This is a genomic window from Variovorax sp. NFACC27, from assembly GCF_048301545.1.
In the GTDB taxonomy this organism is placed as follows: Bacteria; Pseudomonadota; Gammaproteobacteria; order Burkholderiales; family Burkholderiaceae_C; genus Variovorax; species Variovorax gossypii.
The window spans coordinates 5,558,642-5,613,905 of the sequence record NZ_CP157613.1 but is presented as its reverse complement, the minus strand read 5'-3'; the positions used below and the strand labels follow the sequence as shown (position 1 = coordinate 5,613,905).

The following is a 55,264-nucleotide window of genomic DNA, read 5'->3' as shown; positions in this document are numbered from 1 at the left end:
ACTTCCTGTACACGCGCGGCGATCTCGACATCCTGCCGGCGGGCATCACCGACGTCTGGCACGAGGAAGCGCCGAGCACCTCGGTCGTCGTGCGCATGCCGCCCGTGCTGCTGAAGCGCACCGCCGAGGAGATGGGGCTGCCGCCCGAGCGGGCCGTGCTCGACCAGCGCCACCAGTTCCGCGACGCGCGCATCGAGCACGTCGCATGGGCGCTCGACGCCGAGCGGCGAGCGGGCTTTCCCAACGGCAGGCTCTACACCGACAGCCTGGGCACGGCACTCGCGGTGCAACTGCTCGCGGGGCAGGAAGCCGCCGCAGGCACCGCATCGACGCAAGGACTGACGCGGCCGCAGCTGCGCCGCGTGACCGAATTCATCGAGGCGAATCTCGACGGCGATCTTTCGCTGGCCGCGCTGGCCGACATTGCCGGCCTCAGCGCATCGCACCTGAAGACGCAGTTCAAGCGCTCCATCGGCCTGCCGGTGCACGAGTACGTGGTGCACCGCCGCGTAGACCGCGCGCGCGGCCTGCTGCTGCGCAGCGAGATGCCGGCGAGCATGGTCGCCCTGGAGAGCGGCTTCTCGCACCAGAGCCACATGGCGCGCTGCATGCGCCGCGTGCTCGGCGTCACGCCTGGCGAGGTGCGGCGCGCGGCGGCCTAGCCGGGCTCAGCGCTCTGTGTCGTCGAAGCCGCCGAAGGCGATGTCCGGCGCGCTCGTGTTGTGCTTCGACGGCAGGCTGCGGCCGAAGCGCACCTGCGTGGCTTGAAGGCTCTTCACCTCCGGCAGCGGCAGCACCTGCTGCGCGGCACCGGGCGATGCCTGCCAGCGCACTTCGCTCACGTCGGCGTTGTCGGGCGTGACGTACATCGAGCGCAGCACCGCGAAGGGCTGGGCGCTTGCCGTCGGTTTCGACAGCGTCACGTCGAGCGCGGTGCGCGTGCGGCTGATTTCGTCGACCTTCACCGCGGCGCTGCCGCCATCGGTGAAGCGCACGTGGATGGCCAGCGGCCGGGGCACGATGCGGATCGACGCGATGTTCACGACCGGCCGCGCGGCCGCCTCGACCGGGCCGAGCAGGAAGGACGAGCCGTACACGCCGTCGCCGAAGCGCGGCTCGGGCAGCGGCTTGATGCGCCAGTAGCCGTCGGACGGATAGAGCACGATGGCTTCGAGCGCCTTGCCGTTTTCCTTCCTGAACACCTGCAGCAGGTGGAAGCCGCGGTCCTTGCGCTTGCCCACCTGCACGGGCACGCGCTGCGGGCGCCAGAAGCTCGGCAGCGTCATGCCGACGACGCGCCACTGGGCGTTGTCCATCAGCACCACGGTGCGCTTGCGGAAGCGGTAGGCCGGGTCGGTGGGGTGAGCGCCGCCGTCGAAATTGCAGCCCGAGAAGTCGGGGGCGGTGACGTCGTTGCCGATCTTGTCGAGGTAATCGGGCTGCAGCGCCTCGATGCGCATGCGGCGGATGCCTTCGCCGCGCAGGGTGAGCGAGACGTTGTCTTCCTCGGCGCAGGCGGTGGTGGTGGTGCCGTTCTCGACGGTGGCGGCGACGGGGGCTGCATGGGCCGGGCCGGTGGCGGCCAGCAGCAGGGCGGCCAGGGCGCCGGGAAGAAGCGCGATGCGCGCGGCGGTCGAAAGGGGCATCGGGTCTCCGGTAAGAGGAAAGGGGCGAGTGCGTTACTCGCGGCGCGCGATGAGATCGCTGAACAGCTTATGTTCGCATTCCGGGTCGGAGCATTTCTCGCAAGGCCATGACCACGAGGCGGGCTTCGCGTCGGACCGGGCGCGCGTGCGCGGCCGGCCCTCGTTGCCCGCGATGGAGACGATGGCGTTCCAGGCGTTCGCGAGCCGCTCGCCGCCTGTGCCGTGCACGACCGCGTACGAGAGCTTCGCGCGCGCGAGCGCGGCGCGCACCAGCGTGTCGGTCGGCTGCTGCGCATGCGGGCCGTCGCGCATGTCGTCGGCGACCCAGGGCAGGTCGAGCGCGGTGAGCAGCGTGATCGCATAGCGCCGCTGGGCCGCCAGCGCGCTGTCGTAGAGCGTGGTGTCGGCGAAGAGCTGTTCGCTGTAGACGGCGGTCATGAGCGCCGTCGTGTCGGCCACCACCACGCCGGTGGCCGCGGCCATCGCGATGCGGCGGGTCTGCTCGTCGGCGATGGCCTGCTGCTCGTCGGGGCGCGGCGTGCGGCCTTCGCGCTCGCACCATTCGCGCAGGTATTCGCTCACCAGCGTCACGGGCACGCCGCGGTCGTGCAGGCGCTGCGCGATGGCGCGGGCCAGTTCGGTCTTGCCGGTGCTCTCGGCGCCCACGAGGGCGATGACGCAGCCGGTCGGCAGCACGGGAGTCATGCGCGCGCAGCCCCGGCAGAGGGCATGCGCTGGCGCCAGGCGAGGTAGCCGGCCACGCTGAGCACGGCGAACACCGCGTACAGCCCCACGGTGAGCCACAGGCCCTTGTGGATGAAGAGGCCCACGCTCACGACGTTCACCGCCAGCCAGATCAGCCAGTTCTCGATGAACTTGCGCCCGAGCAGGAATTGGCCGACCAGGCTCAGGCCGGTGGCGAAGCCGTCCCACCAGGGCACGTCGGTGTCGGTGAAGCGGCGCAGGAAGAGGGCGACCGCCGGCCATGCGAGCGTGCAGGCCAGCAGCGTGAGCGCGATGCCGCGCGACGAAAGCCGACTGACGCGCAGCGCGCTGCCGTCGGCCCGGTGGCCGCGCAGCCATTGCGCCCAGCCCCAGAAGGCGACGAGCGCGAAGAAGACCTGCAGCGAGGCGTCACCGTAGATGCGCGCCTTGGCGAACACCGCCACGTAGAGCAGCGAGCTGACGATGGCCAGCGGCCATCCCCAGTGGATCTCGCGCATGTTGCAGCCGACCATGGCGAGCGCCAGCGTCGACGCGACGAGCTCGAGCCAGCTCACGGGAGAGCCCCACAGCATGAACGCGGGGGCCGAGAGTAGCTCGGTCATCGGCTCGGCGGACGAAGAAAGAAAAGGGGAGGGAGGGGCGAGGGAAGGCCGAGGTCAGTGCGCGATCTGCACGAACACTTCGTTCGGCTTGACCATGCCGAGCTCGGCGCGCGCCCGTTCCTCGACCATCTCGAGGCCGTCCTTGAGGTCGTTGACCTCGGAGCTCAGGCGCTCGTTGTTCAGCGCGGCCTTGGCGTTGGCTTCCTTCTGGTCGGCCAGCTTGGTCCGCAACTGGGCCACGTCGCGCACGCTGCCGCGCCCGTTCCACAGCTGCCACTGCAGGATGGCCAACAGGAGCAGCAGGACGATCGGAGGAACGAGGCGGGCGCGCATGCCGCGTGGCGTCCGGGCGTTACTTCAGGTTGTAGAACGCGCCGCGGCCGGGGTAGACGGCGATGTCACCCAGGTCTTCCTCGATGCGCAGCAGCTGGTTGTACTTGGCGATGCGGTCCGAACGCGAGAGCGAGCCGGTCTTGATCTGGCCGGCGTTGGTGCCCACGGCGATGTCGGCGATGGTGCTGTCCTCGGTCTCGCCCGAGCGGTGCGAGATCACGGCGGTGTAGCCGGCGCGCTTGGCCATCTCGATGGCGGCGAAGGTCTCGGTCAGCGTGCCGATCTGGTTGATCTTGATCAGGATCGAATTGGCGATGCCCTTCTCGATGCCTTCCTGCAGGATCTTGGTGTTGGTGACGAACAGGTCGTCGCCCACCAGCTGCACGCGCTTGCCCAGGCGTTCGGTCAGGTGCTTCCAGCCGTCCCAGTCGCCTTCGTGCATGCCGTCCTCGATGCTGATGATCGGGTACTTGTCGACCCAGGTCGCCAGCATGTCGGTCCAGCTCTCGGACGTGAGCGAGAGGTTTTCGCCCGACAGCACGTACTTGCCGTCCTTGTAGAACTCGCTGGCCGCGCAATCGAGGCCCAGGGCGATCTGCTCGCCGGCGGTGTAGCCTGCCTTGTCGATGGCTTCCAGGATCAGCTGGATGGCCGCTTCATGGCTCTCGACGCTGGGAGCGAAGCCGCCTTCGTCGCCCACTGCCGTGCTGATGCCGCGGTCGCCCAGGATCTTCTTCAGTGCATGGAACACTTCGGCGCCGTAGCGCACTGCCTCGCGGAAGCTCTTGGCGCCCACGGGGATGATCATGAATTCCTGCAGGTCGAGGCTGTTGTTGGCGTGCGCGCCGCCGTTGATGACGTTCATCATCGGCACTGGCAGCTGCATGCCGCCCATGCCGCCGAAGTAGCGGTACAGCGGCAGGCCCGACTCCTCGGCCGCGGCGCGGGCCACGGCCATCGAGACTGCGAGGGTGGCGTTGGCACCCAGGCGGCCCTTGTTGTCGGTGCCGTCGAGGTCGATCATCGTGCGATCGAGGAAGGCCTGTTCGCTGGCGTCGAGGCCCAGCACGGCTTCCGAGATCTCGGTGTTGATGTTCTCCACGGCCTTGAGCACGCCCTTGCCGAGGTAGCGGCTCTTGTCGCCGTCGCGCAGCTCGATGGCTTCGCGCGAGCCGGTCGATGCGCCCGAGGGCACGGCCGCGCGGCCCATGGTGCCCGATTCGAGCAGCACGTCGCACTCGACGGTGGGATTGCCTCGGCTGTCGAGAATTTCGCGGCCGACGATGTCAACGATTGCACTCATCTTCTGTCTTTCTCTTTCTGGTCTCTTTGGGCGGATGAATAGATGGGGGAACGGGTCGGAGGGAGCGGAAGGATCAGAGGCCTTCGACGGCGATCATGTTCATGATCGCTGCGCCGGCACGCGCCTCGCGCGCCTTCAGGTACTCGGGCGTCTCGTAGAAGGCCTTGGCCTTCTCGAAGCTGGGGAACTTGAGGATCACGACGCGCGTGGGCTTCCAGTCGCCTTCCAGCGGCTGGATCTGCCCGCCGCGCACGCACACCTCGGCGCCGTGCGCCTGCATGGCGACGGTCGACCACTTGCGGTATTCCTCGTACTGCGTCGGGTTGGTCACCTCGACCTGGGCGATGACGTATCCGCTGCTCATGCAACAGCCTTCAGTGCCTTGTTGGTGCTGCCCGCGCCCTTTTCCTTGTGCTCGAGCGCAGCCTTGATGAAGGCGTTGAACAGCGGGTGGCCACCCCACGGGGTCGACTTGAACTCGGGATGGAACTGCACGCCCATGAACCACGGGTGCACGTCCTGCGGCAGTTCGACGATCTCGGTCAGGTGCTCGCGCTGCGTGAGCGCGGAGATCACCAGGCCGGCGTTGCGCAGCTCGTCGAGGTAGTTGACGTTGGCTTCGTAGCGGTGGCGGTGGCGCTCGGTGACCACGTCGCCGTAGATGCTGTGGGCCAGCGTACCGGGCGAGACGTCGGAGCTCTGCGCGCCCAGGCGCATGGTGCCGCCGAGGTCGGACTTCTCGTCGCGCGTCTTCACCGTGCCGTCGCGGTCCTTCCACTCGGTGATCAGCGCGATCACGGGGGTGGGCGTCTCGGGGTCGAACTCGGTGCTGTTGGCGTTCTTCAGGCCGGCCACGTGGCGGGCGTATTCGATGGTGGCGACCTGCATGCCCAGGCAGATGCCGAGGTAGGGCACCTTGCCTTCGCGGGCGAAGCGGGCGGCCGAGATCTTGCCTTCCACGCCGCGCTGGCCGAAGCCGCCGGGCACCAGGATGGCGTCGTACTTGGCCAGGCGCGACACGTCCTGCGCCGAGATGGTCTCGGAGTCGATGTAGTCGATCTTCACGCGGGCATGGTTCTTCATGCCGGCGTGGCGCAGGGCTTCGTTCAGCGACTTGTAGCTGTCCGACAGGTCGACGTACTTGCCGACCATGGCGATCGACACTTCCTTTTGCGGATGCTCGACTTCGTACACCAGTTCGTCCCAGCGCTGCAGCTTGGCGGGCGGGGTGTTGATACGCAGCTTGTCGCAGATCAGGCCGTCCAGGCCCTGCTCGTGCAGCATGCGGGGCACCTTGTAGATGGTGTCCACGTCCCACATCGAGATCACGCCCCATTCGGGCACGTTCGAGAACAGCGAGATCTTGGCGCGCTCGTCGTCGGGAATCGGGCGGTCGGCGCGGCAAAGCAGGGCGTCGGCCTGGATGCCGATTTCGCGCAGCTTCTGCGCGGTGTGCTGCGTGGGCTTGGTCTTGAGCTCACCGGCGGCGGCGATCCAGGGCACGTAGCTCAGGTGAACGAAGGCCGAGTTGTTCGGGCCCATGCGCAGGCTCATCTGGCGCACGGCCTCCAGGAAGGGCAGCGACTCGATGTCGCCCACGGTGCCGCCGATTTCGACGATGGCCACGTCCACCTCGTGCGCCGTGCCGATGCCGGCGCCGCGCTTGATGTATTCCTGGATCTCGTTGGTGATGTGCGGGATCACCTGCACCGTCTTGCCGAGGTAGTCGCCGCGGCGTTCCTTCTCGAGCACGGTCTTGTAGATCTGGCCGGTCGTGAAGTTGTTGGCCTTGCGCATCCGCGTGTTGATGAAGCGCTCGTAGTGGCCGAGGTCGAGGTCGGTCTCGGCGCCGTCATCGGTGACGAACACTTCACCATGCTGGAAGGGCGACATCGTGCCGGGGTCGACATTGATGTACGGATCGAGCTTGATGAGGGTGACTTGGAGGCCGCGCGATTCGAGGATCGCGGCGAGCGAGGCGGAGGCGATTCCCTTGCCAAGGGAAGAAACGACACCACCGGTGACGAAGACAAATTTGGTCATGCCAGTTCCGGACGCTGTGAATCCGGGCAGTGGGAAATTGCGATTATAGGTGTGCCCTTCGCGACACCTTCCGCCAAGGGCTTGTTGCCGTGGGGCGGATGGCATGTGAGCAACAATACGCCCCATGCAAGATCTCGCCGGCAAACACATCGTTCTGGGCCTCACAGGGGGCATCGCCTGCTACAAGTCGGCCGAGCTGTGCCGCCTGTTCGTCAAGGCGGGCGCGACCGTCCAGGTGGTCATGACGGAGGCGGCCGAGCAGTTCATCACGCCCGTGACCATGCAGGCGCTCTCGGGGCGTACCGTCTACACCTCGCAGTGGGACACGCGCGAGCCCAACAACATGCCGCACATCAACCTGAGCCGCGAGGCCGACGCGATCGTGCTGGCGCCCTGCAGCGCCGACTTCATCGCCCGGCTGGTGCAGGGTCGCTCCGACGACCTGCTGAGCCTGATGTGCCTGGCCCGCCCCATGGACCGCATCCCGCTGCTGATCGCGCCGGCCATGAACCGCGAGATGTGGGTCCATCCGGCCACGCAGCGCAACCTGATGCGGGTGGCGGCCGACGGCGCGACCGTGCTGGGCGTGGGCAACGGCTGGCAGGCCTGCGGCGAAACCGGCGATGGCCGCATGCTGGAGCCGGCGCAGCTGCTGGAGGACATCACGGCTTTCTTCGCCCCCAAGTTGCTGGCGGGGCAGAAGGTGCTGGTCACGGCCGGCCCGACCTTCGAGGCGCTGGACCCGATCCGGGGCATCACCAACCATTCGTCCGGCAAGATGGGCTTCGCCATTGCCCGGGCGGCCCGCGAGGCGGGCGCCGAGGTCACGCTGGTGGCCGGTCCGGTGCACCTGTCCACGCCGCGCGGCGTGACGCGCGTCGACGTGCTCTCGGCGCAGGACATGCTCGAAGCCACGACCCGTGCCGCGCAGAGTGCTAGCATTTTTGTAGCTACAGCCGCCGTTGCCGACTGGCGGCCGGCCGCCCAGAGCGACCAGAAGATCAAGAAGGACGGCAGCGGCAAGACGCCGGTGCTCGATTTCGTCGAGAACGCGGACATCCTCCTCACGGTGGCGAAGAGCGAACGGGCGCAGTCGAAGAAGCTCTTCTGCGTGGGCTTCGCCGCCGAGAGCGAGAACCTCGCCGAACACGCCAAGGCCAAGCGCGAGCGCAAGGGCATCCCGCTGCTGGTGGGCAACATCGGCCCGCTGACCTTCGGACAGGACGACAACGCGATGCTGCTGGTGGACGCCAAGGGCGTGCGCGAGCTTCCCCGCGCGCCCAAGCTCACGCTGGCGCGCGAACTCATGGCCGAGATCGCGGCCCGGCTTCCCGACTGGAGGGTCTGATGAATCCCCAATGGAACACGCCGCCGAACGGCGATTTCGCGCGCTATGTGGAGCGGCTGGCCGCGCAGGCGGCGCTGCCGAAGCGAGCTGCTTCGCCCGGTGAGCACGGCCTCGACGTCGGCATGACGCAGACCTCCGGCCCGCAGCAGGGGCAGGGGCCCGTCACGGCCGCGATGCAGCGTGCCGAGCTGCCGAACGGCGAGGTGCCGAAGAAGCAGCCGGGCTCATTCGACCCGGCGCTGCTCAAGGTGCTGGGCGCCGTCGGCGCGGTGGTGTTCCTCGTGCTGTGGGCCGCGGGCGTGCCGTTCGGCGTGCTGGTGCTGCTCGCGGCGCTGGCCATGTGGTTCGGCAGGAAATTGAAGGGCGTGAAGCTCACCCCGGGCGTCGCCAAGTGGCAGCAGGTGCTCGAAGAGGCAGCCCGAAAGCAAAGAGAACAGCAACAGAAGCAAGGCAACAACTAAGTGAAAGTCGACGTCCGAATCCTCGATCCGCGCATGGTGGATCAACTCCCCGCGTACGCCACCCCCGGAAGCGCCGGCCTCGACCTGAGAGCCTGCCTCGACGCTCCCATCACGCTGGAGCCCAACGGCTGGCAGCTGGTGGGCACCGGCATCGCAATCCACCTGGCCGACCCGGCCTACGCGGCGCTGATCCTTCCTCGCTCGGGGCTGGGCCACAAGCACGGCATCGTGCTGGGCAATCTCGTCGGCCTGATCGACAGCGACTACCAGGGCGAGCTGAAGATCAGCGCCTGGAACCGTAGCGACACGCCCTTCGTGCTGAACCCGATGGAGCGGCTGGCGCAACTGGTGATCGTGCCCGTGGTGCAGGCGCAGTTTCGAGTGGTCACGGAATTTGCACCTACGCAACGTGGCGAGGGCGGATACGGCTCCACCGGCAAACATTGAGCGGATCTTGAAGGCCGGGAAGGGCCGGAAGGGGATCTGCAGGGTTTCCGGGCGGTAAAGAACGGAACCGGCACGGGCCGCGCGGCCTCGAAGGTTTCAGTGTGTGAACGGCGTCATCGCGGCGGATGCTGCGGCGTTAGTCAGGCACACGCAGGGTGCATGCATTCATCATCCGTGCACCGTTCTTTCCGAGGAGCCTCCCAACATGAAGATCTCAACGCGCTTTGTTTCCGTCACCGCTTCCGTGCTGGCCCTGGCCACGCTCACGGCGTGCGTGGCCCCGGCGCCGGTCTACCAGACCTCGCGCTACCCCTACCAGGCGCCCCCGCAGGCCATCCAGTACCGTGAAGCCTCCTACGTCGAGTACGGCCACGTAGCCAACATCGAGGTGCTGCGCAGCGAAACCGCCGGCACCGGCACCACGGGCGGCGGTGCCGTCGCCGGTGGCGTGATCGGCGGCGTGGTGGGCAACCAGTTCGGCCGCGGCAACGGCCGTGCCGCGGCAACCGCGCTGGGCATCGTCGGTGGCGCCCTGCTGGGCAACACCATCGAGGCGCAGCAGAACGGCCCGCGCGCCTACGAAATCTACCGGGTGTCGGTGCAGACCGACCGAGGCGGCTACCGCGCCTTCGACGTGCAGAACCCCGGCGACCTGCGCATCGGCGACCGCGTGCGCATCGACAACGGCCAGATTTCTCGCATGTAGGCAAACCCGATCATCCATCGGGACACAAAAAAGCCGGGCACTGCCCGGCTTTTTTCATGGGTGCTGCGCGGCGGTCAGTGCAGCGTCTGGTTGCCCGGCGCCATCGGCGCGACCTTGAAGAAGCCCGTGCCCGCTGTGCCGCGGCCCACTTCTTCCTCCGTGGCCTCGCGCACCGAGCGCACCGTGATGTCGAGCCGGATCGCGATGCCGGCCAGCGGGTGGTTGCCGTCGAGCACCAGGTGGTCGGGGTAGATTTCGGCCACGGTGTAGATCGTGTCCTTGGGAATGTCGCCGCTCACGCCCTTGGGCAGGGCGGAGCCGTCGAAGGTCATGCCTTCTTCGGTGCCTTCGGGGAAGAGGGAGCGCGGCTCCAGGAAGAGCAGCTGGTCGTTGAAGTCGCCGAAGCCCTGCTCGGGCTCGATCTGCAGTTGCACCCGGGCGCCGGGTTCATGGCCCTGCAGGGCCGCTTCGATCACGTCGAAGAGATCGTCGCCGCCGATCAGGAATTCGACCGGCTCGTCGAGCACGTCCAGCACGTCGCCGAGCGTGTCTTTCATCGTCCAGGTCAGGCCGACCACGCATTGTTCAGAGATTTCCATTGCAGAATTCTCCCATGGAGATTAACGAACCGCTGCCCTTGCTGGGCGGCCTGAGCGCCGCGCAGTTCATGCGGCGGCATTGGCAGAAGAAACCCTTGCTCGTGCGGCAGGCGATACCCGCGATGGTGCCACCGATCGAGCGTTCCGAGTTGTTCGCGCTTGCCGAACGCGAAGATGTCGAATCGCGCCTGATACGCCACGGCAAGGCCGGCTGGTCGCTCAAGCACGGGCCGCTGGCCCGGCGCGCCCTGCCGCCGCTGAAGCAGTCGGCCTGGACGCTGCTGGTGCAGGGCGTCGACCTGCATCACGAGGGCGTGCACCAGTTGCTGCGGCAGTTCCGCTTCCTGCCCGACGCCCGGCTCGACGACCTGATGATCAGCTACGCGAGCGACACCGGCGGCGTCGGCGCGCATTTCGACAGCTACGACGTGTTCCTGCTGCAGGCGCAGGGGCGACGCCGCTGGTCCATCGGCAAGCAGAGCGACCTGCGCCTGCAGCCTGGGCTGCCGCTCAAGATCCTCGAGAACTTCGAGCCCGAGCAGACCTTCGTGCTCGAGCCCGGCGACATGCTCTACCTGCCGCCGCGCTATGCACACGACGGCGTGGCCGTGGGCGACGACTGCATGACCTGTTCCATCGGCCTGCGTTCGTCGGCCGTGGGCGAGCTTGGTGCCGACCTGCTCGCGCGCATGGCGCAGGCCTATGCGGAAGACCTGGAAGACGCCGGCCCGGCCGAGCTGGCGCGTTACCGCGATCCGACGCAGCCCGCGGTTGATGCACCGGCCGCGATGCCCGCCGCGCTGCAGGGCTTCGCGCGCAAGGCCATCGAGGCCGCGCTGCGCGACCCCGATGCCATTGACCGTGCTCTAGGCGAGTCGCTCACCGAGCCCAAGGCCAACGTGTGGTTCGGCGAAGGCGGCGAGGCGCCCGACGCCATGCAGCACGTGAAGCTCGATCGCCGCACGCGCATGCTCTACGACGCGCGTCACATCTACATCAACGGCGAGAGCTTTCGCGCGGGCGGCGCCGACGCGACGCTGATGCGCAAGCTGGCCGACCGTCGCGAACTCGGCCCGCGCGAACTCGCGCGGGCCAGCGAAGGTGCCCTCGCGTTACTGGGCGAATGGTGCGAGGCAGGGTGGCTTCATGCCGGATGAGGCTCCTGCTCCTTCGCTGCCCGAAGGGCGCTTCGACGGCCGCGAAGCCTTTGACGTGCTCCTGCGCAATGCGCTGTCAGCCGCGGCGCGCGAGGGCTGGAAGGAGATCGTCTTCAGCGATATCGATTTCGCCGAGTGGCCCCTTGGCGAGCGCGCGACCATCGAGGCGCTGCAGGCCTGGTCGGCAAGTGGCCGCCGCCTGATGCTGCTCGCGCAGCGCTTCGACATTCTCGAACGTGGCCATGCGCGCTTCGTGTCGTGGCGTCGCATGTGGGACCACATCATCGAATGCCGCGCCAACGGCAAGGCCGCAGGCTCGGAAGTACCGAGCGCCATCTGGACGCCCACGTGGTTCGTGCACCGCATCGACCCCGAACGCAGCAGGGGCGTGAGCGGCACCGATTCGCGCGCGCGCCGCGAGCTGCGCGAGGCCATCGACGAATGCTGGCGCCTCGGGCGCCCCGCGTTTCCGGCATCGACGCTCGGCTTGTAAGCCAATGCCGCGAATGCGGCCGCGAGACATATTCGGGCGGATATGCAGGTCTAGAATTTTTTCGTTCCAGACCTTCATTGCCAAAGGAGATTCCATGAAGAAGTCATCATCCGTCCTGATCGCCTCGCTGATTGCCGCTGCCGCGCTCGTCGCCTGCGGGAAGAAGGAGGATGCAGCGCCGGCTGTCGTGACGCCGCCTCCTGCGCCCGTGACCGAACCAGCGCCTGCCCCCGCAGCTCCGGCACCTGCGCCATCGGCCGATCCGGGCACATCGTCTTCGTCCTCGACCACGCCGTCCCCGGGCGCGCAGTCCGCGCTCGACGCCGCGAATGCCGCCACCGAGGCCGCGAAGAAGAATGAAGCGCCGAAGCAGTAATCAGCGCTGCATCAGACATGCAAAAAGCCGCCATGAGGCGGCTTTTTTTTCTTAGGAGAGCGTGAGCGTCTTGTGCCTTGTAAGGGGCTGGGTGCTCAGACGTCGAGCCAGGGCGAGCCCCCTGCTGCCGTGGCGGTCAGCATCTCCGACTCGTTGCCACCCAGCGCTTCGGCCATGAGGCGCCGCACGATCTCGGGCCGGTTGTTCTGCTCGCTCAGATGTGCCGCGACGACGTGCCGCAGGCCGTCGTGAAGAAGCGCGCGCGCGATCTCCGCTGCGGCGGTGTTCGACAGGTGCCCGTAGTTGCCGCCCACGCGGTGCTTGAGAAAGGGCGGGTAGCTCGAGTTGGCCAGCAACTCGCTGTCGTGGTTGAACTCCAGCAGCAGCGAATGCACACCGCCCAGCCTGGCCAGCACATGAGCGGTGGCGTGACCCAGGTCGGTCAGCACGCCCAGGGTGCGGTTGCCGTCGGTACAGCGCAATTGCAGCGGTTCGCGCGCATCGTGCGGAACGGTGAAGGGCTGCACGCAGATGTCGCCGACCGTGAACTCGGCATCGTCGCGCGCCAGGTTCAGCAAGCCCTCGAAGTCGCGCCCGCCGGTGGCGAGCCACGTGCCTTCGCTCATCCAGACGGGAATGCGGTTGCGCCGCGACAGCGAATGGGCGCAGCCGATGTGGTCGCCGTGCTCGTGGGTCACGAAGACCGCATCGATGTCGCTGGCTGCAAGGCCCGCCTGGGCCAGGCGCAGGTCGAGCTGCTTGAGGCCGAAGCCGCAGTCGACGAGGAGGCGGGAGGTGCGGCCGCCGCTGGTCGTCTCGACCAGCGCGGCGTTGCCCGTACTGCCGCTGCCGAGGCTTCGGAAGCGGAGCATGCGGGTTATCTCAGGTCGTCGGCGATGACCTTGACGATGCGCTCGGCATTGGCCGAGGTTTCGGGCGCGCCGGCTTCGTTGAGCACCGACACCGTGGTGGCTTCGCCCTGGCCCTTGACCGAGATGCGGAACTTCGCAGGCGCCTCGGTCTTGCTCGAGCCACCGAACAGCTTGCCGAAGAAGCCGGGTTCCTTCTTGTCGGGGTTCGGCGGCACGTAGCGCACGTAGTAGAGGCCGGCGCTGCGGTCGCGGTCTTCCACGGTGAAGCCGGTGCGGTCGAGCGCGAGGCCGACGCGGCGCCATGCGCGGTCGAAGCCTTCGCTGATCTGCACGACCGGCTGGTTGCCGACCTTGGAGATGGTCGCGGTCTTGGGCGTCGCGGTGGTCGCGGCCAGGATCTTCGACTGCTCCTGCGACACGCCGAGCTTGACCATCAGGCGACGGAGGAATTCGGTCTCGAGTTCAGGATCGCTCGGGCGGGGCTGCCACACGGTCTGGTCCTGGCGGGAGTTGTTGTAGACCTCCTGCATGCCGCGGTGGCTGATGAAGATCTCGGTGCCGGTACCGGTGGTGCTGCGCTCCAGGCGGGTGCGGAAGCGGTCGAGTTCGCCGGTCGAGTAGACCGAGTCGACCAGCTTGCCCAGAGTGCCGCGGATGATGTCCTGCGGCAGCTTGGCGCGGTTCTCGGCCCAGTCGGTTTCCATGATGCCCAGGTTGCGCTGGTCGGTGGTCAGCAGGAAGCCGTTTTCCTGCCAGAAGTCCTTCACCGGATCCCAGAGCTGGTCGGGGGTGCGGTTGACGACGATCCAGCGCTGCGTGCCCGAGCGCTCCATGCGCACGTCGCCGATGTTGGCCACCGCGGTGGGGATGCCGGGGGCGTTGGCGATGCCTGCCTGGTAGGAGTTGGCCGTCACGGCGCCGCCGGGGATGGCGTAGCGGTTGTCGCGCGAAAGCTGGGAGAGATCTGGTGGGACTTCGAGCGTCGGGGCCTTGCCTGCGCTCTTGTAGTCGATCTTGTCGCTCTCGAGGACGGAGCAGGCGGCGAGGCTGGCAACGAGGGCCAGCAGTGCAAGTCGCGAAATGTTCTTCAACGTCGTCTTCCTTGTTGGAATGGTTCGGTCAATCTAGGGGCCGCAGTGCCCGCCGCCATCTCTGAGCGCGGTTCGGGCAAAAGGTTGCTTAACCTTGCTGCGGCCAGGGGAAAGGCGGGTCCGGGACGTGCTGGAGAGGAGTGCTCAGCCCTTCAGCAGGCCGGTGGCGCGCAGGGCGCCTTCGACCGCGGGGCGGCTCGCTTCGCCGAGTTCGGTGAGCGGCAGGCGCAGCGCGCCGCCGCACAGGCCGAGCCGTGCCATCGCCCACTTCAGCGGGATCGGATTGGGCTCGACGAACAGGTTGCGATGCAGCGGCATGAGCTCGAACTGGAGTTCCATGGCGCGCTTCACGTCGCCCGCCAGCGCTGCCACGCACAGCTCGTGCATCTTGCGCGGCGCGATGTTGGCCGTGACGCTGATGTTGCCCTGGCCGCCGCAGAGCATGAGCGCGACCGCGGTCGGGTCGTCGCCGGAATAGACGGCGAAGTTCTTCGGCACTTCGCGGATGAGCCACTGGGCCCGCTCGATGTTGCCGGTGGCTTCCTTGATGCCGATGATGCCGGGCACCTGCGCCAGGCGCAGCACGGTGTCGTGCGCCATATCGGCGACGGTGCGGCCGGGCACGTTGTAGAGCACGATGGGCAGGTCGCCCACGGCCTCGGCGATGGCCTTGAAGTGCTGGTACTGGCCTTCCTGCGTGGGCTTGTTGTAGTACGGCACGACCTGGAGCTGGGAGTCGGCGCCGACGCCCTTGGCGAACTTGGCGAGCTCGATGGCTTCCTTGGTGGAATTCGCGCCGCAGCCGGCCATCACGGGCACGCGGCCCTTGGCCTGCTCGACCGAGACACGGATGATTTCGCAGTGCTCCTCGACATCGACCGTCGGCGACTCGCCGGTGGTGCCGACCACGCCCAGGCAGTCGGTGCCTTCTTCGATGTGCCAGTCGATGAGTCGCCGCAGGGCGGGGTAGTCGACACTGCCGTCGTCGTGCATCGGCGTGACGAGCGCGACGATGCTGCCTGTCAGTTGCTCCAAGGGGAATCTCTTTGTCGGTGGACGAAAGCGCCGATTCTACTTACTCCGGCGCCCCGCCAGACAGCGGCCCCGGGCCCCTTAGTTTCCCTTAAGGAAGTGGCGCGCCGGCAGCCCGGAGTCGGCCACGGCCGGGCGGACGGCGGCGATGCGCTGCACGAATCGTTCCGGCTGCGCGATGAAGCCGTCCTCGTACGCCACCACGCGCATTCCGGCGCAGGCCGCCAGCAGCTCGCCCGGCTGCAGCAGGAAGTCGGCCCGCGAGGGCTTGCCGACGGTTTCGTTGCCCGCGGCGAAAGTCTCGTAGAGCAGCACGCCGCCCGGCGCGACCGCGTCCACGATGTCGGCCATGCGCGGCCGCCACAGGTAGTTGGTGACGATCACGGCCCCGAAGGCCTGGCCGGTGAAGGGCCATGGGCCGGATTCGATGTCGGCCTCGACGACCCGGCCGAAAGCGCCGGCAGCCTCGACGGCTTCAGGAGACCGGTCGACACCGGTGACCGCGTGCTCGCGTCCGGCGAACCACTTCATGTGCCGCCCGCCGCCGCAGGCCACGTCCAGCACGCCGGCTTCGGGGGCGAGCAGGTGCGACCAGCGGACGATCCATTCGGAAGGGGCAGCCAGGCCGTGCATCGGTGCTATTTCTTTCATAGCAAATCGTAGCTCAGAAGCAGGACCAGATCTGGTCGACCAGCGTCACGAGGAAGTCGGGATGCACGTACAGCGCGAACACGCCGCCCAGCACCGCCAGCGCGGCGGCCAGCCAGCCCGCGTGGACGACGTGATGGCGCATTCGAGGAGTCATGGCCCCGATTCTTGCGCAACCGGGCCGATCAGACGGTGGCGCCCGCCGGCCGCGGCGAAGGGCGCGAGATCGCGCTTTCCTTCACCGGCAGGTTGACCACCGCCGCGAACACGCCCAGGGCGATCGCGATGTACCAGACGATGTCGTAGCTGCCCGTGGTGTCATACAGATAGCCGCCCAGCCACACGCCCAGGAACGAGCCGACCTGGTGGCTCAGGAACACGAAGCCGCTGAGCATCGAAAGATGCGCCACGCCGAAGATGCCCGCCACGATCGCGTTGGTCGCAGGCACCGTGGAAAGCCACAGGAAGCCCATCGCGGCGGAGAAGAGATACACGCTCATCGGCGAGATGGGCGCCATCAGGAAGAGCGCGATCGACACCGCCCGCGCGAAATAGATGGCCGCCAGGATCTTCCGCTTGGCCAGCTTCTGCCCCAGCAGCCCCACCGTGTAGGTGCCGAACACGTTGAAGAGCCCGATCAGCGCCAGCGCGTAGCCGGCCACCTCGGCCGGCAGGCTGCGGTCGCGCAGGTAGGTCGGCATGTGGATGCCGATGAAGGCCAGCTGGAAGCCGCAGACGAAGTAGCCCGCCATCAGCAGGCCGAAGCTCGGGTACCGGAAGGCCTCGCCGACCGCCTGCATCACCGACTGCTCGCGGTGCCCGGCCTGCGCCGCCGTCTTCGGCTCGCGCAGCCCGAAGGCCAGGGGAACGATCACCAGCGCCAGCACCGCCACCACGGCCAGCGCCGTCTGCCAGCCCAGGTGGCCGATCAGCCGTCCCTCGATGGGCGCCATCAGGAACTGACCGAAGGAGCCGGCCGCGGCCGCCACGCCCATGGCCCACGAGCGCCGCTCGGCCGGAATCTGCCGCCCGATCACGCCGTAGATCACCGCGTAGGTCGAGCCCGCCTGCGCCGCGCCGATCAGGATGCCCGCGCTCAGCGTGAAGAGCAGCGGCGTCGGCGAATGCGCCATGCCGAAGAGCCCCAGCGCATAGAGCAGCGAGCCGCCGATCAGCACCCGGAACGCGCCGAACCTGTCGGCCAGCATGCCCGCGAACACGCCGAAGATGCCCCAGGAAAGATTCTGGATCGCCAGCGCGAAGGAAAAGGTCTGCCGGCTCCAGTCCTGCGCCTGAGTGATCGGCTGAAGCCAGAGGCCGAAGCCGTGGCGTATGCCCATCGACAGCGTGACGATCATCGCCCCGCAGAAAAGGACTTGCTTGACCGAGAGCGCGGGGGCGGAGGGGGATTGCATGACTTCGAATGTAACGATTCGCCTGCTCCGGCAGGTGGCGTGGCGGCCGGAGCCATTGATGATTTATCCGCGGCTTTTCGATGCGCATGTCGCATCAAAGCGCGGCCTGTATGAACATCCAGTTGTTTTGGCGGCGACTGACTACAATTCGCCCCCATGGCGACTCCCCCCAAGACTCCCCCCAGCTCATCGTCCGCATCCTCCGGCTACTCGGAAGGCTCCATCCGCGTGCTCAAGGGCCTCGAGCCCGTCAAGCAGCGCCCGGGCATGTACACCCGCACCGACAACCCGCTGCACATCATCCAGGAAGTGCTCGACAACGCCGCCGACGAGGCGCTGGCGGGCCACGGCAAGAAGATCAAGGTCACGCTGCACATCGACGGCTCGGTCAGCGTCGAGGACGACGGTCGGGGCATTCCCTTCGGCCTGCACCCCGAAGAGAAGGCCCCCGTGGTCGAGCTGGTCTACACCCGGCTGCATGCCGGCGGCAAGTTCGACAAGGGCTCCGGCGGCGCCTACAGCTTCTCGGGCGGCCTGCACGGCGTGGGCGTGTCGGTGACCAATGCGCTGTCGAAGCGTCTCGAAGTGGCCACGCACCGCGAGGGCTCGGTCGCCAGGCTGGCCTTCAGCGGCGGCGACGTGATCGAGCAGCTCGAAGTGCGCAAGCTGGAGGCCGGCGAGCGCAAGCAGGGCACCACTGTGCGCGCCTGGCCCGACGCCAAGTATTTCGAGACCGCCGCGCTGCCCATGGGCGAACTCACCCACTTGCTGCGCAGCAAGGCCGTGCTGATGCCCGGCGTGAGCGTCACGCTGGTCAACGAGAAGACCAAGGAAACGCAGCAGTGGCTCTACAAGGGCGGCCTGAGCGACTACCTGATGCAGACGCTCAACGGCGACCCGGTCATTCCGCTGTTCGAGGGCAGCGGCCATGCCGACAAGAACGCCGACAACTTCGCCGAGGGCGAGGGCGCCGACTGGGCCGTGGCCTTCACCGAGGAAGGCCAGCCGGTGCGCGAGAGCTACGTCAACCTGATTCCCACCAGCGCCGGCGGCACGCACGAAAGCGGCCTGCGCGACGGCCTGTTCACCGCGGTGAAGAGCTTCATCGAGCTGCACTCGCTGCTGCCCAAGGGCGTGAAGCTCCTGCCCGAGGACGTGTTCGCGCGCGCCTCGTACGTGCTGAGCGCCAAGGTGCTCGACCCGCAGTTCCAGGGCCAGATCAAGGAGCGCCTGAATTCGCGCGACGCCGTGCGCCTCGTGTCGAGCTTCGTGCGCCCTGCGCTCGAGCTGTGGCTCAACCAGCACGTCGACTACGGCCGCAAGCTGGCCGAACTGGCCATCAAGGCCGCGCAGACGCGCCAGCGCGCCGGTCAGAAGGTCGAGAAGCGCAAGGGCTCCGGCGTGGCCGTGCTGCCCGGCAAGCTGACCGATTGCGAGAGCAAGGACACCAGTCACAACGAAGTCTTCCTGGTCGAGGGCGATTCCGCCGGCGGCAGCGCCAAGATGGGTCGCGACAAGGAGAGCCAGGCCATCCTGCCGCTGCGCGGCAAGGTGCTCAACACCTGGGAAGTGGAGCGCGACCGTCTCTTCGCCAACACCGAAATCCACGACATCTCGGTGGCCGTGGGCGTCGATCCGCACGGCCCCAACGACACGCCCGACATGAGCGGCCTGCGCTACGGAAAGATCTGCATCCTGAGCGATGCCGACGTGGACGGCTCGCACATCCAGGTGTTGTTGCTCACGCTTTTCTTCCGGCACTTTCCGAAACTCATCGAAGCCGGCCATGTGTATGTCGCGAAGCCGCCATTGTTCCGGGTCGACGCCCCCGCGCGCGGCAAGAAACCGGCCTCCAAGGTCTATGCTCTGGACGAAGGCGAACTGACCGCCACGCTGGACAAATTGCGCAAGGACGGCGTGCGCGAAGGCGCCTGGAGCATCAGCCGCTTCAAGGGCCTGGGCGAAATGAGCGCGGAACAATTGTGGGAAACCACGCTCAATCCGGACACCCGGCGCCTGATGCAGGTCCAATTGGGCCGGTTCGATTTCACGTCCACCCAGGGCGAAATCACCAAGCTGATGGGCAAGGGCGAAGCGGCGGCGCGGCGCGAGCTCATGGAGTTGCGCGCCGACGATGTCGATATCGACGTCTGATTCCGGCCGGAACATTTCTCACGACAGGGCATGAACGGGCACAAGATCATTTGCGGTTCGCTGGCAGGGGCTTGCGTTGCTGGAGCGGCAGGACTGCTGCTGGCTCAGCGCGACCCGGTCGGGCAGGCCGCGAACATGTTCTTCGCCGGTGTCTGCATCCTGCTGGCATTCGTGTTCGTCTGGATGGGTTGGTGGGATGACGCGGTGAACGACAACGCCGAGCCCGGCAGGATCGAGCGCGTTGTCGCCACCACATGGCTCTGGATGCGCCGCGTTCTTTGCTGGAGTGCCGCGCTGGTCTTCCTGGGGATGGCCGTGTCGATGATCCTCAATGGCGTCGTACTCGAGCACATGCCCGTCTTCCTCATCGTTCTTGCATTGGGCGGCATGTCGCTCTGGGTCGGGCTGAAGGGTGGCGGCCAGGTTCAAAGCATGGGTGACGATGCCGCAGTCCACGCCGAGCGCCGCAAGCGCTACGGCTGGTGGTTCTGAGCACAGGCCCCGCATCGCCATGACACGCTGGTTCCGTCCGTTCATGCTGTGCGCAGCCCTCGTGCTGTCGCTGCAGGGCGCGCACGCCGCCGACATCTACGGCTACATCGACAGCAAGGGCAACGCGCACTTCGCTTCCGAGAAGATCGACGAGCGCTACCAGATCTTCTTCCGCGGTGGCCAGAGCTTCGACACCGCCAAAGGCATCTCCCCGCTGGGCCGTGGCGCCGGCAGGCTCGACGGCAAGGTGCCGGCCGCCTCGCAGAGCCTGCTTGCCATGTTCGAGGCCTCGCCGAGCTACAAGACCGCCAAGTCGGCGCTGCGCGATGCGTCTAACAAGCACGACATCGACTACGAGCTGCTGCAGGCGCTGGTCGCCACCGAGTCGGGCTTCGACGCGCAGGCCGTCTCGCCCAAGGGGGCGATGGGCCTGATGCAGCTGATGCCTGCCACCGCGCAGCGCTACGGCGTGTCGGCGGACAAGCGCGCGACCATCGAGAAGAAGCTGTTCGACCCGCGCATCAACATCGCCGCCGGATCGCGCTATCTGCGTGACCTGATTGCGATGTTCCCGGGGCAGATCGAGCTCGCGCTGGCCGCCTACAACGCGGGCGAGGGCGCGGTGCAGCGCGCGGGCAACAAGATCCCGAACTACAAGGAAACGCAGAACTACGTGCAGACCGTGCTGCAGCTCTATGCGTACCTGAAGCCCTCCGTTGCTGCGGGTGGCGGCGTTGCGCGCGGCGGCGGCAAGGCGCCCGGGCGCGTCCGCATGGAGCTGACGGTGCCGCAGGGCGGCGCGCTCGGCCGAGGCAACATGCCTTCAGACGCGCCGCGCAGCATGCCGACCATGCCCGACATACCCGAGCCATCGGCGGTGCCCACAGGCGCGGCCGATGCACCACCGGGCACGCCGTTGTCCTGATCGACCGGAGTAGGGAGGAGACCATGCACCGTCGAAGCTTCGTTCTCGCGACCGCCGCCGGCATGGTGGCGGGCACGGCGCGTGCGCAGCATCCGGCCACGCACGACACGCTGCCGGCCGTGCCCTCGTCGGCCGAGCCCTATGCGCGACTGCAGGGCGGCGTGCCGCACCACATGACGCCCGAGCAGGAGGCCCAGCGCTTCACCGAGAGTTCCGCGCCGCCCGGTCCGCAGGGGCGCTGGGAGCCGCGCGCGGCGCTGCCGATCCCGCGCAGCGAGATGGCCTGGGCCACCGCCGCGATGGGCCGCATGCACGTGGTCGGCGGGTACGGCGAAGGCAAGGTCAACCGCGACTACCACCACATCTACGACCCGAAGGCCGACCGCTGGCTCGACGGCGCGCCATTGCCGCGAGGCGCCAACCACGTGGCGGTGACGGCCGACGGCGGCCGGGTCTATGCGCTTGGCGGCTTCGTCGAGCAGAACCGCCGCTCGGACACCAACGCCTACGTCTACGACATCGCCGCCAACCGCTGGAGCGCCATCGCGCCGCTGCCGCGCCCCCGTGGCGCTGCCGCCGCCGTGATGCTCGACGGCGCGCTGCACCTGATCGGCGGTGCCTCGGAGCCCGCGGCGGAGCGCGCGAGCGTCGGCTGGCACGAGGTCTACGACCCCAAGGCCGACCGCTGGTCGGCACGCAAGCCGCTGCCCGGTGCGCGCGACCACGTGGGCTGCGTGTCGCACGGCGGCCAGATCCACGTGATCGGCGGGCGCTTCAACACCTTCGAATACAACACCGACCTGCACCACGTCTACCTGCCCGCACGCGACACCTGGGAGCTGCGCTCGCCGCTGCCCACCGCGCGCTCGGGCCACGGGCTCGTGGTGTATCGCGGCCGCTTCTTCGCCATGGGCGGGGAGGGCGGCATCCTCGTCAACGGCGTGCCGCGCCAGGCGAAGGTGTTCGGCCAGATGGAAAGCTACAACCCCGTCGACGACACCTGGCAGCGACACGCCCCGATGACCACGCCGCGCCACGCCGTGGGCGCGGCCGTCATCGGCGACTGGGTCTACGTCGCCGGCGGCGGCGCGGTGCTCGGCGGCGCCGTGCAGTCCGCCGTCCACGAAGCCTTTACTCTGGGCTGAGCGCGCAGCCTGCAGCCACAACAACAGTTTTTCTCACCAGTTCTTTCATGGATTCCCAACCTCCGCTCGATCTACTCGGTCCCACCGACGGCGACACCACCCTGACCCTCGCCGACTACGCCCAGACCGCCTACCTCGAATACGCGCTCAGCGTGGTCAAGGGCCGCGCGCTGCCCGATGTGTCCGACGGCCAGAAGCCGGTGCAGCGCCGCATCCTGTACTCGATGTCGCGCATGGGCCTGGGCTTCGGCGGCACCAACGGCACCGTGGGCGCCAAGCCCGTGAAGAGCGCGCGCGTGGTCGGCGACGTGCTCGGCCGCTTCCATCCACACAGCGACCAGGCCGCCTATGACGCGCTGGTGCGCATGGCGCAGGACTTCTCGCAGCGCTATCCGCTGGTCGACGGCCAGGGCAACTTCGGCAGCCGCGACGGCGACGGCGCCGCGGCCATGCGCTACACCGAAGCACGGCTGGCGCGCATCACCAGCCTGCTGCTCGACGAGATCGACGAAGGCACGGTCGACTTCATTCCCAACTACGACGGCAGCACCGAAGAGCCGCGCCTGCTGCCCGCGCGGCTGCCGTTCACGCTGCTCAACGGTGCGAGCGGCATCGCGGTCGGCCTCGCCACCGAAATCCCGAGCCACAACCTGCGCGAGATCGCCGATGCGTGCGTGGCGCTGATCAAGTCGAACGGCAAGCTCAGCGAGGAAGAACTCTTCGCCATCGTGCCCGGCCCCGACTATCCGGGCGGCGCGCAGATCATCAGCAGCCCGACCGACATCGCCGACGCCTATCGCACCGGCCGCGGCTCGCTCAAGGTGCGTGCGCGCTGGAAGATCGAAGAGCTGGCGCGCGGCCAGTGGCAGCTCGTGGTCAACGAGCTGCCGCCGGGCGTGAGCTCGCAGCGCGTGCTGGAAGAAATCGAGGAAATCACCAATCCCAAGGTCAAGGCCGGCAAGAAGGCGCTGAGCGCGGAGCAGACGCAGCTCAAGGCCGCGATGCTGTCGGTGCTCGACGTGGTGCGCGACGAGTCCAGCAAGGACGCCGCCGTGCGCCTGGTGTTCGAGCCCAAGACCTCGCGCATCAGCCAGGAAGAGTTCATCACCACGCTGCTCGCGCAGACCTCGCTCGAGACTTCGTCGCCGATCAACCTCACGATGGTCGGCATCGACGGCAAGCCCACGCAGAAGTCGCTGCGCCAGATGCTCAACGAGTGGATTGCCTTCCGCGAGATCACCGTCGAGAAGCGCTCACGCCATCGCCTGGGCAAGGTGCAGGATCGCATTCACATCCTCGAGGGTCGGCAGCTGGTGCTGCTGAACATCGACGAGGTGATCGCGATCATCCGTACGGCGGAAGACCCGAAGGCGGCGCTGATTGCGCGCTTCAACCTCAGCGAGGTGCAGGCCGAGGACATCCTCGAAATCAGGTTGCGCCAGCTTGCGCGGCTCGAAGCCATCAAGATCGAGCAGCAACTCAAGGAACTGCGCGAGGAACAGAAGAAACTCGAGGACATCCTCGCCAGCCCCGCAGCCCTGCGCCGCCTGCTGGTGAAGGAGATCGAAGCCGACGCCAAGACCTTCGAAGACGCGCGCCGCACGCTGATCCAGGCCGAGAAGCGCGCCGTGGCCGAGGTGAAGGTGGTCGACGAGCCCGTCACCGTCATCGTGTCGCAGAAGGGCTGGGTCCGCGCGCAGAAGGGCTGGGCCAGCGAGAAGGCGGCCGGCAACGGAAACGGCGCGGCGCCCGAATACAGCTTCAAGTCGGGCGACGCGCTCTACGAGGCCTTCGAATGCCGCAGCGTCGACACGCTGCTGGTGTTCGGCAGCGCCAAGGACAAGAGCGTGCGCGTCTACACCGTGCCCGTGGCCTCGCTGCCGGGCGGGCGTGGCGACGGCCAGCCCGTCACCACGCTCATCGAACTGGAGGCCGGCACGCACGTCACGCACTTCTTCACGGGCCCGGTGGGCGCCAGCCTGCTGCTGGCGAACACCGGCGGCTACGGCTTCATCGCCACGGTCGAGAACATGATGTCGCGCCAGCGCGGCGGCAAGGCCTTCATCGACGTGGGCGAAGGCGAGCAGCTGTGCCGTCCGTCGCTGGTGGGCGGTGCGAGCGGCGCCGAGCCGATGCCTGCGGCCACGCACGTGGCCTGCGCCTCGACGGGCGGACGCATCCTGACCTTCGACATCGCCGAGCTCAAGAGCCTGCCCAAGGGCGGCCGCGGCCTCACGCTGATCGACCTGGAAGCCAAGGACACCCTGGCCGGCGCGGCCGCCTACACGCGCAGCGTGAAGATCGAAGGCATCGGCCGCGGCGGCAAGGAGCGCGAGGAAACGCTGGAGATCCGCACGCTGAACAACGCGCGCGGCAGCCGCGCGCGCAAGGGCAAGGCGGCCGACCTCGGCTTCAAGCCGGCGAGCATCGTGCGGGTGCAATAGCCATGGGCGGCATCGACATCAGCGTCATCGGCGTCTTCATCGCCGTGGTTACCGGCATCGGCAGCTATGTGCTGGGCCGGCGCATGCGCGAGAAGCGGGCGGCGAAGAAGCGCGACAAGGACCGCATCGCCGCGCAGGCGAACGAAACGCGCCAGGTGCGGCGCGCCCGCGAGCGCAAGGAGCGCGGCGGGTAGTCCTCCGCCGGCTCAGGAAGGGAAGGGCCGATCAGCGCAGATCGGTCCACCAGCGCGTGTTGGTGCGCGCTGCGCCCACCGTCACCACCTCGCCGATCACCGGCGTGGCCAGTTCGATCTTTTTGGCCTCAGTGAGGGCCGCGATGCGGTCCAGCGGATCGCGCCAGGCGTGGAAGGCCAGGTCGAAGGTGCTGTTGTGCACCGAGAAGAACACCTTTCCGCGCAGGTCCTCGAAGGCCTGCACGCTCTGCTCGGGCGTCATGTGCACGGCGGGCCACATGCTGTCGTAGGCGCCGTTTTCCATCAGCGCGATGTCGAAGCCGCCGAAGCGATCTCCGATCTGCTTGAAGCCCGGAAAGTAGCCCGAGTCGCCGCTGTAGAAGATGCGCTGGTCGCCGCTTTGCACCACCCATGAGGCCCACAGCGTGCGGTCTCGGTCGCCCAGCGTGCGGCCCGAGAAGTGCTGCGCGGGCGTGGCGGTGAGCTTCACGCCGTCGTGCTCGCCCGACTGCCACCAGTCGAGCTCGGTCACACGCTCGGCCGGCACGCCCATCGCCACCAGCCGGGAGCGCACGCCCAGCGGCACGAAGTAGCGCTTCACGTCTTTCGAGAGGTACTCGATGGTCGCCACGTCGAGGTGGTCGTAGTGGTCGTGCGAGAGGATCACGCCTTCGATGGGCGGCAGTTCCTCGAGCGCGATCGGCGTCTTGTGAAAGCGCTTCGGCCCCGCCCATTGCACGGGCGACGCGCGGTCGCTGAACACCGGGTCGATCAGCCAGTACTTGTCGCGCAGCTTCAGCAGGTGCGAAGAGTGGCCCAGGCGCACCACGTGGTTGGTCTTCGTGTCGAGCGCGTCGAGCGCGGCCTTGTCCAGCGGCTTCACGGGAATGGGATCGACCGGCACGGTGTCGACCTTGCTGCCGACGATGAAGCGCGACCAGATGCGCCATGCGCTGGCCTGCGCGGGCAGGTCGGGGTTGGCCATGTTGTGGAAGCCGCCGTCCTTGAACTGGGGCGAGTTCTCGTAGCGCGTCTCGCCGCCCCCGGCGGCGCTGCAGCCCGCGACGAAGGCACAGCCGGCCGCGGCGAGCGCGGTGCCGCGGCGCAGGAGTTGGGGCAGGTAGGAGCCTTGCGAGCCCGGGTCTTCAGCCATGGGAGAGCCTTCTGGATTGTGTTTGTCGGATGGCCGGAGACTATCGAAGGCGCGTGTTTCAATGGTTTCAGCGATAGAAACATTCGGGCAGGAGGGGCATTCCGGTGCTATGCCATGCGCCGTATGGCGGGCGCGGCCGAGGCCCGGCACACTGCCGGACTTCATCGGTTTCACTCGTTCTGAGGAGGCACAAGATCCATGAGCACCAACCGCTATCCCATCATCTACGTGCGCGGCTACGCCATGACCGAGTCGGAGCGCGACGAGACCGCGGCCGATCCGTTCTGCGGCTTCAACATCGGCTCCACGGTGTACCGCGCCACCGTGAAGAAGGAAGCCCCGGCGCAGAAGTTCGTCTTCGAATCGCCGATGGTGCGGCTGCTGGCCGACTTCCAGTACCAGAGCGTCTACCAGAACGGCCTGGACATCCTCGACCCCGATTGGAAGCCCTCGCCCGACGCGAACGGCAACGACGTCGACGGCATTCCCTCGGCCTCGGTCATCATCTACCGCTACTACGACTCGGGCTCCGAGCTGCTGGGCGACGGCAAGGCCAAGGACGTCAAGGTGTACGCGCAGGGCCTGAGCCAGCTGATCCTTCGCGTGCGCGACCTCGTGGTGCAGCGCGAAGGGCCCTCGGGCTTCACGGCCGACGACTTCCGCTGCTACCTCGTCGCGCATTCCATGGGCGGGCTGGTGGTGCGCGCCTTCCTGCAGAACCCCGCGCTCGGCGACGCGAAGGCCCGTGCCTGCGTCGACAAGGTGTTCACCTACGCCACGCCGCACAACGGCATCGACATGGGCGGCATCAACGTGCCGGCTTGGCTCACGGTGAACGAGATGAACACCTTCAACCGCGACAAGATGTCCGAGTTCCTGGCAACGCCTGCGGTCAACGGCCGCATGGACTACCTGCCGGCCGCCGCCTTTCCGCCGGAGCGCTTCTTCTGCATGGTCGGCACCAACCGCGGCGACTACGAAACCGCCAAGGGCCTTTCGCGCATGTTCGCGGGCCACGGCAGCGACGGCCTCGTGCGCATCGAGAACGCCTCGCTCTGGGCCGTCGACGATGCTGGCAAGACGCAGCCGGTGGCCACCGCCTACACCTACCGCTCGCACTCGGGCTACTTCGGCATCGTCAATTCGGAGGAGGCCTACCAGAACCTCACGCGCTTCCTGTTCGGCGACGTGCGCGTGGACCTGTGGTTCGACGTCGACGGCGTCACCTTGCCGCCCGACCTGCCCAAGGACGCGGATGTCGATGCGCTCTACCAGGTCGAGCTGCTTGCCGCGCCGCGCGGCAAGCGCTGGTACCTGAGCCGCCGCATCGCCGAAGAAGACTCGCCCGCCTGTCGCACGCACAAGGAGCTGACCGACCCGGCCACGGCCGCCCGCCGCTCGATCTATCTGTCGACCGTGTTCCTCGCCAACAGGGCGCGCGTGAAGCAAGACCGCCCGACGCTGGCCTACGCCATGACGCTGGGCGTGCGCGTGCCCGACTACCAGGTCAACAACAAGTTCTGGCTCGACGGCCACTACGAAGGCAGCTCGCTCTTTCGCGACACGCTGATCATCGAGATCGCGCCGCCCCAGCCCGGCGACCCGGCCGAGAACTGGAACGTCAAGTACGGATGGCAGACCGACACCGCCGGCCGCGCTTCGCTGCCCATGAGCCCGAAGCAGCTGGCGAGCGGCAAGCTGCAGTTCGTGGTGCCGCTGTCGAGCCTGGGCGCCGCGCCTGCCGCGCCGGGCATCAGCGGCAAGGTGCGGCTGGAAGTGAGCGCGTGGGAGTGAAATTCCAGAGAGTTCGATTCCTCTGAGTGCACCTGCGGGCAGGCTGAAAGTCAGGTTCGATCGGTGCCTGATCGGCCACAATCCCGCCCCATGCACTACCTCCTGTTCATCGGCGCGATCCTGTTCTTCGCGTTCATGACGCCGCTGAAGCTCACGGTGGCCGTCTGCGCGCTGCTGCTGGTCGTCACCGTGGTGGTCAAGGTGTCGGCGCAGGTCGTGTCGGGCAGCTCGCCGACGCTGGGCGAGTCGTTCAAGTCCGTCTTCTATGCGTCGCTTCTCGTGGCGCTGGGCCTGCTGGCCTTCGTGAGCTTCTCCAGCGGCACGGGCATCCATCACGTCGAGGGCTGGCCGGCGGTGGCCGTGCTCGTGGGGCTGTTCGTGGCCTACACGCTGGGGTTCCAGATCGGCATCGGCACTTCCTTCGGTGCCAGTGCGGTCGTCGCGCTGATCTCGACGCTGGTGGCGGGCGCCATACTCTGGTCGGTCAAGAACCTCGCCTCCTTTTGAGTCCCTTCCGATCGTCTTCTGGTTGATGCATTTCATGAAAACTGCCGTTCTCGTCATCGACGTCCAGCGTGGCCTTTGCGACGATCCGCCGCGCCCCCATGAGGCCGGCGAGGTGATGCAGCGCATCAACGCGCTCACCGGGCGTGCCCGCGCGGCCGGCGTGCCGGTGGCCTTCATCCAGCACGAGAACGCCGTCGACCTCGAGTTCGATTCCGAGCGCTGGCAGCTCGCGAGCGCGCTGAACACCGATTCGCGCGACGCGCGCATCCGCAAGACCACGCCCGATTCGTTCCTGCGCACGCCGCTGGAAGCGTGGCTCTCCGAGCACGGCGTGAAGCGCGTGGTGGTCTGCGGCTACTCCTCGGAGTTCTGCGTGGACACCACCGTGCGCCGCGCTGCGGCACTGGGCTATCACGTGGTGCTCGCGGCCGACGCCCACACCTCGCACGACAAGCCGCACGCCACGGGCGCGCAGATCCGCGAGCATCACAACACCACGCTCGCGGACATCACGAGCTTCGGCGTGCCGATCCGCGCGGTGGCCAGCGCGGAAGTCGCGTTCGGCGACTGAGCCGGTCTCAGGGCATCCGGCCGGTGGCGAGGGCGCTGGCCCAGTCAGGCCTGCCATTCGACATCGCGAGCGCCGCCATGCTCGCATGGTCGTAGGGCACCGAAACCAGCGTCGAAGCCCAGCCTGTAGCCAGCCGTTCGACGATGGCGTAGCGCGCATCGGGCGAACCCGTCTCGACGACGTGCGGACGCGGATGAACATCGTCGTAGGCCTGTAGCCCGACGCTGCCCGGATTGACGATCAACTGCCCACCCGAAGCACGAACCACGCGAGGCACGTGCGTATGCCCGCAGGCGACCAGTCGCACCCGCGCATCGACCTGACCGAGCCGCGCATCGATCTCCAGCATCGTGGCCGGCCTGAGCAGAGACGGCTCGACCGTCTCCAGGAAGTAGTGCAGGTCGCTGTCGGGTGTGCCGTGGCACAGCAGCACTTCGGGGCTCAACTGGAGCCTGTGTTCGAGCGAGGCCATCCATGCGAACTCCTGCGGCCCGAGGCGGGCATGAGTGAACTCGTCGGATGCACCGCGCTTGCCGGCGGGCAGCGTGAGCACCTGGCGCTCGTGGTTGCCCGCAAGATGAACCCAGTCCTGTGCCATCAGGAAGCGCGCCGTTTCCAGCGGCATCAGCGGCCCGGAGAGGCTGTCGCCCAGGTTGACGACGGTGTCCGCGCCGCGGCGGCCGATGTCCGCGACGACGGCTTCGAGGGCGGGGAGGTTTCCGTGGATGTCGGAGACGATGGCGATGCGCATGGGCCGATTCTGCAGGCTGGCATCCGTCAATCGGCTCCCGGCCGCCACACCTTCGCCAGCGCCGCCAGCTTGCCCTTGAACCCCAGCCTGTCGTTCGACAGCGCATCGATGAAGTCCGACAGCCGCTGCGACTTCACCATCGTGTAGATCGTGAGCCAGGTCGTCGCGACGAACACCACGCCGAACCACACGGCCTTGCGCCACAGCGGCGCCTCGGCCTCGGCCAGCAGGTTCATGCCGAGGAAGCCGGTGGTGATGGTGCCGATCAGCCCGAAGAGCGTGACCACCGTGAGCCGCACCACGGTGGCGGCCTGGCGGCGCAGGCTGTCGGCGTCGAGGTACGTGTTCATGTCGGCGATGCGCGCCTTGACCTCGTCGTAGAGCGGATCGAGGCCGAGGTGCGTGGCGCACATGTGGGAGAGGGCGCGCACCTGCGCCTGCTCCGAAATCTCGTGGAACCAGTAGCGGTGCGTGAAGCGCAGGAAGCGCTCGAAGCTCGCGCGGATGGCGCGCTTGAACTGCTTCACGCTCGGCGTGCTGCGTATGTCCAGCCGCTTGAGCGCCTCCACCAGCTGGTCGGAGAACATCAGCAGCGAGGCCTTCTGGAAGTGCGCGATGAGGAACAGCAGGAAGTGCTGGTGCCTGAACTGCGCGAGCACGCCGCGGTCGCGGCAGCAGAAGAACTCGGAGCGCGCGTCGCCCACCACGATGAGCGCGTGGCCGTTGCACAGGTAGCGCGTGTTGGGTGCCGCGCCCGCGTTCACCCAGAAGCGGTCGTAGCAGTACTTGTGCTCGAAGTCGGCGAGATGGTGGTCGGCGTAGGGCAGGTGGGCCTCGCTCGTGCCGGAGCCCGCGCCGGTGACCAGGGCCAGCCGCACGAAGTCGTCGCGCGTGAGGCGGCGCGGGTCGTCCAGCGACAGGTACGCCATCACCGGCATGCGGTAGTACTCGATCTGCCGGTAGCGCAGCACGCCCGCGTCTTCCGAATGGTCGCTCACCAGCGGCTGCATCAGGTAGGCCCAGTGCGCGGCGATGCGCGGCGCGCGGTGCTGTGCCACGTGCGAGAGAAAGGCCTCGCGCTGCTGCGCGTCGGAGCTCGCGAGCACGCGGCCGTCGGCGCCCAGCCATTCGACGCTGGCCATGCAGTGCAGCGCCGAGCCGTCGGCCTCCCAGCCCGAGGGGTAGGCGCGGCCGAAGCGATAGAGGATGTCCTGCGCCTGCGCGAGGCTCAGGTTGCTCGCGCCGACTTCGAGGTTGAGCATCACCACGTCGATGTCGAAGAAGAAGTACAGGTCGCAATGGATCACGTCGAGTGTGACCGGCGCATCGCCCGGGCGCGACACGAGGCGCACGGCCGAGATGTCATGGCGGCGGAAGATGCGCATCGGCGAGTCGCCATCGCTGCCGCCGTCCTTGCCTCGTGAGCGGCCTTCGCCGTAGAGGAAGCGCTGCACGTACGGCAGGAAGCTCACGAACTCGTTGTAGTGCCGTTCGTGGAAGCGGCTGCTGTCGCCGGTGTATTCGTCGACCTCTTCGCGCCAGGGCGACGCGTCGCCCATCTCGCGCAGCACATGCCAGGGAGCGTGGTGGTGGCCGGCGTGCGGCGCGGGCATCAGCCGCAGGGGCCAGAGCAGCGCCTGCCTGAAGTGCTGCACGGTGGGCGCATTCGTGGAAGACGCATTTGCCTCTGTGGGCATGTTGGCCGCGGGTGGATTCAGCATGACATTGAAGTAGGCAGAAGGTGGGACAAAACGACCACCTAGGGGAATCCCTATGAAATCCTGAAACCGGTTTCATATAAGCTGCAAGCATTGCTTTCAGGGTATGCGTGCGTCCGCGCCGCGCAGATTCCGGGTCCGCCCTCCATGAACTACCAGTTTCAATTCGACGCCGTCTTCGCCGCCTGGCCGCTGCTGCTCAAGGGCACGTGGATCACGATCCAGCTCTCGCTCATCGCCACGGTGCTGGGGCTGGTGGTGGCCATCTTCTGCGCCTGGGGCAAGACCTCGGGGCCGGGCTGGCTGCGCTTCATCGTCAATGCCTACATCGAGGTGATCCGCAACACGCCGTTCCTCGTGCAGCTGTTCTTTTTCTTCTTCGCGCTGCCGGCCATCGGGCTGCGCTGGTCGCCGCAGACGGCCGCGCTGGTGGCCATGGTGGTGAACCTGGGTGCCTACGCCACGGAAATCATCCGCGCGGGCATCGAGTCGATTCCCAAGGGGCAGATCGAGGCGGGCAGGGCGCTCAACCTCAAGTCCTGGGAAATCTTCCGCTTCGTCATCATCAAGCCGGCGCTCAAGGCCATCTACCCGGCGCTCACGAGCCAGTTCATTTTGCTGATGCTGAGCTCGGCGGTGGTGTCGGTCATCTCGGCCGACGACCTGACCTCGGTGGCCGCCAACCTGCAGTCGCAGACCTTCCGCAGCTTCGAGATCTACATCGTCGTGGCCGCCATCTACCTCGCGCTGGCACTGGCCTTCTCGGCCATGTTCAAGCTGATCTACAAGCGCACGCTCGACTACCCGGACCGCCGGTGAACACAGACGACGGACGGAGCACAACACCATGCGTACCTTCGGTTTTCCCGAATTCCTTTTCATCCTCGAAGCGGCCAAGTGGACGCTCGCGCTGTCGGCCATCGCCTTCGTGGGCGGCGCGATCCTGGGCCTGATCATCGCCTTGATGCGCACGTCGGAATCGACGTGGGCGCGCGGCATCTCGACCACCTTCATCCAGATCTTCCAGGGCACGCCGCTGCTGCTGCAGCTGTTCCTGGTGTTCTTCGGCGCGCCGGTGCTGGGGCTGGACATCAACCCGTGGATCGCCGCCGGCGTGGCGCTCATCCTCAACAGCGCCGCCTTCCTCGGCGAGATCTGGCGCGGCTGCATCGAGGCCATTCCGCGCGGCCAGTGGGAAGCGGCGCAGGCGCTCAACCTCAAGTATGTCGACCGCATGCGCGACGTGGTGCTGCCGCAGGCGCTGAAGATCGCTCTCGCGCCCACGGTGGGCTACGTGGTGCAGATCATCAAGGGCACATCGCTCGCGGCCATCATCGGCTTCGTCGAGGTCACGCGCGCGGGGCAGATCGTCAACAACGCAACCTTCCAGCCGCTCATCGTGTTCTCGGTGGTGGCGGCGATCTACTTCGTCATCTGCTGGCCGCTGTCGCTGCTGGCCGCAAGCATGGAGCGCAAGCGCGCCCGTGCGCTCGCGCGCTGAGCCTTTCACTCTCTATTTCCGGTTTCGTTTTTTTCTTTCCCGTCCTTCCTTTCATCTCCAGGAGACATACCTCATGACCCGTTCCACCTCCCGCCGCGTCGCGCTCGCAGCCCTCGGCCTCGGCGCAGCCCTCACCGTGTTCGCTCCCTTCGCCTCGGCGCAGAGCGTGGCCGACATCAAGAAGAAGGGCGAGATCACCATCGGCATGCTGGTCGACTTTCCACCCTACGGCACCACCGACGCGAAGAACCAGCCCGACGGCTACGACGCCGACGTGGCCAAGCTGCTGGCCAAGGACTGGGGCGTGAAGGCCAACATCGTGCCGGTCACTGGCCCGAACCGCATTCCCTTCCTGCTGACCAACAAGGTCGATCTGCTGGTGGCCTCGCTGGCCGTGACGCCCGAGCGCGCCAAGCAGGTGCAGTTCTCGCAGCCCTACGCGGCCGCCACCATCGTGCTGTACGGCGCGACCAAGACCCCCATCAAGGCCGCTGGCGACCTGAAGGGCCTGCGCGTGGGCGTGGCCCGCGCCTCGACGCAAGACGTGGCCGTGACCAAGGCCGCGCCCGAAGGCACCGAGATCCGCCGCTTCGACGACGACGCCTCCGCCATGCAGGCACTGATCTCGGGCCAGGTCGACGCCATCGGCTGCTCGGTGACCGTGGCTGCGCAGATCGCCAAGCGCGTGCCCGCCAACACCTTCGAAAACAAGTTCACGCTGGTGCAGCAGTCGATGGGCATCGCGATGCGCCCCGGCCAGGAAGAGCTGCACAAGGCGGTGAACGAGTTCGTGCAGAAGAACACCGCCAATGGCGAGCTGAACAAGCTGTATCAGAAGTGGCTGCAGGCCGACCTGCCCAAGATGCAGTGAACGACTCCCGAGGCTGAAGGAATCCCGGCATGACGACGGAATCGATCATCCGCATGGAAGCGGTCAACAAGTGGTACGGTGAATTCCAGGTGTTGACCGGCATCGACCTGTCGGTGCGCCAGGGCGAGCGCATCGTGATCTGCGGGCCCTCGGGCTCGGGCAAGTCCACGCTGATCCGCTGCATCAACCGTCTCGAGACGGTGCAGAAGGGCCGCATCGTGGTCGACGGCATCGACCTCACGGCCGGCGGCAAGAACGTCGATGCCGTGCGTGCCGAGGTCGGCATGGTGTTCCAGCAGTTCAACCTGTTCCCGCACCTCACCATCCTCGAGAACTGCACGCTCGCGCCGATGCGCTCGCGCGGCATGACGAAGGCGCAGGCGGAGGAGGTGGCCATGAAGTACCTCACGCGCGTGCGCATTCCCGAACAGGCCAACAAGTACCCCAGCCAGCTCTCGGGCGGCCAGCAGCAGCGCGTGGCGATCGCGCGGGCGCTGTGCATGGCGCCCAAGATCATGCTGTTCGACGAGCCCACCTCCGCGCTCGACCCCGAGATGGTCAAGGAAGTGCTCGACACCATGATCGCCCTGGCGGAAGACGGCATGACCATGCTGTGCGTGACGCACGAGATGGGCTTCGCCCGCAGCGTGGCCGACCGCGTGATCTTCATGGCCGAAGGAAAGATCGTCGAGCAGGCCCCGCCGCAGGAGTTCTTCGGCAACCCGAAGGACGAGCGCACGCGCCAGTTCCTCGGCCAGATCCTGAGTTCGCACCAAGCCCACTGACCCGTCCACTGATGTCCTTCGAGCTTCTTGTTTCCCTGTCGTCCTTCGGCGCGGCCGAGGTGGGGCGGCACGGCCAGCTCTGGTGCTCGCAGCTCTCGCGAGCGGCTGGCGCCGATTCGGTGGAAGTGCGCGGCGAGATGCTGCGCGACGCCGATGCGGAGCTGCCGGCCCTGAACGGGCTCGCCTCCGTCTACTCCAGCCCCGAAGGCCTCTGGGCCGAGGGCGGCTGGCTCGACAGCGCCGCGCTCAAGCGCGGCATCGCCGCCGCCACGCGGGTGGGCGCCAAGCGGCTGAAGATGTCCATCGGCGACTTCCAGCCCTCGTCGCACGGCTCGCTCTGGGGCCTGAAGGTGGAGCTGGCCGAAACCCGCGTCGAGCTGCTGATCGAGAACGACCAGACAGTGCGCGCCGGCACGCTGCCCGCGCTGCAGGCCTTCTTCGACGCGGCCGACCGCGCGGGCCTGTCGCTGGGCATGACCTTCGACATGGGCAACTGGCACTGGCTCGGCGAGTGCCCGCTGCAGGCCGCGCAGGCGCTCGGCCACCGCGTACGCTACGTGCACTGCAAGGGTGCGCAGCGGCTGCCGCACAAGTGGGTGGCGGTGCCGCTGGGCGACTCGGTCGCGCCGTGGCGCTCGGTGCTGCGCGCGCTGCCTGCCGACGTGCCGCACGCCATCGAATACCCTCTGGTGGGCGACGACCTGCTGGCCGTCACCCGCGCACAGATCGACTTCATCCGCGCCTCGCGCGCATAAGCACACAAGAAAACACATGACGGAACCTGCTGCCTTCGACGTCGCGCTTTTCGGCGAGGCCATGCTGCTGCTCGTGGCCGACCGGCCCGGCCCGCTGGAGGACGCACAGTCCTTCCACAAGCGCACCGCCGGCGCAGAGACCAACGTGGCCATCGGCCTCTCGCGCCTGGGCCTCAAGGTGGGCTGGGCCAGCCGGCTCGGCACCGACTCGATGGGCCGCGCGCTGCTGGCCGCGATGCGCGCCGAAGGCATCGACTGCTCGCACGTGATCACCGACGCGACGCAGCGCACCGGCTTCCAGTTCAAGGGCCGCGTCACCGACGGCAGCGATCCGCCGATCGAATACCACCGCAAGGGCTCGGCCGCGAGCCACATGGGCCCGGCCGATGTCGACGAGGCATGGCTGCGCTCGGCGCGCCACCTGCACGCCACCGGCGTGTTCGCCGCCATCTCCGACACCAGCCTGCAGGCCGCGCTCAAGAGCATGGACGTGATGCGCGCCGCCGGCCGCACCATCTCCTTCGACACCAACCTGCGTCCCACGCTGTGGTCGTCCACCGAGACCATGCGCCACTGGGTCAACGAGCTCGCCTCGCGCGCCGACTGGGTGCTGCCCGGCATCGAGGAGGGCCTGCTGCTCACCGGCCACAGCAAGCCGGAAGACGTGGCGAAGTTCTATCGCGAGCGCGGCGCCAAGCTGGTGGTCGTGAAGCTCGGCGCAGAGGGTGCCTACTACGACAGTGACGTGGCTGGCACCGGCCGTGTCGACGGCTTCCCGGTGAAGGAAGTGATCGACACCGTGGGTGCCGGAGACGGCTTCGCAGCTGGCGTGGTGAGCGCATTGCTCGAAGGCCGCAGCGTTCCCGACGCCGTGCGCCGCGGCGCCTGGATCGGCGCGCGCGCCGTGCAGGTGCTGGGCGATACCGAAGGCCTGCCGACACGGGCGCAGCTCGAGGAAGCGGGGCTCTGAACGCCATGACGCAACAGAAGAACGTCCTCGTCTTCCGCCCGTTGCCCGCAGACCAGCTGGCTCGCCTGCAGGCCGTGCACCACGTGGTCGTGGCCGATCCGCGCAAGGAGCCCGAGGCCTTTGCCGCCGCGCTGCGCACCGCGAACGGGCTCATCGGCTCCAGCCATCCGGTCGACGCCGCGTTGCTCGACGCCGCGCCGCAGCTGCAGGTGATCTCGAGCGTGTCCGTCGGCGTCGACAACTACCCGCTCGCCGAGCTGCACAAGCGCGGCATCGTGCTGTGCCACACGCCCGACGTGCTCACCGAGACGGTGGCCGACACGGTGTTCGCGATCCTCATGGCCACGCAGCGCCGCGTGGTCGAGCTCTCGACCATGGTGCGCGAAGGCCGCTGGACGAAGAACATCGGCGAGGAACTCTTCGGCACCGACGTGCACGGCAAGACGCTGGGCATCCTCGGCTTCGGCCGCATCGGCCAGGCCGTGGCACGCCGTGCTGCGCTGGGCTTCGGCATGCCGGTGCTGTACCACTCGCGCCGGCCGGTCGACCTGGCCGCGCAGGCGCCCGAGCTGCAGGGCCGCGCCACGCACACGCCGCTGGACGACCTGCTCGAGCGCTCCGACATCGTGCTCGCGATGCTGCCGCTGACCGAGGCCACGCGCGGCATGATCGACGCCGCCTTCTTCGCGCGCATGAAGCCCGGCGCGGCTTTCATCAACGGCGGCCGCGGTGCCACGGTGAACGAAGAAGCGCTGCTGAGTGCACTCGACCACGGCACGCTGCGCGCCGCCGGCCTCGACGTGTTCGCGAAGGAGCCACTCCCGGCCGATTCGCCGCTGCGCACGCACCCGCGCGTGACGCCGCTGCCGCACATCGGCTCGGCCACGCACGAGACGCGCCATGCAATGGCCGAGCTCGCGACAACCAACCTGCTGCAGGTGCTGGCGGGCGAGAAGCCCACGGCGCCGTACGACACGGCAAGCGCATGACCTCGCAGTCTCGCTCCCTCTCCCCGTGGGGAGAGGGTTGGGGTGAGGGCGGGGGCCTTCGCGCAAGCGCCGCCTCCGCCACCGCCGTCGACCCTCACCCCAGCCCTCTCCCCTCGGGGAGAGGGAGCAAGAGGCGCCCATGAAGCCCACGGGCCGCGCCACCATCGCCGATGTCGCCGAAGCCGCCGGCGTCTCCAAGGCCACCGTCTCGCGCTTCCTCAATCACCGAGAGCGTCTGCTGAGCCCCGACATCGCCGCTCGCGTCGAGGTCGCCATCGCCAAGCTGGGCTATTCGCCCAGCCCGATGGCGCAGGCGCTGAGCCATGGCCGCTCGCGGCTCGTCGGCCTGATCGTGGCCGACATCACCAACCCGTATTCCGTCGCGGTGCTGCGCGGCGCCGAGAAGGCCTGCCAGGACGCCGGCTACCTCGTGATGCTGTTCAACCTCGGCAACGAGAGCGAACGCGAGCGCGAGGCCATCGACGCGCTCGCGGGCTACCAGGTCGACGGCTTCATCCTCAACACGCTCGGGCGCGGCAGCAACGTGGTCGACGCGGTCACGCTGCACGGCAAGCCCGCGGTGCTGGTGGACCGGCGCCACACGGGCATGCACACCGATTTCGTCTCGCTCGACAACCATTCCGCGATGGCTGCCACCTGCGGCCATCTGGTCGAGGGCGGATACCGCGAGCTGCTCTACGTCACGGAGCCGCAGAAGGGCGTGAGCTCGCGGCGCGAACGCACGGCGGCGTTCGGCGCCTGCGTGGCCGCGCACGAGCCGCGCGTGGCAGGCGAGGTGTTCGAGTCCGTCGAAGGGGAGACCGATGCGCTCGACGAGGCCCTGCGCGCCCTGCGCCAGCGTGCGAAGCGCGGCCGTCGCGCGGCGGTGGTCGCGGGCAATGCCGTGGTCACGCTGCGCATCGCGCAGGCGATGGCGCGACTGGGCTGGCAGTTCGGCGCCGACCTCGGCTTCGTGGGCTTCGACGATCCCGAATGGGCCTCGCTCATCGGGCCCGGCCTGAGCACCGTGGCGCAGCCCACCGATGCCATCGGCCGCGCGGCCGCTACATGCCTGATCGAACGGTTGCGGGGGCTGGATGCTGCGCCGCGCCAGCTCCTGCTGCCTGGAGAACTGGTGGTGCGGGGATCGTCGCGGGCCGTCTAACGTCGAGCTCGGCGCGGTCGAAGGTGAGCGGGCCGCGCATCCACTCGGCGGCGCGCTCGGCGATCATGATCGTCGGTGCATTGGTGTTGCCGCCGATCAGCGTGGGCATCACCGAGGCATCGACCACGCGCAGGTTCGCGATGCCGTGCACGCGCAGCTTCGCGTCGACCACCGCCATGGCGTCGGAGCCCATCTTGCAGGTGCCCACCGGGTGGTAGATGGTGTCGGCGCGCGAGCGGATGTGCGAGAGCAGCTCTTCGTCGGTGTTCACGCCGGCCGTGTAGAGCTCGGCCTGCCGGTACTTCTGCAGCGCGGGCGCGCGCAGGATCTCGCGCATCTTCTTCACGCCCGCCAGCAGCCGCGCCACGTCTTCCTCGTCCGACAGGAACTTCGGATCGATGCGCGGCGCCGACGCCGGATTGACGTCGTTCAGCCGCACGTCGCCGCGTCCGTTGGGGCGCAGCACGCAGGCATGGCATGAGAAGCCGAAGCCTCCGTGCAGCTTGCGCGCATGGTCGTCGACCAGCGCGATCACGAAGTGAAGCTGCAGGTCGGGCTTGCCCAGCCCGGGATCTGTCCTGATGAAGGCGCCGGCCTCGGCGTAGGGCGTGGCGACCAGCCCCTTGCCGCTGCGCCGCCATTCGGGAATCGCCTTCGCGAAGTTGAGCAGGCCGGCGGGGCCGAGCCCGGGCAGGCCCTTTTCCTTCGTGCGATAGGAGAGGATGAAGTCGATGTGGTCCTGCAGGTTGCGCCCCACGCCCGGCAGCGCGTGCCGCACCTCGATGCCGTGGCGCGCCAGTTCTTCCGGGTCACCGATGCCCGAGAGCATCAGCAGCTGCGGCGAGTTGAAGGCGCCGCCGCACAGCACCACCTCGCGGCGCGCGAAGAGGGTGTCGATCTCGCCGTCGCGACGTATCTCGACGCCGGTGGCGCGGCGCTCGTCGAGCAGCACGCGTTGCGCCTGCACGCCGGTCATCACCGTGAGATTCGAGCGCGAGTTCATGACCGGGTGCAGGTAGGCAGCCGCCGCCGAGCAGCGCTCGCCGTTCTTCGCGCCGCCGTGGAACTGCGTGACCTGGTAGAGCCCGGCGCCCTCCTGCCGCACGCCGTCGTTGAAGTCGTCGTTGCGCGGAATGCCGCATTCCATGGCGGCGCGCACGAAAGCCTCACCGATCTCGCGCGGCGACTGCTGGTCGGCCACCTGCAGCGGGCCGCCGGCGCCGTGCATCGCGCTTTCGCCGCGCTGGTTGCCTTCGGCGCGCTTGAAGAAGGGCAGCACGTCGTCGAAGGACCAGCCCTTGCAGCCGGCGCGCTCCCAGTCGTCGTAGTCGTCGGGATGGCCGCGCACGTAGAGCATGGCGTTGATGGCGCTGGAGCCGCCCAGGCAGCGCCCGCGCGGCTGGTAGCCGCGGCGCCCGTTCAGGCCGGGCTGGGGCACGGTCTGGTAGGCGTAGTTGTTGATGCGCGGGCGCCCCGAGATCATGGCCGCCGCGCCGGCCGGTGCCCGCACCAGGATGCCGCGACCGTCGCCGCCGGCCTCGACCAGGCAGACACGCACGGCCGGGTCTTCGCTGAGCCGGCTGGCCAGAGTGGCGCCGCCGGAGCCGCCGCCCACGATGACGTAGTCGAATTCCATGGCGCTTCTTCCTTTTGTTGTCGTGTCCCGCCTCGCCCTTTCGGGGCGGGATCGACTGTAGGAACAACGCGGAGGCGCATTCCTAGCGTTTTCCCGTTGGCCGAAGGTACGCAGCCTGTGTCAGCGTGGTGGTTTTTTCCCGATGGTTCCCGGGTTTCCCCTGCCGTCGGCGACAGGCGATTGACAGGTCTCCGCACGAAACTGGTGCATCCCTCCGTGCGGCAGGACGGAGCCTCCAGGAGCATTCAAGAGACAACGATGACGACTACAACAACAGCACCTTCTTCCTCTTCCATCTCGCGCCGCGGCCTGCTGCGCCTTTCGCTCGGCGGCACCGCCATGGCCTCGCTGCCGGGCATCGGCTGGGCAGCGACCGGCGCCGCGAGCACGGCCGCCTTCTCCGACGGCCTGCCGCGAAGCCGGCCCGAGGCGCAGGGCATCTCGCCGGCGTCGATCCTCGCCTTCCTCGACGACGCCGAGCGCGGCGCGTTCGAGCTGCACGGCTTCATGCTGTGGCGCAACGGCCATGTGGTGGCCGAGGGCTGGTGGGACCCGTACAAGCCCGAGCGCAGGCACATGACGCACTCGCTGACCAAGAGCGTGACCGTGTGCGCGGTCGGCATGGCCATCGCCGAGGGGCGCTTCAAGCCAGACGACAAGGTCGTCTCTTTCTTTCCCGAGCACCTACCGCCCGCGGTCAGCGCCAACCTCGCGGCCATGACGGTGCGCGACCTGCTGACCATGCGCACCGGCCACGAGTCGATGGTGTCGGGCTCGGTGTGGCGGCCGATCCGCACGAGCTGGATCGCGGAGTTCTTCAAGATCCCGGTGGTCCATGCGCCGGGCAGCAAGTTCGTCTACACCAGCGCTGCGACCTACATGCTCTCGGCCATCGTCACCAAGACCACCGGTCAATCGGTGGCCGACTATCTCAAGCCGCGCTTCTTCGAGCCGCTGGGCATCACCGGCTACGAGTGGGACGTGGGCCCCGAAGGCATCTCGCCCGGCGCCAACGGCCTGAGCTGGAAGACGGTCGACTCGCTCAAGCTCGGCATCCTGCATGCGCAGAACGGCATGTGGAACGGCAAGCAGATCCTCACGAAAGAGTGGGTCGACTCTGTGCACGCGCCGCACACCAAGGACCGCTACGGCTACCAGTGGTGGCTGGGCCCCAACGGCGCCTACAACGCCGATGGCCTCTTCGGCCAGTACTCGGTGGTGTTCCCGGAGCACAACGCGGTGCTCGCGCTCAATTCGGCGCTGCCACCCAAGGCGGGCTTCAACGCGGGCATGCTCTACAAGCACTTCCCGGCGGCCTTCGGCCCGGCCTCGGGCGTGCCCGCCAGCGAGAAGGACAACGCCGCGCTCAAGGCCCGCACGCGCACGCTGCATCTGCTGCCTCCTGTGAAGCCGACGAGCTCGCCGGTTGCCGCGAACGTCTCGGGCCGGCGCTACGACTTCGCGGACAACCCCGAGAAGATCAAGTCGATGCAGCTCGACTTCGCCGCTTCCGGCGAGACCTGCACCTTCAGCATGGAGGACGAGCGCGGCACGCACAAGGTGCAGGTCGGCCTGCGCAAGCCGGTGGAAGGCGACACCACCATCACCGGCAACAAGCTGCACCACGAGTACCAGCCCGACGTGATGCGCGTGGTGGCCAGCGGCGAATGGCTCGACGCGCGAACCTTCGTCATGACCTGGACCTTCGTCGAGTCGGCCTTCCGCGACACCGCGGTGTGCCGCTTCTCCGGGCCGTACCTGCGCTTCGACCGCAGCGTGAACGTCAACTCCAGTGCGACCGAGATGCCCACGCTCACCGGAACGCGCGCGAAGGCGGCCGCCTAGAGGGGCTTCACCATTTGAGAGGCGCTTTTACCGGCGCTTCACCTGCCGGACAAACTGCTGCGCGCGCTTCGTGGCTCAATCGGCCACCATGCATGCACTGTCCGATGCCAGCCTCTTCACGCAGGTGCGCTTCTGGGTGCTGGTGCTGTGTTCGCTCGTCATCCCGGGCGCGATCTTCGTCACGCTCTTCGTGCGGCGCGAGTTCTCCAAGAGAACGGTGCTTGCCTTCGGCCTGCTGCTGATCGTGCTCGCGGGCATGGACATCTTCCTGCTGCGGGCGCTTTCTCTGGAGGCGCAGGCCACGCCTTCGCTGGCCGACGACATCGTCTTCTCCTCGGAGCTGTCGATCGCGCTCTACATCTTTCCGGCCGCGTTCGGCACCTTCGGGCTGAACATGGTTTCGCACGTGCTCATGCACTACCTGAAGCAGAAGGAAGCGCGCTTCGAGGCGCATCGGAACTCTGCGCAGCCAGCGCTTGTTGTCGAGGCAGTGCAGCGGGGGCGTGCGAGGGTGCCGGCCTGGCGTCGGACTCGACCCGCCAAGTTTCGCGGCCGGCGGGAAAGAGCACACATCGCTGCCACACGGCGGGATACCCGAGCGTTCGAGCGCGAGCCGAGTTGAAGTGCAACTGGCCTGTCAATTGGCCTGCACGGATTCAGGCACAACCACCTGAAGCCATGGCCATCTCGCCTGATAGTCGCCAGCCTTCCTGAGGAAAAGCTCGCGCATCGGCAGCAAGGGATTCATGCGCAGGATGCCTGCTGCCAGATCGCCAAGCCCGTCGGGTGCGTAAAGCGTTCCGGAAGCCAGGTCGATGCCGACGCGGGTGCAGGCGATCAGGTAGCGATCGATGCCGTCGCGCGAACAGCGGAGTCGAGGATAGGGCGAGTTGAATCGCTTCTCGTACCAGAGGTGAACGCGCGCCTGGTTTTTCACCTCGACGGACACCCCCAGGTCCGCCACCGCTTCGTGCACGCGCCGGATCACGGCGTCTTCGGCATTCCACGAGAGATCCGAATCATCGAAATAGAAGACGTCGTAGTCCTTCACGCCCCACCCGGGTGGCTTGTCGGAGAGGTGATTCCATGTCGCCTGGAAGAGACTGCCGGCTGTCAGGAAACCCTGCTGCAGGCCGAGGCCTGGCAGCCGCGACATCAGCGCGGCATTGACTGGGTCCCGCATGGCCTGATCGATGAATTCGGTTGAAGTCAATGTCATGGTGCCAAATGAAAAGAGGCTTGGCGACCATCACCGCCAAGCCTCGAATCCTGCGAGTGGAGGGATCAGCCGACTTCGGCGATCAGCTCGATCTCCACGCAGGCACCCAGCGGAACCTGGGCCACGCCGAAGGCGCTGCGTGCATGCGCGCCCTTCTCGGGGCCGAAGACCTCGGCGAAGAACTCGCTCGCGCCGTTGGTCACGAGGTGCTGCTCTGTGAAGGTGCCGACGGAGTTGACCAGGCTCATCACCTTGACGATGCGCTTGACCTTGTTCAGGTCGCCCACGGCCGCATGCAGGGTGCCCAGCAGGTCGATGGCGATGGCGCGCGCGGCCTGCTTGCCTTCTTCGGTGCTGATATTGGCGCCGAGCTGGCCGGTCCAGACCTTGCCGTCCTTCTTCGCGATGTGGCCCGAGAGGAACACGAGGTTGCCGGTCTGCACGAAGGGCACGTACGCGGCGGCGGGGGCGGCGACGGGCGGGAGGGTGATGCCGAGGCTGGAAAGTTTGTCGTAAACGCTCATGGAGACTCCTTGTCTTGGGAAGGCGATTGTGTCTGTGTTTGCGGCAGGCCATCGACCACTTCCCCCACCGGCTGCACGGTCACGCCGACGCTCAGCGTGTGCCTTGCGCCGCCATGGAGTACGCCGCGCATCGGCGAGACGTCGGAGTAGTCGCGGCCGATGGCCAGCGTGACGTAGTCCTCGCCGGGCTGGCGGCCGTTGGTGGGGTCGAAGTCGACCCAGTCGCCGGGGCTGCCCCCGGTGCCGTCGTCCTCGCCGGGCAGGTACACCGACACCCACGCGTGCGAGGCGTCGGCGCCCACCAGCCGGGGCTGGCCGGGCGGCGGCTGCGTGAGCAGGTAGCCGCTCACGTAGCGCGCGGGCAGGCCCATGGTGCGGAAGCACGCGATCATGATGTGGGCGAAGTCCTGGCACACGCCCTTGCGCTGCGCGAGGGCCTCGACGGCGGGGGTGTTGATCTCGGTGCTGTCGGCGTCGTAGGCGAAGTCCTCGTACATGCGCTCGGTGAGGTCCATTGCCACGTCGAAGGTCGGACGACCGGGGATGAAGCTGGCGCGCGCGTAGGCCACGAAGTCGTCGTGGCGCGGCACGTAGGGCGAGGGGAAGACGAATTCCGAAGCCGCGTCGAAGGTGGCGTCCTTGCGGAAGCGGAAGCGCTCGCGCACGGCCTCCCAGGGCAGGTCGCGCGCCACGGCGGGCGAGAGCACGGGCACGGAGGTCTCGACCACGCTCTCGGCCGTGACAACCAGCCGGTCGTGCGTGGCCTCGAGCGCGAAGAAGGCGCGCGTGTTGCCGTACAGGTCGGCCTGCTCGCTGCGCTGCGCGGGCGCGGGATCGATGGCGAGCTTGTGGCTCACGAGCTTCTGCGAACCGGTGGCCAGCGGCTTCAGGTGCGCGAGGTGCTGCGCCGTCTCGACCGGCGGCGAGTATTCGTAGCGCGTTTCGTGGGTGACGTGGAGCAGCATGGCCGATGCCCGTTGGATGGCTTGCGTCGCCTGCCTACTTCGACTCGGAGCCGAAGTACGAAGCGTAGATCTTCGCGTAGGTGCCGTCGGCACGAATGGCCTCCAGCCCCTGGTTGATCCTGGCGAGCAGCTCGGCGTTGCCCTTCTTCACGGCAATGCCGTACTTCTCGACCGGAAAGCTCGTGTCGCTCACGGTCTTGAAGCCGCCGGCGGTGTTGTTGGCGAGGTAGTGCACCACCACGCCGTTGTCGGCCACCACGGCCTGCACGCCGCCGGCCTCCAGTTCCTTCAGCGCCAGCGGCGTCGACTCGAAGCGCTTGATGGCCGTGCTCGACTTGCCCAGCAGCTTGCCCACCACCTCGTCGCCGGTGGTGCCGTTCTGCACGCCGACCTTCAGCGTCTTGATGTCCTCGAACCTGGTGATGGGCGCATCGTTGCGCACGGCGATGAGCTGGCGCGCGTCGAAGTAGGACTGCGAGAAGTCCATGGTCTGGCGGCGCTCGTCGGTGATGGTGATGGCAGACACCAGCAGGTCGCGGTCGCCCTGGTCGAGCGAGTTGAAGATGCCTTCCCACGGCGTGTTGACGAACTTCACCTCGAAGCCGGCCTTCTGTGCGACGGCCTTCACCACTTCGATGTCGAAGCCCACGATCTCGCCCTTGTCGTTCTGCGACTCGAAGGGCGTGTAGGCGGCATCGGTGCCCACCATGAGCACGCGCGCGGCGGCCGGCGCGGGCGGCGCGCCGGCTGCGGGGGCGGACGCGGATTCCTGCTTGCCGCAGCCGGCGATGGCGAGGGCCGCGAAGAGACCTGCGGCGGTGAGAGCGAAGCGGCGGTTGATGTTGTTGTCGAGCATGGGTGCCTCCTTGGGGTTTATCGAGAAACGCCGCGGAACCGGCTTTGCCGGGCCGCAGGCGTTGTCCCCGGTGAGGGGGTGTGCGAAGCGACACGAAGTGCGCGAAGCATGGGGGAGTACCAGTTCACGCTCCGACGGAGCGCAGCGATTCGGAAGTCAGCGTGAAGTAGCGCGTGCCGATGGCGTCGGACACATGGTAGGCCGCCGCCTCGCAGCTGGCGAGCAGCTTCACGAGTTCCGGATAGTCGGCATCCGGCCCGGCGGCGCAGAGGTGCTCGAGCGTCCAGCCGGCGGGGTCGGGCAGCTCGTACGACAGCGCGGTCAGCTTGCCCGGCGCGCTGCCGGCCAGCCGCGCGATGCGCCCGCGCAGGGTCTGCGTGACCCATGCCAGCGAGCGCGGGTTCTCGGCGTCGAGCACCAGCAGGTCGACCATGGTGGCGACGTCGCGGCGCTGCTGGTAGCGGGCGTGAAAGGTGATGGTGCTGTCGAAGAGCGCCACCATGGCCTCGAAGCCGCTCACCTCGTGCACCGCGCCGTTGTCGAAGCCGGCCTCCAGCGCATTCGCCAGGAAGCCCAGCCGCTCGATGTGGCGGCCGATGGACAGGAGCCGCCAGGCGTCGTCGCGCGTCATGCGGTCGGTCTGCGCGCCGGTCATGGCGGCGAGCGCGGTGCTGGCGGATTCGAGTGCGCGCAGAGCGGCGCTGGCGGCGAAGCTGCCTTCGTCGGCCTGCTCGGCGGCACGGCGCAGGAAGTCGGCCTCGGTGCGCACGATCTGGTTCCAGTTGTCCTGCGACAGGCGCTCGCGCACCGCGGCCGCGGCCTGCCGGATGCAGCGCAGGCTGAAGCCCACGCTGCCGCCTCGCGTCACGTCGCCCAGCTCGGCGATGAGCGCTCGCTCGAACACGCGGCGCGACTGCGGCGCGCTCGGCACGCCCGATGGCACGAGCGCATTGCGCAGCGCCATGTGGTGCAGCCATTCGAGCAGCGGGCGCGAGGACTGGTCTTCGCTGCCCAGCAGGCTCAGCGTGAGGCGGGCGAGCCGCACGGCGTTCTCGGCGCGCTCGGTGTAGCGGCCGAGCCAGAACATGTTCTCCGCCGCGCGACTGGTGACCGGTGCGCGGTGCCGCGCGAGCGAGGCCGGCGTGCTGTGCGGCTGCAGCAGCGTGGTCCGGTCGACCTCGCCGTGCGTCTGCACCCACACGTCGGCGCTGCTGCCGCCGCGCTGCATCGAGGCGAACTGCGCATCGGGCTCGGTGAGCCGCGCCAGCCCGCCGGGCAGCACGCGCCACGACCGCGCGCCGTCGCTCACCGCGAAGACGCGCAGCATCACCGCGCGCGGCGCGATGTGGCCCGGGCCCATGTCGTTGGCCCAGGTGGGCATCTGCGACAGCGGCAGGTAGCCCTGCACGGTGTGGACGTCGCCCTCGCGCACGATGCGGCCGGCCCATTCGTCGAGCTCGCGCCGGCCGAGCTGGCTGCCGAGCACCGCGTCGAAGCTGGCGCGGCCGTCGAAGCCGGGGTAGGTGGGCTTGATGGCGCAGTCGCCCAGCTGCGGCAGCACCGATTCGAGCGCGGCGCGCTCGCCGCACCACCAGGTGGGCAGGGCGGGCAGCATGAGCTTCTCGTCGATCAGCCGGCGCGCCAGACCCGGCAGGAAGCCGAGCAGCGCGGGCGATTCGAGAAACGCCGAGCCCGGCATGTTGGCCACCAGCACGTTGCCCGCGCGGATCGCCTGCAGCAGGCCCGGCACGCCGAGCGTGGAATCGGGGCGCAGCTCCAGCGGGTCGAGGAACTGGTCGTCCAGCCGCTTGATGAGGCCGTGCACCGGGCGCAGGCCCTGCAGCGTCTTCAGGTAGAGCCGCTGGTCGCGCACCGTGAGGTCGCTGCCCTCGACCAGCGTGATGCCCAGGTAGCGCGCGAGGTAGGCGTGCTCGAAGTAGGTCTCGTTGTACGGGCCGGGCGTGAGCAGCGCGATGTGCGGCGGCACGCCGGCCGGGCACATGCGCTGCAGGCCTTCCATCATGGCGCTGTAGGTGGCGGCAAGCCGCTGCACGTGCAGCGCCTCGAAGGCCTGCGGAAACTGCCGGGTGATGGCGAGGCGGTTCTCCAGCAGGTAGCCCAGGCCCGAGGGCGCCTGGGTGCGTTGCGAAACCACCCACCAGTTGCCGTCCGGGCCGCGCGCGAGGTCGAAGGCGGCGATGTGCAGCCAGGTGTCGCCCGGCGGCTTCACGCCGTGCAGCGCGCGCAGGTAGCCGGGGTGGCCGCGTACCAGCGCCGGGGGAATGAGCCCTTCGGCCAGAAGCTGCTGCGGGCCGTAGGCGTCGGCCATCACGCGGTCGAGCACGCGCACGCGCTGCAGCACGCCGGCCTCGATCTGGCTCCAGCTCTCGGGCGAGACGATCAGCGGGAACAGGTCGAGCGACCACGGCCGCTGCGGGCCGTTGGCGTCCGCATACACGTTGTAGGTGACGCCGTTGTCGCGGATCTGCCGCTCCAGGCTGGCCGCGCGCCGGGGCAGGTCGTTGAAGCCGCCCGGGCCGAGCTGTTCGAAGAAGGCGTTCCAGGCGGGGGTGAGGGGCGGCTGCTCGCCGGCCGGGGCCTGCGTCTGTGTCTGGGATTGCGACTGGGACTGAGACTGCGATTGGCCGGCTGCCACCGGCCGTTCGGCCGCGGCATCGTAGAGCTGCGGGGCGGCAGGGGCGGGGGCCGTCGCGGGCCCGGGCGCCGGCCGGACGGGCGCCACCGGAGTGGCCTGTCCGCGCAATTCGTCGTAGTGGCCGGGCAGGGCGGGCGGGGCGAGCGCCGACGCCAGGGCCGCCGGAAACTCCAGTGCCTGGGCGTCGAACAGGGATTCGTTCAAAGGTTCCACAGGGGATGGATTGTCACACTGCCGTCACGGGGTGGCCGTTCGGGCAGTGTGCTGAATGTCCCCTTCAGCGCCGCAGATCGAGCGTGAACGGGAATTCGCGGCTGCCCGGCAGCTCGATGGTCGCGGGAGGCGTGCGCAGCAGCCCGGGCGTATGGCCGGTGCGGGTGAAGCGCGAATGGCGGCGGCTCTCGGCCTCGTAGGCGTTGACCGGGAAGGTCTCGTAGTTGCGCCCGCCCGGGTGGGCGACGAAGTACTGGCAGCCGCCCAGCGAACGCTTCATCCAGGTGTCGACCAGGTCGAAGGTCAGCGGCGCATGGGCCTTGATGCTGGGGTGCAGCGACGAGGGCGGGTTCCAGGCCTTGTAGCGCACGCCGGCCACGAACTCGCCGGCCACGCCCGTGGGCTGCAGCGGCAGCACCTTGCCGTTGACGGTGACGACGTGGCGGCTCTCGTTCAGGCCGGTCACGCGCACCTCGATGCGCTCCAGCGACGAATCGACGTAGCGCACCGTGCCGCCGGCCGCGCCTTCCTCGCCCATCACGTGCCAGGGCTCCAGCGCGTTGCGCAGCGAGAACTCCACGCCCATCGCCTGCATCTGGCCCACCAGCGGGAAGCGGAACTCGAAGTGCGGCGCGAACCAGTCGGGGTCGAAGGCGAAGCCGGCCTGGCGCATCTCGCTGATGACGTCGTCGAAGTCCATCTTCACGAAGGTCGGCAGCAGGAAGCGGTCGTGCAGCTCGGTGCCCCAGCGGGTGACGGGAGCCTTGTAGGGCTCATTCCAGAAGCGGGCCACCAGCGCGCGGATGAGCAGCTGCTGCGCGACGCTCATGCGCGCATGCGGTGGCATCTCGAAGGCGCGCAGCTCCAGCAGGCCGAGGCGGCCGGTGCTCGAGTCGGGCGAGTAGAGCTTGTCGATGCAGAACTCGCTGCGGTGCGTGTTGCCCGACACGTCGATCAGGATGTTGCGCAGCGTGCGGTCGACCAGCCACGCCGGCATGTTCTGGCCGTAGATCTCGCGGTTCTTCGCGATTTCCTTCAGCGCGATTTCCAGTTCGTAGACCTGGTCGTTGCGCGCCTCGTCCACGCGCGGCGCCTGGCTCGTCGGGCCGATGAACATGCCCGAGAACAGGTAGCTCAGCGACGGATGGTTGTGCCAGTACAGCAGCAGGCTGGCCAGCAGCTCCGGCCGGCGCAGGAAGGGGCTGTCGGCGGGCGTGGCTCCGCCCAGCACGAAGTGGTTGCCGCCGCCGGTGCCGGTGTGGCGGCCATCGGTCATGAACTTCTCGGCCGACAGGCGGGTTTCGAAGGCGGCGTTGTAGAGGAACTCGGTGTGGTCGACCAGTTCCTTCCAGTTGTGCGCCGGATGGATGTTGACCTCGATCACGCCCGGGTCGGGCGTGACCTGCAGCATCTTCAGGCGAGGGTCGCGCGGCGGCGGATAGCCTTCCATCACGATGCGCACGCCCAGGTCGCGCGCGGTGGCTTCCACGGCGGCCACGAGGTCGAGATAGTCCTCCAGTCGGGCCAGCGGCGGCATGAAGACGTAGAGCACACCCGAGGCTTCGCCCTTCTTCTCGGCGGCGGGGCCGTTGGCGCGGCGCGGGTCGCGCACTTCGACGCACAGCGCGGTGCGCGTGATCCAGTGGGCCGATTCGCCGCGACGGGGCTGGCGGGCCGAAAGGGAGTCGGCGTCGTCGTTGTCGTCCGTGCCGTCGCCTTCACCGTCGCTCGCGGCGCCCGGCGTCTGCATGCGCAATGCAGAGGGCACGACGGGCGGCGTGCCGAAGGCGTAGGGCACGGCGCCGAGGTCTGCGCCCGCGCTGCCAATTTCACCCGTGCCCACGGCATAGCGCGCACGGTAGTCGGCAGAGCTCGGCAGCGCGCCGCGCGGCGCGGTGGGGTCGCGTTCGATCAGGTAGGGGTAGTCGCCCTTGCTGGCCCACGGCTGCGAGTCGAGCGGCAGGCGGTAGCCCATGGGCGAGTCGCCCGGAATGAGATAGAGCCTGTCGTCGCGCAGGAACCAGGGGCCGGTCTTCCAGGCCGGACCCGCGAGCGCGGGAGCATCGCCGTTCGCGTTGCCGGGCTCGATGGGCAGCATGTAGCCGATCACCGCGTCGAGCTTCTGCGTGAACACGCGGCGCAGGCGCACGCGTTCGAGTTCGTCGTCGAGCTTCGAGTCGAAAGGGTCGACGTTGACGGGAAGGCGGCGTTCGCGCCAGAGGTAGTAGTAGATGTCCTCGTAGCCCGGCTGGATGTAGCGCTCGGTCAGCCCCAGCTTCTGCGCGAGCAGGTTGGTGAAGCGGCGCGCGTCCTCGCTCGTGTAGTGCGTGGGAAAGCGCTCGTCGGCGAAGAGGGCAGGGTCGTGCCACAACTGCTGGCCGTCGGCGCGCCAGAAGATCGAGAGCGCCCAGCGCGGCAGCTGCTCGCCCGGATACCACTTGCCCTGGCCGAAGTGCAGGAAGCCGCCCTGGCCGTATTCGGCGCGCAGCTTGTGCACGAGCTCGGTGGCGTAGCCGCGCTTGGTGGGGCCGAGCGCGTCGGTGTTCCACTCGGGCGCGTCGCGGTCGGTGGTGGCCACGTAGGTGGGCTCGCCGCCCATGGTCAGGCGCACGTCGCCGGCCTTCAGGCGCGCATCGACCGCGTCGCCCAGGGCCAGCACCTCGGCCCACTGGTCTTCGGTGTAGGGCTTGGTGACGCGCGGCGATTCGTAGATGCGCGTGACCTTCATCTCGTGGCCGAACTCGACCTCGGATTCGTCGATCCCGCCCTCGATGGGCGCGGCGCTCGAAGGCGTGGGCGTGCAGGCCAGCGGGATGTGGCCTTCACCGGCCAGCAGGCCCGATGTGGCGTCGAGGCCGATCCATCCGGCGCCGGGCAGGAACACCTCGCACCAGGCGTGCAGGTCGGTGAAGTCGACGGTGGTGCCGCTCGGGCCGTCGAGCGCCTTCACGTCGGGCGTGAGCTGGATCAGGTAGCCCGAGACGAAGCGCGCGGCCAGCCCGCAGTGGCGCAGCAGCTGCACCAGCAGCCAGCCCGAGTCGCGGCAGGAGCCGCTGCCGTTGGTGAGCGTTTCTTCCGGCGTCTGCACGCCGGGCTCCATGCGGATCAGGTAGTTGACGTCCTTCTGGACCTGCTGGTTGATGCCGACCAGGAAGTCGATGGTGCGCTGCTCCTTGCGGTCGATCTTGTCGAGGTAGGCCTGCAGCAGCGGCGTGACCGGGTCGGCCACGAGGTAGGGCGCGAGCTCCTCGGCCTGCGAGGGCTTGTACTTGAAGGGGAAGTTCTCGGCCTGCGGCTCGAGGAAGAAGTCGAAGGGGTTGTAGACCGCCATCTCGACCACGAGGTCGACAGTGACCTTGAACTCGCGCGTCTTCTCGGGAAACACGAGCCGCGCCTGGTAGTTGGCGAACGGGTCCTGCATCCAGTTGACGAAGTGCTCGGCCGGCTCGACGCGCAGCGAATACGAGATGACGTTGCTGCGGCAATGCGGCGCGGGCCGCAAGCGCACGACCTGCGGGCCCAGCTGCACCAGGCGGTCGTACTTGTAGTGGGTGACGTGGTGGAGAGCGGCGTGAATGGACATGCGTTTTTGTGTGCAGAGCTGGCAGATTGCATCGAGAAGATGTCTCTGGTGAGACGCATACTAGCCCAGATGCTTAGCAATTAACGCGCCACTGAGCGTGAGTCTGGGGAGGGTTTGCATCATGGTTTCGGGAGTCGTCCGATGACGCCGTCGCGTGCGTTCGGCAGTGCCGTGGGCGGGGCTCGCGCGTTCGCTGCACTGGGTGGTTCGCTCTTGGGAGCGGCCTTGCAGTTGCAGCAGGAAGCGCTCTGGCCGGCATGGATCTACATGGGCTTGTCGGCCCTCGGCGTCGCCGCTGCATGGTGGCGGCGCAGGCCGGGCAGGGCGCTCGTGATCGTCGCCTTCGCATGTGGCGCGATGATTGGAGCGGGGCTTGCGGGATGGCGCGCGACGGCCTACCTGGGCGGCGCGCTCGACCCGTCGCTCGAAGGGCGCGACCTCCGGCTCACGGGCGTCGTGTCGGAGATGCCCCAGCGCAGCGAAGCCGGAACGCGGTTTCGTCTCGATGTCGAGTCCGCGCGCTGGGCCGACCCGGAAATCGCCGGACAACCTGCTGTACCCGATCGCATCGCCCTCGGCTGGTACGCCGACGGCTCCAGCCTGTGGAGCCGGCCTTCCGGGAGCCCGATGCCGTCGACGGACGCCAACCGCTCTCCGCACGCCGGCGAGCGGTGGCAGCTCACAGTGCGCCTGAGAGCACCCCACGGCAACCGCAATCCCCATGGCTTCGACAGCGAACTCTGGATGTGGGAGCAAGGCCTCCACGCCAGCGGCCATGTACGAACAGGCGCGCGCGACGCCGCTCCTGTGCTGCTGGAAAGCACCTGGTGGCATCCCGTCGAGAGAGCCCGCGAGGCGGTGCGCGATGCCGTCTTCGAGCGCGTGCCGGACCGCGCCAGGGCCGGCGTGATCGCGGCCCTGGTCACCGGCGACCAGGGCGCCATCGACCGTGCGGGCTGGGACGTGTTCCGCGCCACGGGCGTGGCGCACCTGATGTCGATCTCGGGCCTCCACGTCACGATGTTCGCCTGGCTGGCGGCCCATGCCGTGGGCCTGCTCTGGCGGCGGAGCACGCGGCTGATGCTGTGCCTGCCCGCGCAGCAGGCCGCGCTGGTCGGCGGTGTGCTGCTGGCCACGCTCTATGCGCTTTTCAGCGGCTGGGGCGTGCCCGCGCAGCGCACGGTCTGGATGCTGGCGACTGTCGGACTGTTGCGCCTCACGGGCCGGCGCTGGCCGTGGCCGAACGCGTGGCTGCTGGCCGCCGCCGTGGTGGTCGCGCTCGACCCGTGGGCCCTGATGCAGGCCGGCTTCTGGCTGAGCTTCGTGGCGGTGGGCGTGCTCTTCGCCACGGATGGGCCGTCGGACGGGCAGAAGGCCGGCGCGGCCCTGCGCATGCTCCGGTTCTTCCGCGAGCAATGGACCATCACGCTGGCGATCACGCCCTTGAGCCTGCTGCTGTTCCAGCAGGTGTCGCTGGTCGGGCTGCTGGCCAATGCCGTGGCGATTCCGTGGGTTACGCTCGTCATCACGCCGCTTGCCATGCTCGGTGTGGTCGCGCCGCCGCTGTGGGATCTCGCGGCCTGGGCCGTGCATGTGCTGGCGCTCCTGCTGCAATGGCTGGCCGGCCTGCCGCATGCCACGCTGTCGATGGCGGCGCCTCCGCTGTGGATGGCCGCCTGCGGCGTGGGCGGTGGCGCACTGCTGGCGATGCGGCTGCCATGGTCGCTGCGCAGCCTCGGCGCTCCTCTGCTCCTGCCGGTGCTGCTGTGGCAGGCACCCCGGCCCGCGGTGGGCGAGTTCGAGCTGCTCGCGGCCGACGTGGGCCAGGGCAACGCGGTGCTGGTGCGCACCGCCACGCACAGCCTGCTCTACGACGCCGGCCCGCGCTACAGCCTGGAGAGCGACGCAGGCCATCGCGTGCTCGTGCCGCTGCTGCGGGCCTACGGCGAGCGCCTCGACACGCTGGTGGTGAGCCATCGCGATGCCGATCACATCGGCGGCGCGCCCGCAGTGCTCGCGATGCAGCCGGGTGCCGCGCTGCTGAGCTCCATCGAGGCCGCGCACCCGCTGCAGGCGGTGCGCCCGGCACGGCGCTGCGAGGCCGGGCAGGCGTGGACCTGGGACGGCGTGCGCTTCGAGGTGTTGCATCCGTTCGAGAGCGACTACAGGAGCTTCACCAAACCCAATGCCGTGTCGTGCGTGCTGCGCATCGACAACGGGCGCGCATCGGCGCTGCTGGCCGGCGACATCGAGCGGCTGCAGGAAACCGCGCTCGTCATGCGCACGCCGCAACTGCTGCGCGCCGACGTGCTGCTGGCGCCGCACCATGGCAGCAGGACCTCGTCGGGCGAAGCGTTTCTCGATGCGGTCCAACCTCGCATCGCGCTCGTGCAGGCGGGGTACCGCAACCGCTTCGGCCATCCGGCGCCGGAGGTGGTCGCGCGCTACCTGGACCGGGGCATGCGGCTGGTCGAGAACACCCGCTGCGGCGCCGCGCATTGGAGCAGCGTGCGTCCCGCCGAGGTGGCCTGCGAGCGCGAGCGCCGCGCCCGGTACTGGCAGCATCGCTTGTCTCCGTCGGAGCCGCCGGATTCTTGAAATCGTGAACTAATTGTCAAAAGTAGATTGAAAGTACTCTTTTAATGAATCCGCGCGGGGGCCTTCCGCGTTGTATCGTTTGGCTACAACTCGACAACCAGGGGGCAACATGTACAACCGTCCACGTTTCAGGTGGGGCATGACTGCGGGGTGCGTTTCATGACGACAGCGGTTCCGGCCATCACCAGCGTGAGCGCCGCGCCTGCGCCGGGCGCGCGGCTCAAGATGCACCGCGAAGGTCCGGTGCTCGTGCTCACGCTGAGCAATCCGACTGCGCGCAATGCGATCAATCCGTCGGTCTATCGGGCAGCCGCCAAGGCGATGCGGGCCACCTCGGGCTTTCGCACGGTGCGCGCCATCGTCCTGTGCGGCGAGGGCGAGCACTTCAGCGGCGGCGGCGATCTCCGCCGCCTCGCGCGGCAACGCAAGCTGCCGGCCTCCGAGCAGCACGGCCACATCGGCGCGCTGCATGAATGGATCATGGCGATACAGGAGGCGCCCCAGCCCGTCATCGCGGCGGTGGAGGGCGCGGCGATGGGCGGCGGCTTCTCGCTGAGCCTGGCCTGCGACCTGATCGTGGCCGCCGAGGACGCGAAGTTCGCGATGTCGTACGTCAACGTCGGCCTGTCGCCCGACGGCGGCGGCACCGATTCGCTCGTGCGCGCGCTGCCCCCACAGGCCGCGCTCGAGATGCTGCTCGACGGCACGGCCTGCACCGCCGGGCGGCTGTACGAGCTCGGCGTGGTCAACAAGGTCGTGCCGCACGGGGAAGCCTGCGCCACGGCTCTCGCCTGGGCGCAGCAACTCGCGCGCGGCCCGTTCGAGGTGCAGGCGCGCATCAAGCAGCTGGTGTATTCGGCGCGCGGACGCAGCCGGCGCGAGCAGCTGGAGGCCGAGCGCGAGTCCTTCCTGGCCAGCCTCTACGGCGACGAGAGCGGAGAGCGCATCAAGGAATTTCTGTCGCCCCGCAAGAAGCAGGAAACCAGC

General features: G+C 68.2%; 53 protein-coding genes (2 of these 53 cut by a window edge). 29 read left to right on the top strand and 24 right to left on the bottom strand.

Going from position 1 to position 55,264, the window contains the following annotated elements:
• A protein-coding gene (locus tag ABL840_RS26265; protein WP_093303947.1) for an AraC family transcriptional regulator crosses the window boundary here: on the top strand, positions 1-662 show its 3' portion. It extends 142 nt beyond the left edge of the window; 662 of the gene's 804 nt are visible here — the last part of the coding sequence; its start codon lies beyond the left edge, outside the window; its stop codon occupies positions 660-662.
• A gap of 6 nt (positions 663-668) precedes the next feature.
• Here the strand turns inward: ABL840_RS26265 and ABL840_RS26260 are convergent, their stop codons facing one another.
• From ABL840_RS26260 to ABL840_RS26230, 7 genes are all read right to left on the bottom strand, one after another.
• The gene (locus tag ABL840_RS26260; RefSeq protein WP_093303949.1) at positions 669-1,646 is read right to left on the bottom strand and encodes a hypothetical protein; all 978 of its coding nucleotides are present in this window, start codon (positions 1,644-1,646) and stop codon (positions 669-671) included.
• A 33-nt stretch (positions 1,647-1,679) separates the two neighbouring features.
• A complete protein-coding gene (locus ABL840_RS26255) occupies positions 1,680-2,351 on the bottom strand; it encodes an AAA family ATPase (RefSeq protein WP_093203195.1) in 672 nt (223 codons plus the stop codon).
• Positions 2,348-2,974: a nicotinamide riboside transporter PnuC gene (gene pnuC / locus ABL840_RS26250; protein ID WP_093303951.1), complete on the bottom strand. Its 627-nt coding sequence runs from the start codon at positions 2,972-2,974 to the stop codon at positions 2,348-2,350. Before pnuC ends, ABL840_RS26255 begins: the two co-directional genes overlap by 4 nt.
• A gap of 54 nt (positions 2,975-3,028) precedes the next feature.
• Complete coding sequence (gene ftsB, locus ABL840_RS26245; protein ID WP_093203189.1) at positions 3,029-3,307, bottom strand: cell division protein FtsB; 279 nt, start codon at positions 3,305-3,307, stop codon at positions 3,029-3,031.
• A 19-nt stretch (positions 3,308-3,326) separates the two neighbouring features.
• Positions 3,327-4,610 (bottom strand): phosphopyruvate hydratase, encoded by a 1,284-nt coding sequence (eno, locus tag ABL840_RS26240; RefSeq protein ID WP_093203187.1) that lies wholly within the window; start codon positions 4,608-4,610, stop codon positions 3,327-3,329.
• Between the two features lie 73 nt (positions 4,611-4,683).
• The gene (locus tag ABL840_RS26235) at positions 4,684-4,974 is read right to left on the bottom strand and encodes a DUF1330 domain-containing protein (protein ID WP_093203184.1); all 291 of its coding nucleotides are present in this window, start codon (positions 4,972-4,974) and stop codon (positions 4,684-4,686) included.
• Positions 4,971-6,653, bottom strand: coding sequence for a CTP synthase (locus ABL840_RS26230; protein ID WP_093303953.1), 1,683 nt, complete (start codon positions 6,651-6,653; stop codon positions 4,971-4,973). The genes ABL840_RS26235 and ABL840_RS26230 overlap by 4 nt, the downstream gene beginning before the upstream one ends.
• 124 nt (positions 6,654-6,777) lie before the next feature.
• Here ABL840_RS26230 and coaBC point away from each other — a divergent pair, with 124 nt between their 5' ends.
• The 4 genes from coaBC to ABL840_RS26210 all read left to right on the top strand — a co-directional run bounded on the left by coaBC (position 6,778) and on the right by ABL840_RS26210 (position 9,615).
• A complete protein-coding gene (coaBC, locus tag ABL840_RS26225) occupies positions 6,778-8,001 on the top strand; it encodes a bifunctional phosphopantothenoylcysteine decarboxylase/phosphopantothenate--cysteine ligase CoaBC (RefSeq protein WP_093303956.1) in 1,224 nt (407 codons plus the stop codon).
• Positions 8,001-8,462 carry a hypothetical protein gene (locus ABL840_RS26220; protein ID WP_093203177.1) on the top strand — a complete coding sequence of 154 codons (462 nt, stop codon included), beginning with the start codon at positions 8,001-8,003 and terminating at the stop codon, positions 8,460-8,462. Before coaBC ends, ABL840_RS26220 begins: the two co-directional genes overlap by 1 nt.
• The gene (dut, locus tag ABL840_RS26215; protein ID WP_019655978.1) at positions 8,463-8,909 is read left to right on the top strand and encodes a dUTP diphosphatase; all 447 of its coding nucleotides are present in this window, start codon (positions 8,463-8,465) and stop codon (positions 8,907-8,909) included.
• A gap of 205 nt (positions 8,910-9,114) precedes the next feature.
• Entirely contained in the window at positions 9,115-9,615 is a 501-nt protein-coding gene (locus tag ABL840_RS26210; protein WP_093303959.1) for a glycine zipper 2TM domain-containing protein, read from the top strand.
• A 74-nt stretch (positions 9,616-9,689) separates the two neighbouring features.
• Here the strand turns inward: ABL840_RS26210 and ABL840_RS26205 are convergent, their stop codons facing one another.
• Positions 9,690-10,214, bottom strand: a complete 525-nt coding sequence (locus tag ABL840_RS26205) for an FKBP-type peptidyl-prolyl cis-trans isomerase (RefSeq protein WP_093303961.1) — start codon at positions 10,212-10,214, stop codon at positions 9,690-9,692.
• Between the two features lie 14 nt (positions 10,215-10,228).
• Between ABL840_RS26205 and ABL840_RS26200 the strand changes: the two genes are divergently transcribed.
• From ABL840_RS26200 to ABL840_RS26190, 3 genes are all read left to right on the top strand, one after another.
• Positions 10,229-11,371 (top strand): JmjC domain-containing protein, encoded by a 1,143-nt coding sequence (locus ABL840_RS26200; RefSeq protein ID WP_093303964.1) that lies wholly within the window; start codon positions 10,229-10,231, stop codon positions 11,369-11,371.
• The gene (locus ABL840_RS26195; RefSeq protein WP_093303965.1) at positions 11,361-11,864 is read left to right on the top strand and encodes a hypothetical protein; all 504 of its coding nucleotides are present in this window, start codon (positions 11,361-11,363) and stop codon (positions 11,862-11,864) included. The genes ABL840_RS26200 and ABL840_RS26195 overlap by 11 nt, the downstream gene beginning before the upstream one ends.
• Before the next feature lie 94 nt (positions 11,865-11,958).
• Positions 11,959-12,240, top strand: coding sequence for a hypothetical protein (locus ABL840_RS26190; RefSeq protein ID WP_093203164.1), 282 nt, complete (start codon positions 11,959-11,961; stop codon positions 12,238-12,240).
• Positions 12,241-12,335: 95 nt separating this feature from the next.
• Here the strand turns inward: ABL840_RS26190 and ABL840_RS26185 are convergent, their stop codons facing one another.
• From ABL840_RS26185 to ABL840_RS26160, 6 genes are all read right to left on the bottom strand, one after another.
• Positions 12,336-13,112 (bottom strand): MBL fold metallo-hydrolase, encoded by a 777-nt coding sequence (locus tag ABL840_RS26185; protein WP_093203161.1) that lies wholly within the window; start codon positions 13,110-13,112, stop codon positions 12,336-12,338.
• A gap of 5 nt (positions 13,113-13,117) precedes the next feature.
• Positions 13,118-14,203 (bottom strand): outer membrane protein assembly factor BamC, encoded by a 1,086-nt coding sequence (gene bamC, locus ABL840_RS26180; RefSeq protein WP_093203159.1) that lies wholly within the window; start codon positions 14,201-14,203, stop codon positions 13,118-13,120.
• A gap of 144 nt (positions 14,204-14,347) precedes the next feature.
• A complete protein-coding gene (gene dapA, locus ABL840_RS26175) occupies positions 14,348-15,196 on the bottom strand; it encodes a 4-hydroxy-tetrahydrodipicolinate synthase (RefSeq protein ID WP_240652283.1) in 849 nt (282 codons plus the stop codon).
• Positions 15,197-15,316: 120 nt separating this feature from the next.
• Positions 15,317-15,886 carry a class I SAM-dependent methyltransferase gene (locus ABL840_RS26170; RefSeq protein WP_093303970.1) on the bottom strand — a complete coding sequence of 190 codons (570 nt, stop codon included), beginning with the start codon at positions 15,884-15,886 and terminating at the stop codon, positions 15,317-15,319.
• A 13-nt stretch (positions 15,887-15,899) separates the two neighbouring features.
• Entirely contained in the window at positions 15,900-16,040 is a 141-nt protein-coding gene (locus ABL840_RS26165; RefSeq protein ID WP_170217221.1) for a hypothetical protein, read from the bottom strand.
• A gap of 28 nt (positions 16,041-16,068) precedes the next feature.
• On the bottom strand, positions 16,069-17,298 hold the full coding sequence (locus tag ABL840_RS26160; RefSeq protein WP_093303972.1) for an MFS transporter: 1,230 nt from the start codon (positions 17,296-17,298) through the stop codon (positions 16,069-16,071).
• A 156-nt stretch (positions 17,299-17,454) separates the two neighbouring features.
• Here ABL840_RS26160 and ABL840_RS26155 point away from each other — a divergent pair, with 156 nt between their 5' ends.
• The 6 genes from ABL840_RS26155 to ABL840_RS26130 are packed head-to-tail and all read left to right on the top strand — an operon-like array spanning position 17,455 to position 24,652.
• Complete coding sequence (locus ABL840_RS26155) at positions 17,455-19,452, top strand: DNA topoisomerase IV subunit B (protein WP_093303975.1); 1,998 nt, start codon at positions 17,455-17,457, stop codon at positions 19,450-19,452.
• 30 nt (positions 19,453-19,482) lie between these two features.
• Positions 19,483-19,944, top strand: coding sequence for a hypothetical protein (locus ABL840_RS26150; RefSeq protein ID WP_093303977.1), 462 nt, complete (start codon positions 19,483-19,485; stop codon positions 19,942-19,944).
• A gap of 19 nt (positions 19,945-19,963) precedes the next feature.
• Complete coding sequence (locus tag ABL840_RS26145; protein ID WP_093303980.1) at positions 19,964-20,869, top strand: lytic transglycosylase domain-containing protein; 906 nt, start codon at positions 19,964-19,966, stop codon at positions 20,867-20,869.
• A 23-nt stretch (positions 20,870-20,892) separates the two neighbouring features.
• Positions 20,893-22,014: a Kelch repeat-containing protein gene (locus ABL840_RS26140; RefSeq protein WP_093303982.1), complete on the top strand. Its 1,122-nt coding sequence runs from the start codon at positions 20,893-20,895 to the stop codon at positions 22,012-22,014.
• A 47-nt stretch (positions 22,015-22,061) separates the two neighbouring features.
• Positions 22,062-24,458 carry a DNA topoisomerase IV subunit A gene (gene parC / locus ABL840_RS26135; RefSeq protein WP_093303984.1) on the top strand — a complete coding sequence of 799 codons (2,397 nt, stop codon included), beginning with the start codon at positions 22,062-22,064 and terminating at the stop codon, positions 24,456-24,458.
• A gap of 2 nt (positions 24,459-24,460) precedes the next feature.
• Positions 24,461-24,652: a hypothetical protein gene (locus tag ABL840_RS26130; protein WP_093303986.1), complete on the top strand. Its 192-nt coding sequence runs from the start codon at positions 24,461-24,463 to the stop codon at positions 24,650-24,652.
• Positions 24,653-24,683: 31 nt separating this feature from the next.
• Here the strand turns inward: ABL840_RS26130 and ABL840_RS26125 are convergent, their stop codons facing one another.
• On the bottom strand, positions 24,684-25,805 hold the full coding sequence (locus ABL840_RS26125) for an MBL fold metallo-hydrolase (protein WP_093303988.1): 1,122 nt from the start codon (positions 25,803-25,805) through the stop codon (positions 24,684-24,686).
• A gap of 198 nt (positions 25,806-26,003) precedes the next feature.
• Between ABL840_RS26125 and ABL840_RS26120 the strand changes: the two genes are divergently transcribed.
• The 3 genes from ABL840_RS26120 (at position 26,004) to ABL840_RS26110 (ending at position 28,677) form a co-directional block, all read left to right on the top strand.
• Positions 26,004-27,599: an esterase/lipase family protein gene (locus tag ABL840_RS26120; protein WP_093203132.1), complete on the top strand. Its 1,596-nt coding sequence runs from the start codon at positions 26,004-26,006 to the stop codon at positions 27,597-27,599.
• Positions 27,600-27,689: 90 nt separating this feature from the next.
• The gene (locus ABL840_RS26115; RefSeq protein WP_093303990.1) at positions 27,690-28,106 is read left to right on the top strand and encodes a hypothetical protein; all 417 of its coding nucleotides are present in this window, start codon (positions 27,690-27,692) and stop codon (positions 28,104-28,106) included.
• Positions 28,107-28,140: 34 nt separating this feature from the next.
• Positions 28,141-28,677, top strand: a complete 537-nt coding sequence (locus ABL840_RS26110) for a cysteine hydrolase family protein (protein WP_093303992.1) — start codon at positions 28,141-28,143, stop codon at positions 28,675-28,677.
• 7 nt (positions 28,678-28,684) lie between these two features.
• Here the strand turns inward: ABL840_RS26110 and ABL840_RS26105 are convergent, their stop codons facing one another.
• Complete coding sequence (locus ABL840_RS26105) at positions 28,685-29,428, bottom strand: metallophosphoesterase family protein (protein WP_093303995.1); 744 nt, start codon at positions 29,426-29,428, stop codon at positions 28,685-28,687.
• Between the two features lie 26 nt (positions 29,429-29,454).
• Positions 29,455-31,125 (bottom strand): hypothetical protein, encoded by a 1,671-nt coding sequence (locus ABL840_RS26100; protein ID WP_093303996.1) that lies wholly within the window; start codon positions 31,123-31,125, stop codon positions 29,455-29,457.
• A gap of 168 nt (positions 31,126-31,293) precedes the next feature.
• Here ABL840_RS26100 and ABL840_RS26095 point away from each other — a divergent pair, with 168 nt between their 5' ends.
• The 8 genes from ABL840_RS26095 (at position 31,294) to ABL840_RS26060 (ending at position 38,182) form a co-directional block, all read left to right on the top strand.
• Positions 31,294-31,965: an amino acid ABC transporter permease gene (locus ABL840_RS26095; RefSeq protein WP_093203119.1), complete on the top strand. Its 672-nt coding sequence runs from the start codon at positions 31,294-31,296 to the stop codon at positions 31,963-31,965.
• A gap of 28 nt (positions 31,966-31,993) precedes the next feature.
• Complete coding sequence (locus tag ABL840_RS26090) at positions 31,994-32,647, top strand: amino acid ABC transporter permease (protein WP_093303999.1); 654 nt, start codon at positions 31,994-31,996, stop codon at positions 32,645-32,647.
• A 73-nt stretch (positions 32,648-32,720) separates the two neighbouring features.
• On the top strand, positions 32,721-33,518 hold the full coding sequence (locus ABL840_RS26085) for a transporter substrate-binding domain-containing protein (protein ID WP_093304002.1): 798 nt from the start codon (positions 32,721-32,723) through the stop codon (positions 33,516-33,518).
• A 29-nt stretch (positions 33,519-33,547) separates the two neighbouring features.
• Positions 33,548-34,303, top strand: coding sequence for an amino acid ABC transporter ATP-binding protein (locus ABL840_RS26080; RefSeq protein WP_093304005.1), 756 nt, complete (start codon positions 33,548-33,550; stop codon positions 34,301-34,303).
• An 11-nt stretch (positions 34,304-34,314) separates the two neighbouring features.
• Positions 34,315-35,058 carry a sugar phosphate isomerase/epimerase family protein gene (locus ABL840_RS26075; RefSeq protein ID WP_093304007.1) on the top strand — a complete coding sequence of 248 codons (744 nt, stop codon included), beginning with the start codon at positions 34,315-34,317 and terminating at the stop codon, positions 35,056-35,058.
• Positions 35,059-35,074: 16 nt separating this feature from the next.
• On the top strand, positions 35,075-36,028 hold the full coding sequence (locus ABL840_RS26070) for a sugar kinase (RefSeq protein ID WP_093203106.1): 954 nt from the start codon (positions 35,075-35,077) through the stop codon (positions 36,026-36,028).
• 5 nt (positions 36,029-36,033) lie between these two features.
• The gene (locus ABL840_RS26065; protein WP_093304010.1) at positions 36,034-37,017 is read left to right on the top strand and encodes a 2-hydroxyacid dehydrogenase; all 984 of its coding nucleotides are present in this window, start codon (positions 36,034-36,036) and stop codon (positions 37,015-37,017) included.
• 139 nt (positions 37,018-37,156) lie between these two features.
• Positions 37,157-38,182 (top strand): LacI family DNA-binding transcriptional regulator, encoded by a 1,026-nt coding sequence (locus tag ABL840_RS26060; RefSeq protein ID WP_093304013.1) that lies wholly within the window; start codon positions 37,157-37,159, stop codon positions 38,180-38,182.
• Here the strand turns inward: ABL840_RS26060 and ABL840_RS26055 are convergent.
• Entirely contained in the window at positions 38,082-39,818 is a 1,737-nt protein-coding gene (locus tag ABL840_RS26055; protein WP_093304015.1) for a GMC family oxidoreductase, read from the bottom strand. The two genes, ABL840_RS26060 and ABL840_RS26055, sit on opposite strands and share 101 nt — an antisense overlap.
• A gap of 258 nt (positions 39,819-40,076) precedes the next feature.
• Here ABL840_RS26055 and ABL840_RS26050 point away from each other — a divergent pair, with 258 nt between their 5' ends.
• Both ABL840_RS26050 and ABL840_RS26045 read left to right on the top strand, forming a co-directional pair.
• A complete protein-coding gene (locus tag ABL840_RS26050; RefSeq protein WP_093304017.1) occupies positions 40,077-41,663 on the top strand; it encodes a serine hydrolase domain-containing protein in 1,587 nt (528 codons plus the stop codon).
• 88 nt (positions 41,664-41,751) lie between these two features.
• Positions 41,752-42,285: a hypothetical protein gene (locus ABL840_RS26045; protein ID WP_176947528.1), complete on the top strand. Its 534-nt coding sequence runs from the start codon at positions 41,752-41,754 to the stop codon at positions 42,283-42,285.
• A gap of 15 nt (positions 42,286-42,300) precedes the next feature.
• On the opposite strand, the gene ABL840_RS26040 is transcribed toward ABL840_RS26045, so the two are convergent.
• From ABL840_RS26040 to ABL840_RS26015, 6 genes are all read right to left on the bottom strand, one after another.
• A complete protein-coding gene (locus tag ABL840_RS26040; protein WP_093304020.1) occupies positions 42,301-42,882 on the bottom strand; it encodes a nucleotidyltransferase family protein in 582 nt (193 codons plus the stop codon).
• 65 nt (positions 42,883-42,947) lie between these two features.
• Positions 42,948-43,406, bottom strand: a complete 459-nt coding sequence (locus tag ABL840_RS26035) for a RidA family protein (protein ID WP_093203089.1) — start codon at positions 43,404-43,406, stop codon at positions 42,948-42,950.
• Entirely contained in the window at positions 43,403-44,371 is a 969-nt protein-coding gene (locus tag ABL840_RS26030; RefSeq protein WP_093203086.1) for a transglutaminase family protein, read from the bottom strand. The genes ABL840_RS26035 and ABL840_RS26030 overlap by 4 nt, the downstream gene beginning before the upstream one ends.
• A gap of 34 nt (positions 44,372-44,405) precedes the next feature.
• A complete protein-coding gene (locus tag ABL840_RS26025) occupies positions 44,406-45,227 on the bottom strand; it encodes a basic amino acid ABC transporter substrate-binding protein (protein WP_093304021.1) in 822 nt (273 codons plus the stop codon).
• Between the two features lie 124 nt (positions 45,228-45,351).
• Positions 45,352-48,096 carry a circularly permuted type 2 ATP-grasp protein gene (locus ABL840_RS26020; RefSeq protein ID WP_093304024.1) on the bottom strand — a complete coding sequence of 915 codons (2,745 nt, stop codon included), beginning with the start codon at positions 48,094-48,096 and terminating at the stop codon, positions 45,352-45,354.
• A gap of 64 nt (positions 48,097-48,160) precedes the next feature.
• The gene (locus tag ABL840_RS26015; protein ID WP_093304026.1) at positions 48,161-51,679 is read right to left on the bottom strand and encodes a DUF2126 domain-containing protein; all 3,519 of its coding nucleotides are present in this window, start codon (positions 51,677-51,679) and stop codon (positions 48,161-48,163) included.
• Between the two features lie 141 nt (positions 51,680-51,820).
• Here ABL840_RS26015 and ABL840_RS26010 point away from each other — a divergent pair, with 141 nt between their 5' ends.
• Both ABL840_RS26010 and ABL840_RS26005 read left to right on the top strand, forming a co-directional pair.
• Positions 51,821-54,277, top strand: a complete 2,457-nt coding sequence (locus ABL840_RS26010; protein WP_093304028.1) for a DNA internalization-related competence protein ComEC/Rec2 — start codon at positions 51,821-51,823, stop codon at positions 54,275-54,277.
• A 159-nt stretch (positions 54,278-54,436) separates the two neighbouring features.
• Positions 54,437-55,264, top strand: partial view of an oxepin-CoA hydrolase, alternative type gene (locus ABL840_RS26005; protein WP_093304030.1) — the 5' portion only. Its footprint extends 21 nt past the window's final position; the window shows 828 of its 849 coding nt (coding positions 1-828); the start codon lies at positions 54,437-54,439; the stop codon falls past the right edge of the window.

Excerpts from the sequence above, each read along its gene's own strand:
- ABL840_RS26260 (WP_093303949.1), bottom strand. The coding sequence starts at position 1,646 with ATGCCCCTTTCGACCGCCGCGCGCATCGCGCTTCTTCCCGGCGCCCTG.
- ABL840_RS26255 (WP_093203195.1), bottom strand. The coding sequence starts at position 2,351 with ATGACTCCCGTGCTGCCGACCGGCTGCGTCATCGCCCTCGTGGGCGCC.
- pnuC (WP_093303951.1), bottom strand. The coding sequence starts at position 2,974 with ATGACCGAGCTACTCTCGGCCCCCGCGTTCATGCTGTGGGGCTCTCCC.
- ftsB (WP_093203189.1), bottom strand. The coding sequence starts at position 3,307 with ATGCGCGCCCGCCTCGTTCCTCCGATCGTCCTGCTGCTCCTGTTGGCC.
- eno (WP_093203187.1), bottom strand. The coding sequence starts at position 4,610 with ATGAGTGCAATCGTTGACATCGTCGGCCGCGAAATTCTCGACAGCCGA.
- ABL840_RS26235 (WP_093203184.1), bottom strand. The coding sequence starts at position 4,974 with ATGAGCAGCGGATACGTCATCGCCCAGGTCGAGGTGACCAACCCGACG.
- ABL840_RS26230 (WP_093303953.1), bottom strand. The coding sequence starts at position 6,653 with ATGACCAAATTTGTCTTCGTCACCGGTGGTGTCGTTTCTTCCCTTGGC.
- coaBC (WP_093303956.1), top strand. The coding sequence starts at position 6,778 with ATGCAAGATCTCGCCGGCAAACACATCGTTCTGGGCCTCACAGGGGGC.
- ABL840_RS26220 (WP_093203177.1), top strand. The coding sequence starts at position 8,001 with ATGAATCCCCAATGGAACACGCCGCCGAACGGCGATTTCGCGCGCTAT.
- ABL840_RS26210 (WP_093303959.1), top strand. The coding sequence starts at position 9,115 with ATGAAGATCTCAACGCGCTTTGTTTCCGTCACCGCTTCCGTGCTGGCC.
- ABL840_RS26205 (WP_093303961.1), bottom strand. The coding sequence starts at position 10,214 with ATGGAAATCTCTGAACAATGCGTGGTCGGCCTGACCTGGACGATGAAA.
- ABL840_RS26200 (WP_093303964.1), top strand. The coding sequence starts at position 10,229 with ATGGAGATTAACGAACCGCTGCCCTTGCTGGGCGGCCTGAGCGCCGCG.
- ABL840_RS26195 (WP_093303965.1), top strand. The coding sequence starts at position 11,361 with ATGCCGGATGAGGCTCCTGCTCCTTCGCTGCCCGAAGGGCGCTTCGAC.
- ABL840_RS26190 (WP_093203164.1), top strand. The coding sequence starts at position 11,959 with ATGAAGAAGTCATCATCCGTCCTGATCGCCTCGCTGATTGCCGCTGCC.
- ABL840_RS26185 (WP_093203161.1), bottom strand. The coding sequence starts at position 13,112 with ATGCTCCGCTTCCGAAGCCTCGGCAGCGGCAGTACGGGCAACGCCGCG.
- dapA (WP_240652283.1), bottom strand. The coding sequence starts at position 15,196 with ATGCACGACGACGGCAGTGTCGACTACCCCGCCCTGCGGCGACTCATC.
- ABL840_RS26170 (WP_093303970.1), bottom strand. The coding sequence starts at position 15,886 with ATGAAAGAAATAGCACCGATGCACGGCCTGGCTGCCCCTTCCGAATGG.
- ABL840_RS26165 (WP_170217221.1), bottom strand. The coding sequence starts at position 16,040 with ATGACTCCTCGAATGCGCCATCACGTCGTCCACGCGGGCTGGCTGGCC.
- ABL840_RS26160 (WP_093303972.1), bottom strand. The coding sequence starts at position 17,298 with ATGCAATCCCCCTCCGCCCCCGCGCTCTCGGTCAAGCAAGTCCTTTTC.
- ABL840_RS26155 (WP_093303975.1), top strand. The coding sequence starts at position 17,455 with ATGGCGACTCCCCCCAAGACTCCCCCCAGCTCATCGTCCGCATCCTCC.
- ABL840_RS26150 (WP_093303977.1), top strand. The coding sequence starts at position 19,483 with ATGAACGGGCACAAGATCATTTGCGGTTCGCTGGCAGGGGCTTGCGTT.
- ABL840_RS26145 (WP_093303980.1), top strand. The coding sequence starts at position 19,964 with ATGACACGCTGGTTCCGTCCGTTCATGCTGTGCGCAGCCCTCGTGCTG.
- ABL840_RS26140 (WP_093303982.1), top strand. The coding sequence starts at position 20,893 with ATGCACCGTCGAAGCTTCGTTCTCGCGACCGCCGCCGGCATGGTGGCG.
- parC (WP_093303984.1), top strand. The coding sequence starts at position 22,062 with ATGGATTCCCAACCTCCGCTCGATCTACTCGGTCCCACCGACGGCGAC.
- ABL840_RS26130 (WP_093303986.1), top strand. The coding sequence starts at position 24,461 with ATGGGCGGCATCGACATCAGCGTCATCGGCGTCTTCATCGCCGTGGTT.
- ABL840_RS26125 (WP_093303988.1), bottom strand. The coding sequence starts at position 25,805 with ATGGCTGAAGACCCGGGCTCGCAAGGCTCCTACCTGCCCCAACTCCTG.
- ABL840_RS26120 (WP_093203132.1), top strand. The coding sequence starts at position 26,004 with ATGAGCACCAACCGCTATCCCATCATCTACGTGCGCGGCTACGCCATG.
- ABL840_RS26115 (WP_093303990.1), top strand. The coding sequence starts at position 27,690 with ATGCACTACCTCCTGTTCATCGGCGCGATCCTGTTCTTCGCGTTCATG.
- ABL840_RS26110 (WP_093303992.1), top strand. The coding sequence starts at position 28,141 with ATGAAAACTGCCGTTCTCGTCATCGACGTCCAGCGTGGCCTTTGCGAC.
- ABL840_RS26105 (WP_093303995.1), bottom strand. The coding sequence starts at position 29,428 with ATGCGCATCGCCATCGTCTCCGACATCCACGGAAACCTCCCCGCCCTC.
- ABL840_RS26100 (WP_093303996.1), bottom strand. The coding sequence starts at position 31,125 with ATGCCCACAGAGGCAAATGCGTCTTCCACGAATGCGCCCACCGTGCAG.
- ABL840_RS26095 (WP_093203119.1), top strand. The coding sequence starts at position 31,294 with ATGAACTACCAGTTTCAATTCGACGCCGTCTTCGCCGCCTGGCCGCTG.
- ABL840_RS26090 (WP_093303999.1), top strand. The coding sequence starts at position 31,994 with ATGCGTACCTTCGGTTTTCCCGAATTCCTTTTCATCCTCGAAGCGGCC.
- ABL840_RS26085 (WP_093304002.1), top strand. The coding sequence starts at position 32,721 with ATGACCCGTTCCACCTCCCGCCGCGTCGCGCTCGCAGCCCTCGGCCTC.
- ABL840_RS26080 (WP_093304005.1), top strand. The coding sequence starts at position 33,548 with ATGACGACGGAATCGATCATCCGCATGGAAGCGGTCAACAAGTGGTAC.
- ABL840_RS26075 (WP_093304007.1), top strand. The coding sequence starts at position 34,315 with ATGTCCTTCGAGCTTCTTGTTTCCCTGTCGTCCTTCGGCGCGGCCGAG.
- ABL840_RS26070 (WP_093203106.1), top strand. The coding sequence starts at position 35,075 with ATGACGGAACCTGCTGCCTTCGACGTCGCGCTTTTCGGCGAGGCCATG.
- ABL840_RS26065 (WP_093304010.1), top strand. The coding sequence starts at position 36,034 with ATGACGCAACAGAAGAACGTCCTCGTCTTCCGCCCGTTGCCCGCAGAC.
- ABL840_RS26060 (WP_093304013.1), top strand. The coding sequence starts at position 37,157 with ATGAAGCCCACGGGCCGCGCCACCATCGCCGATGTCGCCGAAGCCGCC.
- ABL840_RS26055 (WP_093304015.1), bottom strand. The coding sequence starts at position 39,818 with ATGGAATTCGACTACGTCATCGTGGGCGGCGGCTCCGGCGGCGCCACT.
- ABL840_RS26050 (WP_093304017.1), top strand. The coding sequence starts at position 40,077 with ATGACGACTACAACAACAGCACCTTCTTCCTCTTCCATCTCGCGCCGC.
- ABL840_RS26045 (WP_176947528.1), top strand. The coding sequence starts at position 41,752 with ATGCATGCACTGTCCGATGCCAGCCTCTTCACGCAGGTGCGCTTCTGG.
- ABL840_RS26040 (WP_093304020.1), bottom strand. The coding sequence starts at position 42,882 with ATGACATTGACTTCAACCGAATTCATCGATCAGGCCATGCGGGACCCA.
- ABL840_RS26035 (WP_093203089.1), bottom strand. The coding sequence starts at position 43,406 with ATGAGCGTTTACGACAAACTTTCCAGCCTCGGCATCACCCTCCCGCCC.
- ABL840_RS26030 (WP_093203086.1), bottom strand. The coding sequence starts at position 44,371 with ATGCTGCTCCACGTCACCCACGAAACGCGCTACGAATACTCGCCGCCG.
- ABL840_RS26025 (WP_093304021.1), bottom strand. The coding sequence starts at position 45,227 with ATGCTCGACAACAACATCAACCGCCGCTTCGCTCTCACCGCCGCAGGT.
- ABL840_RS26015 (WP_093304026.1), bottom strand. The coding sequence starts at position 51,679 with ATGTCCATTCACGCCGCTCTCCACCACGTCACCCACTACAAGTACGAC.
- ABL840_RS26010 (WP_093304028.1), top strand. The coding sequence starts at position 51,821 with ATGACGCCGTCGCGTGCGTTCGGCAGTGCCGTGGGCGGGGCTCGCGCG.